Raw genomic sequence first — 55,439 nt, forward strand, 5'->3', positions numbered from 1 at the left:
GCCCGTTCGCGGCGGAGGCGGTGTGTACCGCCTCAAGTTTTCCGTGTCAAGCAGTTCTTTTTAAAGAACTTTTTCAACACTTCCGAAGCCCGAAGGCCCCAGCGGAGGCAGCTCTCTAAGGAAAGCCGATCTCCAAGTCAACCAGGCTTTTCAGCCTTTCTGCAAACCCGAAAACCGAAGCTTTCAAATCCGCCCCGCCCAGTCCGTTTCCGAACCCTGCGGCCCGCCCGTTTCCGAGCGAGCGGCGGATATACGGACCTCCCCTCGAGTCCACAAGCCCTGAATGACAGTTTCACGAACTATCTCAGAGAACCGGAGTCTTTATCTGGCTCAGGCTGATTTTCCAGCCCTACCCTGCCGCTATATAGGTGCGCAGGCTTTCGGCTTCCCGAGTAGCTTCGGCGATCTGGCATTTGACCACATCGCCGATGGAGACGACGCCTGCCAACCGCTTGTCTAGCAGCACAGGCAGGTGCCGGACGCGGCGATCCGTCATTCGGCCCATCAGGACAGCGACCGTTTCAGTGGGCTCGGCATAAATCACTTCGGCAGTCATATAGTGGGCCACTGCAAGGGAGAGCGCGGCCACGCCATCACGAGCGATGGCCTGAACAATGTCCCGCTCCGAGAGAACCCCGACAACATCGTCTCCCCGGCAGACAATCAGGGCCCCGACCCGCTTGCGGTCCAGTTCGGCACAGGCCTCAATCAATGACGCATCAGGCGACAGGGTGAAGACCGCCTGTCCCTTGCCCTTGAGTATCTCGGCGACCAGCATGGCGGCTCCTTCCCTTCTATATAGAGAGACGACCGCGGACCGGCCGCTACTCGGACAGGATCGCTCAGACGCCCCCGTGACGCAAATCCGCTCTCGGGCCGAACCAGCGCCCCAGCGGACCGACCGCCAACATACCCACCAGGAAACCGAAGGCGTGAGCCTCCCAGGCAATGCTGGCCCCGCCCCCGCCTGGGGCCAGGCCGATCAGGCCAACCGCCAGATTGACCAGCATCCAGACCGCCGCCTGCTTCAGAACGGCGGGATGGAACAGCGGTAGTACACGGCCATGTCCCCACATGAGACGGGTCGCGGCGCCGATCAGGCCGAACACCGCTCCGGACGCGCCGACCAGATTGCTGGTGCTCCCGGGATGGCACAGGCCATAGCCGAACGCGGCGACGACGCCGCTCACGATATAGAGGGCGATGAAGGCCAGCGGCCCCATGCCGCGAGAGAGAAGACGCGCCACCGGCGTGCCGAATGCGAGCGCGCCGACGGCGTTCATGATCACATGCGCCCAACCGCCATGTAGCAGCATGGAGGTGAGCAGGCCCGTCCAGCGCCCCTCCCACAGGTCATTTGCCCGAAACGCCATCGACATGCCCTGATCCGGCAGCCTCTCCTGCAACCAGTAGAGCACGGGCATGGAGGCTGCGATCAGCACCGGCAAGAAGGGGGCGTTGAATATACGCTCGCGCTGAGGGGCAGCTGGATCGTCGACAGGACTTTGCATAACCCCTTGATGGGCAAAGACCGGTGCAATCTCAAGCCGATATTAAGACCCGCGTTCCTAACTGGCACGCGGGTTGCTTGGCGACCTTCATCGCCCTGCGGAGTCCCCTATGCCGTTTCAAAAACTGATCCTGACCGCCGCCGCCCTGGCCCTGCCTGTTCTGGCGGCCGACGCCGCCTCGGCGCAGTCGACCGGCTCGGCGGGCGCCGCCCAGTTCCAGGCGGGCTATGGCTCCTCGCGCTACACCACCGCCCAGAACTCCAGCGGATCGACCCGCGACGCCAACGGCAATCGTCTGATCGTCAACGGCATCATGCAGACCGGGGCCAGCGCCTACTCCAATTCCACCGGCGGTGCTTCAAACGGCTACGTCGGCGCCGGATCGTCCAACAACGGGACAGCCATCGGCGGCGCGATCGCCACCGGCAACAGCCTGAACGTCGTGGTTCAAGGCAACCGGAACACGGTGATCGTCAACTCCACCCAGAACAACACCGGCAACATCACCGCCGGAACCGCCCTGAACGGGACCCTGAACTTCTAATGACAGCATTTCGCTTCCCTCGTCCGCTGCGAGGCGCCGCCGTCGCGGCCGCCGTCGCCAGCGTCCTGGCCGGGTGCGCCAGCACGAGCGCCGGTCCCTCGGGCCAGTACGCCTCGCCGATCGGCAATGCGCCGGTGACGTCCAACCCCACGCCCTACTCGACCGCGCTCTACTGCCTGGCCGACTATGCACGCCGCTATAACCTGCCGTCGCCGCGCATGGCCGTCGGTCGGATCAGCGACTATACGGGCTCCATCTCCTCCGATGGCGGACGCCAGATCACCCAAGGCGCCTCCCTGATGGCTAACACCGCCCTGGCCAAGGCCGGCGCGCGGATCGTCGAACGCTACGACACCTCGGTGTCCGAGCTGGAGTTGCGCTACGCCAACAACAAGCTGATCGGCGACGACCAGGAGAACGGCGGGCCCCAGGACGCCGCCTACCGCCGCATTCTGGCCGGCCAGGTGCCCGGCTCGGACTTCTATGTTGTCGGCGGCATCACCGAGGTGAACTACAACATCCGCTCGGGCGGCATCGACATCGCCGGCGGCGAGGTCCAGCAAAACGGCGGCTCGGGTATGCTGACCGGCAAGGTCTTCGTCATGAACGTGGCGATCGACCTGCGCCTGGTCCAGACCACCACGCTCGAAGTCGTCGACGTCGTCTCATATCAGAAGCAGATCGTCGGACGCGAGATCTCGGCGGGCGTGTTCGACTTCCTGAACGGCAACGTCTTCGACATCTCGGCCGGCACCAGCGGGCTCGAGCCGGTGCAACTGGCCGTCCGCGCTCTGGTGGAGCGCGCCACGGTCGAGTTCATGGCCAATCTCTATGGCGCGCCGGGCCCCGAGGTCTGCCTCAGCCCCGCCAATGATCCCCTGGGCGACTCTCCGGTCGGCCCTACCGGCGGCTACTATCCCGCCTATGCAAATACGGACACGAACAATGGTCAGACTCGCGCGGATCCGTCTCGCTGGCACGATCGCCGCGACGGCGATGTGCGCCGCGGCCGCTACTGAGGTCGCGGCCCAGGACCGCAGCCAGGTCCTGAACGAACAGCTCCAGCTCGGCGACGTCTTCGGCGGGCAAACGTTGAACGTCGTCGACGTCAGCGGCCAGGTGACTGTGACCACCGACGCGCGCGGCAACCAGTTGGTCGGCGCTTCCAACGGGCGCAGCACTGACATTGACTCATCTCAGGACATGCGCGGCGACGTTTCGGCGTCGACCACGCTCACCCTGGATGGCGACACCAATGGACCGGTGACCAGCGCCACCGAGGCCCGCGGCAACTCACTGACGGGCGCGATCTACTATGGCCAGATGACGGTCGATGCGACCCAGGCGCTCAGCGGCGACGTCACCGCCACGACCAACCTGACAGGGACAGACGCTCGTCTCGTCGGCGGCGGACAGATTTCGGCAGGAGCCTTCGGCAACACCGTTGCCCTGGTCGGTGGCGGCTCCGGCGATCGCCGCGCCGCCCTGACCGGACGCATCGACCAGACGGTCACCGGCGACGTCCGCGCGAGTAATCTGGCGTCGCCGCGTTTCGTCCGGGAGCCGGCCGAGTTTGTCAGCCAGGCCGTCGCCAATACGGTGCAGGGCACGACCGGCCCCAACGCGAGTCAGGAGCTGGATGTCCGACAACGCTCATCGGGCGCTCTGGTCGAGGCCAGGACCGGCGTCTGGGCCGGCAACGGCTGGAACCTGGCGGCGCGCGCCCATGCCGGCGGCAACCAGGCGAACTTCTACAACCAGGGCGGCTCCCTAGTCCCGACGACAGATCAGGCGAATAGCGCCCAAATCCGCAGCGACAGCGAACTCAGCAGCTATGACTTCGGCAAGGCGACGTCTTCCGCCACCGCTGTCGCCAACGACGTGACCATCGCCAACAACGACATCTATGTCGACATCGACAACACCCAGCTGAACACAGGCGGCGTCGAGGCGACCGCCTCCTTCACCGGACAAAAGGGCTATGACGCCTATGTCGGCGCCCAGGCGGCCGGCAATGCGATCACGGGCTACGGCGCTGCGCCAATCGTCCGCAACGTCCAGAGCAACAGCGGCGACGTCAGCGCCACCGCCACGACGACGATCAATGGCTCTGGCCGCCACGTCATCGCCGGCGCCAACGCCGTCGGCAACGCGGCGACCTTCTATGTCACCGGCACGGGCGGAAATTAACATTCGGTAACTTGAGGTAGTCAAGCCTCTTTGTCACTCTGAACGAACGTGCTTACGCCAATGCACGCGACCATCGACGTGCAGGGCAGCAGTCAGTCCCGGGGGCCGCCTGATCGCACGAGGTCCGGAGTCTGACTGAATGCGATCGCCTCGCCATCTGTTGCTGCTTGCCGCCTCGAGCCTCGCCCTTATGGGCGGGGCCGCCCTGCCCGCTGTCGCCCTGGCGCCGCCGCCGGCAGCCGCTGCTCAGGACGCCCAGCCGTCCCAACCTTGGGCCCAAGCCGCCAGCGACATTCCAGCCGATACCGCTGTCCGTTTCGGCACCCTGCCCAACGGCATGCGCTACGCCATCATGAAGAACGCCACGCCGCCCGGGCAGGCGTCGCTGCGCCTTCGGATCGCGGCCGGCTCGCTGATGGAGAACGAGGATCAGCTGGGTCTGGCCCACTTCATGGAGCACATGGCCTTCAACGGTACGACCAACGTGCCCGAGAACGATCTGCTGCGTATCCTTGAGCGTCTGGGTCTGGCCTTCGGCGCCGACACCAATGCTTTCACCAGCTTCGACCAGACCGCCTATACGCTGGAGCTGCCGCGCACCAACGACGAGACCGTCGACACTTCGCTGCGGATCATGCGCGAGCAGGTCTCCGAAGCCCTGATGAAGGCCGAGGCCATCGACGAAGAGCGCGGCGTGATCGAGGGCGAAGAGCGCCTGCGCAACACCCCAGGGCTGCGGTCCACAAAGGCCCAGCTCGCTCTGCTGGCGCCGGGCCAGCGTCTGTCCAACCGCCTGCCGATCGGCGACCTGAGCATCATTCGCTCGGCTCCCCGCGAGCGCTTCGTGGAGTTCTATAACGCCTATTATCGGCCGGAACGTGCGACCATGATCGCGGTCGGCGACTTTGACGTCGATCAGATGGAAGCCAAGATCAAGGCGACCTTCTCTGACTGGAAGCCCAAGGCCGCCGACGGCCCGAATCCCGATCTGGGAAGCGTCGCCCCACGTTCGGCCGAGACCCGCATCCTGATCGAACCGGGCGTTCAGTCCTCGATCCAGCTGAACTGGATACGCAATCCCGACCTGGACCCCGACACCTTCTCCGAGCGGCGAGACAAGTTCGTCCAGAGTCTGGGCCTGGCGGTGCTGAACCGCCGGCTGGGCGAGATCGCCCGCGCCGACAATCCGCCCTTCCTCAACGCCAGCGCCGGTCAGGGCAGCCTGTTCGACTCGCTCGACCTGGGCACCGTCTCAGCCAACTTCAATCCGGGCGGCCTGAAGCGCGCACTGGATACCATGGAGCAGGAACAGCGCCGCCTGGTGCAGTTCGGCGTGACGCAGGCCGAGTTGGACCGCGAGATCGCTAATACGCGCACCGCGCTTGAAAACGCCGTCCAGGCGGCGGCGACGCGCAGCACGCCGGCCCTGGCCAACGCCCTGCTGTCGGCGGCCAACGACGACACGGTCTTCTCCTCGCCAGCCACCAACCTGGCCCAGTTCGAAGCTGTGGTGAAAGACCTTAAAGCCGAGCAGGTCAGCACGGCGGTCAAGTCGGTGTTCGAAGGCTATGGCCCGCTTGCTCTGGTCGTCACGCCAGAAGCCATCGAAGGCGGCGAGGCCGGCGTCACTGCTGCCCTTGCAGCCAGCCGAGCCGTCGCCGTCACCGCCCCCGCTGCGCAAGCGGAACTGCAATGGCCCTATGCCGACTTCGGCAAGATCGCCGCGCCCAGCAGCCAGACCGAAGTGGCCGCTGTCGGCGCCACGGTCGTCGCCTTCCCCAACGGCGTGCGCCTGACGGTCAAGCCGACCGACTTCAAGGACCAGCAGATCCTGGTCACGGTCCGCACCGGCATCGGCGAAGAAGGCCTGCCGACCGACCGCTTCACCTCCCAGATGCTGGCCCCGATGGTCTTCACCCAGGGAGGTCTGGGCAAGCTGACGGCGGACGAGCTCAGCCGCGTCCTGACCGGCAAGATCTACAGCGCCGGCTTCGCCATCGACGGCGACGCCTATCAGCTGTCGGGCGCCACCCGCCCCTCCGATCTGCAACTGCAGATGCAGGTGCTGGCCGCCTATCTGACGGATCCGGGCCTGCGCCCCGCGCCGTTCGAGCAGATCAAGGCGTTCTTCCCGCAAATACTGGCCCAGCAGATCGCCACCCCCGGCGGCGCCTTCGGCATCCAGGCCGCAGGCTTGCTCGCCAGCGGCGACAAGCGCGAAACGGTGCCCGCAGCTTCGGACATCGCCGCCTTCACCCTCGACGAGCTCAAGCAAGGCGTGACCCAGGGCATGGCGTCCGGCCCGATCGACATCGTCATGGTCGGCGACGTCACGGTGGAGGACGCCGTCAAGGCCGTAGCCTCGACCTTCGCGGCCCTGCCGACCCGCGCGCCGGCGGCCCAACCCCTGCCCGGTTCGGACCAGCGTCGCTTCCCGGCGCCGACGGCCCAGCCGGTGCGCCTGACGCATACGGGTCCGGCCGAGCAGGCCCTGGCTTATATGGCCTGGCCGACGACAGACGCCGTCGACGACCGCACCGAGGCGCGCAAGGTCAGCATCCTGGCCGAGGTGTTCAAGCTGCGGGTGCTGGACGAAATCCGCGAGAAGCAGGCCCTGGCCTATTCGCCGCGCGTCTCATCCTCGGCGTCTGACGTGTTCAAGGGTTACGGTTCCATCTCGGTCATGGCCGAGACGGCGGCGGACAAGATCCCGGCCTTCTACGCCGCGGTCGACGCCATCATCGCCTCGCTTCGGGACACGCCCGTCACCGAGGACGAGTTGAACCGCGCCCGTCTGCCGACGATCGAGTCCCTGCGTCGCAGCCAGGCCGGCAACGAATACTGGCTGGGCCAACTCGAGGATCTCGCCGCCAAGCCTGCCTCGGTCGAGCAGATTCAGACCCACATCACGGATCTGGAATCCTTCACGCCCGCCGATATCCAGGCGGCGGCCCGCCAGTACTTGAAACCGGGCGCGGCGTGGAAGGCCGAGGTCGTCTCGGTCAACGCCCCGGCCCAGTAAGGTTCGAGCAGGCGACGAAAAAGGGGCCCCGATCCAGCGGATCGGGGCCCCAAGTCTTTTGGCCTAATCGACGGAGAGTCGATGGACGAAATCTAGGTCAATCCGGATGACGCCAGCCTGAACAGCCTATTCAGAAGACGCGACCGCCGACGCCGCCGTCCAGCATGATCATCGCGCCCGAGGCCACCGAGCCGGCGCTCTCGACCATTTCCTCACGATACTCGGTGTAGGTTTCTTCGCGGACCATGGTCAGAACCTTCACGCCCGCGCCATAGCGGCGCAGCAGCGAACGCTCGTTGCAGTCGCGCTCCTGTTTCTCAGGGCGGCATTCCAGCATCCCGCCGCGGCCGTACCACAGGGCCTCGCGCTTGTTGCAATTGACGGTTTCGCCAGGGCCGCCCGCCTCGTCGGCGATGGTCCATTGCAGCTTGGTCCCCGCGATGCAGCGATAGAGTTCGCCCTCGTAGTCCATGGCGACGTCCTTGCCGGGACGCACCTGCGAGGCGGGGTGCGGCACGGCGCGGTCGTCGATGCAGACGGCCTGAATGACCACCCGCTTTTCCATCCGGCGCGAGGCCGTGTAGGGAACGCGGACCGCCTGCATGGTCTTGCCTTCAACCGACAGGCCCTGGATCGTGGTCGGATAGGGCTGGTCCACGTTGAAGTAGGCACCGCCGCCACCGCCGACGACGATGATGCCGCCGCGTCCGCCGCCGTGCGTGTTCACGTTGAAATTCCAGGTGCCGCCGCCGCCGCCGATGCCGTCGCGTGGCGTGATCGGCGGCGTCACCGGCGGCGCGCCGCAATTGCCGCCGCACGGAATCACCGGCGGCGGCGGCGGCGGGGGCGGCTGGCACGTGCCGCCGCACTGAGCGGCGGCGGTGTCAGCCACCGCCATCAGGCCGACGAAAGCCCCGGCCGCAGCCAGCAAAGTCTTTATCCGCACCCGCATGGGCTGGACTCCTGCATTGTTCTTCGTGCCCGCTCCCTGCAAGTCGCGGGCCGGTCCAATGAACGACGAAACAGCAAAAGCCTTGCGTTTCCGTTGCCTTCGCGCCGCCGGGCAGGCGTGCGACTGTGCCATCCTGACGCGACCCGCCGACGGGCCTCAGACGGGGCGTAGTTCCCGAACGTAGCGCCGCCAGTTCTCGACGTAGTGCTGAGCCGAAATCCGCAGGGCCTCGATCTGCCCCGCTTCCAATTCCCGCACCACCTTGCCCGGTTGGCCCATAACGAGACTGTTGTCCGGAATGACCTTGCCCTCGGTGATCAGGGCATTGGCGCCGATGAGGCAGTTCTTTCCGATGTGGGCGCCGTTCAGGATCACAGCGCCAATGCCGACCAAGCTGTTGTCGCCGATGGTGCAGCCATGCAGCATGGCCTTGTGGCCCACCGTCACGCCTTCGCCGATGGTCAGAGGCGAGCCGACATCCGTATGCAGGATGCTGCCGTCTTGAATATTGCTGTCGCGGCCGATCACGATGGGATCATTGTCCCCTCGCAAAACCGTGTTGAACCAGATGCTGGCGCCGGGATTCAGAATCACATTTCCTAGGACCGTTGCATTCGGCGCGATCCAGTATTCGCCCTCCGGCGGAAGCTGAGGCTTGCTGTCGCCCAGACTGTAAACACTCATCAGAACACGCCCTATGTTTCAGAAAATGATGGCTTTAAGCCTTCATAAACTACGTTAGCATCATTCTGTTGATGCGATTCGAGGCTGCTATTTCGGCCCCGGATCCGAAGCCGGATCAAGCCCGGTCCGGTCAGATACTGGAGAATGCGCATGGCGTGTTCGCGACCAGTTCCGGGACGACGCCTCTGCTGCGGCGATGACCCTGCGGCTGATCCGGGCGGCCGCTGCATTGTTCCGCCCCTCTCCTCCCCCACCGACGACCAAGGCGAGACCCTGCCGGGCTCGCCTTTTTTCATGCCCTGGAGGCGTTCATGACGAAGCGTTCGGTCATCAAGCATCAAGTCCGCGAAGGTGTTCTGGATTCGGAACAGTTTCTGCATGACGCCAAGGTCCGGCGATTGCCGCCCCAGTCTCATAATCGCAACGGCTGGTCGCCCTACCCCTCCAATGATGATCGCGACCAGGCCTATCTCAAGACTCTGAAGCCCAAGTCAGAGGGGCAGACGGAACTGATGGACGCCGTCGACGCCCACAACCTGGTGCTGGCGCTGGGCCCGGCAGGCACCGGCAAGACCTATCTGGCGGTGGCCAAGGCGGTCGAGGCGCTGGAGGCCGGCAAGGTCGGCCGCATTGTCCTGAGCCGCCCTGCGGTGGAGGCCGGGGAGTCGATCGGCTTCCTGCCGGGCGACATGGAGGACAAGTTGGCCCCCTATCTGCGGCCCCTCTACGACGCCCTGTCGGACCGCCTCAGCATGAAGCGGGTCAAGGCCCTGATGGCTGAGGGCCTGATCGAGATCGCCCCCATCGGCTACATGCGCGGCCGCACGCTGAACAACGCCTTCATCGTCGTGGATGAGGCCCAGAACTGCACCTACGTCCAGTTGAAGATGCTGCTGACCCGGCTGGGCTGGCACTCGACCATGGTCGTGACCGGCGACCCGCAGCAGTCGGACCTTCTGCCCGGCGTCTCGGGCCTGTCGGATATCTCTGAGCGAGTGGAGACTGTGCCGGGCATTGCCGTGGTGCGGCTGGCCGAACGCGACATCGTGCGCCACCCCCTGGTCGCGAGCATGATCGGCGTCCTGTAAGCCCCCTGTCAGGACGCGGATGCGGAAGAGGCCCGGTGAGCGATCACCGGGCCTCTTTTCTCATTACATGACGTCAGCCAAGGCCGCCTTGGGTTCCGGCTCCGGCTTCTTGGTCGGAGGCTGAACGCGTCCGCCCATACGGTCGATCAGGGCGAAGACGAAGGGGTTGAGCGAGATCGACAGCAGGGCTGAAGCCAGGATCAGGTCGTGGGTTTCGCGGCTCATGGCCCCCAGCGACACCGAGGTCGCGGCCAGGATGAAGGAAAACTCCCCGATCTGGGCCAGGCTGGCGGCGACCGTCAGACTGGTGGCCCGGTCCAGCTTGAACGCCGTGGTGATGACCAGGGCGGCGAGCGACTTGCCGATGATGACGATGCCCAGAACGCCCAGAACGGCCAGAGGCTCGCGCACCAGAATGCTGGGGTCGAACAGCATGCCGACCGAGACGAAGAACAGAACGGCGAAGGCGTCGCGCAGCGGCAGCGAGCGCTCGGCGGCGTTGTGGCCCAGCGGCGAGCTGTTCAGCACCAGCCCGGCCAGGAAGGCGCCCAGGGCGAAGGAGTGGAACAGATAATAGGCGACCCAGGCGATCCCCAGAGCAATGGCCAGCACGCCCAAGGTGAAGAGTTCGCGCGACTTGGTGTGGGCGATGCGCACCAGCACCCAAGGCAGGACCTTGGCGCCCACGACCAGCATGACGCCGACAAAGCCAGCGACCTTGATCAGGGTCCAGCCGACGGACTTGGCTAGTTCGGCGCCGCTGAGCGTCTCACCCGGCGCAATGATGAGAAGCGGCAGCATGACCAGGGCGATGACGATGACCAGGTCCTCGACGATCAGCCAGCCCATGGCGATCCGGCCGGCGTCGCTCTTGAGCTGTTTGCGCTCTTCCAGGGCCCGCAGCAGCACCACGGTCGAGGCCACCGACAGCGAGAAACCCAGCAGCAGGGATTCTATGTCGTTCAGGCCCAAGAGGAAGCGTCCGAGCATCCAGCCCAGAACCGTGGCGGCCCCGATCTGAACCAAGGCGCCGGGGATGGCGACCTTGCGCACCTTCATCAGGTCCGCCAGCGAGAAATGCAGCCCGACCCCGAACATCAGCAGGATGACGCCGATCTCGGCCAACTGAGGCGCCAGCTCGGTGTCGGCGACGAAGCCGCCCGTGAACGGCCCCACAACGATGCCTGCGACCAGATAGCCGACCAGAGGCGACAACTTCAGCCGATTGGCCAACATGCCGAACACGAAGGCGAGGACGAAGCCCCCGACCAGGGTGATAATCAGGCTGTCGTCATGCGGCATCGGCGCTCCTGCGTCGGTGAAGGTTCTTCTGGGACTGGAAACCTCAAACTGGGGGCGCAACGCCACCACGGCAAGGCTTTCTTCTCCATTTTACCGGGATGAAACCGATTGGAAACAGTGAAAGTTGCGTGCGCGACGACGGGTCGCGGAAGGACGCAGCTTCTCCCTCCCCTTCATGAGGAGGGTGGTCGCGTCAGCGACCGGGTGGGGAGGGCGTGGGGATGACGGGCGCGGCGCTTGAACTGCCGAAGCGCCCCCACCCGTCTGGCGCTGCGCGCCAGCCACCCTCCCCATGAAGGGGAGGGAGAACATCCTGAGTGCGCTATCGCCCTTTGGGCTGCTTGAGCGCCGACGCCCGCCTCGCGAAATCGCGGGCGGTGGAGGGCTGGGCGGGGCGCCGGGGCTTCGCCCGGAGACAGATGAGTAATACCGTTTCGACGAAGGCCGACGCCTCGCGCGAAGAGTTGGACATGAGCTCGGGGCAGGCGCCGTTCTTTGCGGCTACCCCCGGCGCCCATGACGGGCAGGCTGCACCGGCGTGCAGTCCTGGAACGGTCCGCGTAACCCCCGCGACCCTGACCGAGACCTCTATGGCGGACAGGTCGAACGCCCCGTCGCTAGGCCCCATCGATGTCTCATCTGAAGTGTGGCCTACCGCGCTTCGCGCTACTTGAGGCCGCGATTGGAGGAAGCGCGTTCGCGCCGCCTCGCTTCTCACTCCTGAACCGCCCGCCTGATCCATCGCCGCCTTCCGCTGGGTGCTCCCTTGCCCGGCGCGTGCGATGGAGGACGAACGGTTCGACAAGACCCCCGTTCTCTCCGCTCCCGCCGCCGCTTCGGTTCGCCGGCCGAGCGAGCCCTCCCTTGCGACGGGACGAGGGAAGCATGGGGCAGGTAGCGGGTGGGGCTCGTTGATCGCGGCGAGCGGCGGGCATTACCTCTGGTTTTCAGGGATTGGAGGGGCTTGATGTGCAGGCTATCGCCTTAACTCGCTCATCCCGGCGAAGGCCGGGATCCAGATCATATGGCTGGGCGGCCTGCGGTCAGAGGCGGGATTGCGCCATTTGAACCGGGCGGCGCATCTTACAATCTGGATCCCGGCCTTCGCCGGGATGAGCGGATTCCGGGGGTGGCGAGACCCCTCAGCCGAGCGCCACCGGCGCCCACCCGTCGTCAGCTCGCGATACGTGCTTCCTCCACCCGCAAGGGGAGAAGGAAGGGTGTGCTAAGCCCGGACGGCGCGGCTAGCGTCGACCCCGAGGGCGGTCAGGGCGACAGCCACGATGTGGTCGGCGTCGAGGCCGGCCTGGGCGTACATGATCTCGGGCTTGTCCTGATCCTGGAAGACGTCGGGCAGTGTCAGGGTGCGAATCTTGAGACCGGCGTCCAACGCGCCCTTCTCGGCCAGCAGTTGCAGGACGAAGGCGCCAAAGCCGCCCATGGCGCCCTCTTCCACCGTGATCAGACACTCATGCTCGCGCGCCAGACGCAGGATCATGTCGGCGTCAAGCGGCTTGGCGAAGCGGGCGTCGGCGACGGTGGCCGAGACGCCGCGCGCGGCCAGCAGGTCGGCGGCTTTCAGCGATTCCTGCAAGCGGGTGCCCAGCGACAGGATGGCGACCGAGGTGCCTTCCCGGACGATGCGGCCCTTGCCAATCTCCAGCGGGGCGGCCAGCTCGGGGATTTCCACGCCGACGCCGTCGCCGCGCGGATAGCGGAAGGCGCTGGGACGGTCGTCGATGGCCAGGGAGGTGGAGATCATGGCGGCCAGTTCCGCCTCGTCGGCGGCGGCCATCAGCACCATGCCAGGCAGAGCCCCCATGAAGCCGATGTCGAAGCTGCCGGCGTGGGTCGCGCCGTCGGCGCCGACCAGACCGGCGCGGTCCATGGCGAAGCGCACCGGCAGGGACTGGATGGCCACGTCGTGGACGACCTGGTCATAGCCGCGCTGGAGGAAGGTCGAATAGATGGCGCAGACCGGCTTCATCCCGTCGGCGGCCAGACCGGCGGCGAAGGTGACGGCGTGCTGCTCGGCGATGCCGACGTCGAAGGTGCGGTCCGGGAAGGCCTGACCGAACAGGTCCAGCCCCGTGCCGGTCGGCATGGCGGCGGTGATGGCCACGATGCTGGGGTCGGTCCGGGCGTGCTTGATCAGCTCGGTGCCGAAGACCTTGGTGTAGCTGGGGGCGTTGGAGACGGCCTTGGCCTGCTTGCCCGAGACGACGTCGAACTTGACCACGCCGTGGTACTTGTCGGCGCTGTCCTCGGCCGGGGCGTAGCCCTTGCCCTTTTGCGTCACGACGTGGACCAGCACCGGACGGTCGGTGATGGCGGCGGCGTTCTTCAGGATCGGGACCAGGTTCTCCATGTCGTGACCGTCGATCGGCCCGATGTAGTAGAAGCCCAGTTCCTCGAAGAAGGTGCCGCCGACGATCATGCCGCGGGCGTATTCCTCGGCCTTGCGCGCCGCATCGCGGAACGGGCGCGGCATGTGGTCGACGAACTTCTTTCCGACCTTGCGGATGTTCTGATAGGCGCCGCCCGAGACCTGTTTAGCCAGATAGGCGCTCATGCCGCCGACGGGCGGGGCGATCGACATGTCGTTGTCGTTCAGCACCACCATCAACTGACCGCTGGTGGCCTCGGCGGCGTTGTTCATCGCCTCATAGGCCATGCCCGCCGACATGGAGCCGTCGCCGATGACGGCCACGACGCGGTTCTTCTCGCCCTTGGCGTCGCGGGCGGCGGCGAAGCCAAGCGCCGCCGAAATCGAGGTCGAGGCGTGGGCCGCGCCGAAGGGGTCGTATTCGCTTTCCGAGCGCTTGGTGAAGCCCGACAGGCCGCCGCCCTGACGCAGGGTGCGGATGCGGTCGCGCCGCCCGGTCAGGATCTTGTGCGGATAGCATTGATGGCCGACGTCCCAGATCAGGATGTCCTTCGGCGTCTCGAACACATGGTGCAGAGCGACGGTCAGCTCGACCACGCCGAGCGCCGAGCCCAGGTGGCCGCCGGTGACGGAGACAGCGTCGATGGTCTCGGTCCGCACGTCGTCGGCCAACTGCTTCAGCCGCGCGATATCGAACCCGCGCATGTCGGCGGGAACGGTGACGGTGTCGAGAACGGGGGTGTCGGGCATCGTAAACGGGGGCCTTTGACGCGGATCGTCAGTCATTTAACCCGCGGACGGCGGGGGCGTTTCCTATCAGGACCTGCGCTTGAGCACAAAGTCCACGCTGGCCTTGAGGATTTCGGCCTCGTGGCCGAACAGGTCAAGGTGGGAGCGGGCCTGATCGGCCAGGTGCGCGACCCTGTGACGCGCCGCGTCGACGCCCAGCAGGGTGACGAAATTGGTCTTGCCCAGCGCCGCGTCCTTGCCGCCGGCGGCCTTGCCCATCTCTTCGGCCGAGCCTTCCGCGTCCAGAACATCGTCGATGATCTGATAGGCCAGGCCCAGGTCGTGGGCGAAGCTGGTCAGGGCGTGCCAGGCGTCCTCGCCGCCGCGCGAGATGATCAGCGGGATCTCGAAGGCGTAGGCGAACAGGGCGCCGGTCTTCAGCCGCTGCATCCGGGCGACGCCGCCCAGATCGTCGCGGACGCCCAGCAGGTCGATCATCTGGCCGCCCGCCATGCCGCGCGCGCCCGACGCAAAGGACAGGCGCCGAGCCAGCTCGCAGCGTACGCCTGCGTCGTCGTGGGTGTCTTCGTCCAGGATGATGTCGAAGGCGGCGGTCTGCAGGGCGTCACCGGCCAGGATGGCGGTCGCCTCGTCATAGGCGATGTGCAGGGTCGGACGGCCACGGCGCACGTCGTCGTCGTCCATGGCCGGCAGGTCGTCGTGCACCAGCGAATAGGCGTGGACGCATTCCAGGGCGCAGGCGGCGCGCAGCACAGCCTGCTCGTCCACTTGCAGCATCCGGCCCGCCTCGATGGCGAAGAAGGGGCGCAGGCGCTTGCCGGGGCCAAGCGCCGCATAGCGCATGGCCTCGGTCAGACGTGATTCGGGGCCGTCGGCGCGGGGCAACAGCTCGTCGAGGGCGACCGTGACCAGATCGGCGATCTCGGCCACCCGGTCGATGACGGCCTGTTCCGGGGAGTTGGCGGCGAGCAGGGTCACAGCCTCAGCCGAACTCGGCCGGCTCGACGCCCTTGGCCTGGCCGTCGGCGCCGACGACGATCTTCTCGACGCGCAGCTGGGCGGCCTTCAGGCGAGCCTCGCAGTGGGCCTTGAGGCGCGCGCCCTCTTCGTACAGGGCGATGGATTCTTCCAGCGGAGCCTGGCCGGACTCCAGGCGCGAGACGATGCCCTCCAGACGCGACAGGGCGTCCTCGAAGCTGAGATCGGCGGAAATGGCGGGGGAAACGGGGGCGTCGGTCATGATGGCCGCAACCTAGAGACGCCCGCGCGGCGCAGCAACGACGAAAGGCGTCATATCCGTCACCCGGCGGTAGTGGGGCCCGCGATCAACCCCGTTCGCTCATCCCGGCGAAGGCCGGGATCCAGATTGAAAGGCGCGCCCCTATCCAGAAGCGCCGCAATAGCGCCATTTGCAGCCAGCAACGCCGTCATATGATCTGGATCCCGGCCTTCGCCGGGATGAGCGTAGGAGGACAGCTTAGCGCTTCTCGTAGCGACGCTGTGACCAGTATTTGAAGCCCTGGTTCTCGGCCAGACGCCAGCCGTGGAGCTTCAGCTTCTGGCCGACCATGTGGTTGAAATAGCCGTGCGCAAGAACCAGGACGTCCTGACCTTCGCCCGCGCGGGCGATCAGGATGCGGGCGGCCTGATCGGCGCGGACCTCGGCCTCGGCGCGGGTTTCCTGGCCTTCGTGGTGGTTGAAGACGTGCCACCAGAAGCGCGAGATCACGCCCCAATAGCGCGGCGACAGCTTGATCCACGACGGGAAATGCGGCGGCGGCAGGGGCGCCTCGATGAACAAGGCGTCGACCAGGACCTCGCGGTCGCGGGCCACGGCCTTAGCCGTTTCCTGGGCGCGACGGCGCGACGAGGCGTAGATGGCGCCCGCACCCTCGGCGGCGCTCAGCAGGGTCTGGGGCGGCGTCTGGCCGGCGCGCAGTCCGCCGATCTCGTAGCGGCCCCACCAGTCGCGATATTCGTCCGAGGTGATCAGACATTTGCGCGACAGGGCCGGTTCGCCGTGGCGGGCGAGGATAATCGCGCCGAGCGCCGGCGTCGCCTGGGCGGCGGAGGGCGCCTCTGAAGGCGTCGATGCGACGGATTCGGTGTGAGTCATGAGTGCGGGAGACGTCATAGCACGGGGAGCGGCCTGTGAAATCAAGGCTTTGGCGTCCCTCAATCCCCCCGAATGCGGTTGACGGGGCAGGCGTTTCGTCCGCCCCTTGGAAGATGGTGGTAGCTCCCGGCACGCGCCCCTGCAACCACCAAGCGATGACAGCCTCGCGAGCGGGCCCTGCGGCCTCGACCGCCGGGCCTCGCGGCGCTATGGCCGAAGCCATGACCGAAGCCCTGATCCGCCCCGCCCGACCCGACGATGCCGCCGCCCTGGCCGTGCTGGGGCGACAGACCTTTGTGGACACCTTTGTCGAGGGTTTCGGCATCCCCTACCCCGCCGACGACCTGGCCGCCTTCCTCGACAAGAGCTTCAGCGTCGAGACCATTTCCGCGAAACTGGCCGAGCCCGGCGCCGCCTGGTGGGTGGCCGACCGCGACGGCGAGATCCTGGGCTTCGCCAACACCGGGCCGAACACCCTGCCCCATCCCGACGCTCGCCCCAGCCACGCCGAACTGCGCCGCCTCTACATCGGCCGCGACGCGCAAGGGTTGGGTCTGGGGACGAAGCTGCTGAAACTGGCGCTGGACTGGATGGAGGCCCACACCGACGGCCCCCTGTGGGTCGGCGTCTGGAGCGGCAACGAGAAGGCCCAGAAACTCTACGCCGCCTATGGGTTCGAGAAGGCCGGAGAGTACGACTACCCGGTCGGCGCCTGGAACGACCACGAGTTCATCTTGCGGCGCGGCTGATCGCGGCCCAATCTGATCCCATGCTCCTGCCCTTCTTCACCGCCCTGCGCGAAGCCCGTGTTCCGGTTTCGCTGAAGGAATGGCTCCATCTGATGGAGGCCATGGACAAGGACGTGGCCGGGCGCGACGTCGAGGCCTTTTACCATCTGTCGCGGGCGGTGCTGGTCAAGGACGAGAAGCACTATGACCGCTTCGATCAGGTGTTCGGCAAGGTGTTCAAGGGGCTGGAGACGGTCGGCGCGGGCGAGGACCTGACCACCGACATCCCCGAGGACTGGCTGCGGCTGCTGACCGAGAAGTTCCTGACCGACGAGGAGAAGGCCCAGATCGAGGCGCTCGGGGGCTTCGACAAGCTGATGGAGACGCTGAAACAGCGCCTGGAGGAGCAAAAGGGCCGGCATGAGGGCGGCAACCGCTGGATCGGCACGGGCGGGACCAGCCCCTTTGGTCACGGCGGCTATAATCCCGAGGGCGTTCGTATCGGCGGGCCGGCCAAGCAGGGCCGCGCGGTCAAGGTCTGGGAAAAGCGCGAATACAAGAACCTGGACGACAGCGTCGAGCTGGGCACCCGCAACATCAAGGTCGCCCTGCGCCGCCTGCGCCGCTTCGCGCGCGAGGGCGCGGCCGAAGAACTGGACATGGACGGCACCATCGACGGCACGGCGCGTCAGGGCTGGCTGGACATCCAGATGCGGCCCGAGCGGCGCAACACCATCAAGGTCCTGCTGTTCCTCGACATCGGCGGGTCGATGGATGGCCATATCAAGCTGTGCGAGGAGCTGTTCTCGGCGGCCAAGACCGAGTTCAAGAACCTGGAGTTCTTCTACTTCCACAACTGCCTCTACGAAGGGGTGTGGAAGGACAATCGGCGGCGGCACAACGAGAAGATCCCGACCTGGGACGTGCTGAACAAATACCCCGGCGACTGGCGCGCCATCTTCGTCGGCGACGCCACCATGAGCCCCTATGAGATCACCATGCCCGGCGGCTCGGTCGAGCACTGGAACGAGGAAGCCGGCGCCGTCTGGCTGAAACGCGCCCGGCAACAGTGGGACAAGTCGGTCTGGCTGAACCCCGTCACCGAACGCTACTGGAGCTATACCCCGTCAGTCGGCCTGATCCGCGAGGTCATGGACCAGAGGATGTATTCGCTGACGCTGGACGGGCTGGACAAGGCGATGCGGGCGCTGACGCGCTGAGGGCCGAGCGCCCAAGCTTGGCCTGGCGTCCGGCTGAAGCTGTGTTAGCGTCGCCTTCTGATCCGGGAGGGACGCGATGATGACGGCTCTGCTTTTCGCCTTGATGCTGCAACAGGCCGCGCCCGCGGTGGTCTGGTCCGACGATCCGCCCGCCCCAGTCGAAGCCGTCGCCGCAGCGCCTGTTCCGGTCCTGCCCGCCCACGCCCTGGCCGACCCCTTTGGCTGGGAGCGGTCGCAGTGCAGCCCCTTCATCCGCAGGGACGAGCCGCTGGAGCATTGTCAGGCGCGGGTGCGGGTGACGTTGGCCGCCGTTCTGGGCGACCGTCTGCCCGACGGCCTGCGCCCCTCCGCGGCGTTGGAAAATTGCACCCCGGGCACGGCGGCGAACGGCTACGCCATGCAGTGCGGACCGCGCCCGGTCGCCGCACTCGGCGCGCCGGCGCCGCTGGAGAAGGTTTGCGACAGCCGCCCCCAACGCACGCCCAGCGGCACCCTCGCCTTCAACAACGACTGCCGTCCCGCCCCGGGCGAGGTGCGCGAACCTGAGGGTTTGCGCATCCGCCTCGGCGGCGACTGACGCGCGCATGAAAAAGCCGCCGCCCCGCGAGGGGGCGACGGCTTGATCTGTGCAAACAGGGTCTAGTTGCGGCCGTCGCGCAAGGTGTCCTTGAGGCCGCCGACAGCGTTCTGGACCTTGCCTTCGACTTGATCGGCACGGCCTTCAGCTTTCAGCTTTTCGTCACCAGTCACCTTACCGGCGGCTTCCTTGATCTTGCCGCCGATATTCTTGGCGGCGCCTTCGACACGGTCATGATCAGGCATGAGAACCCTCTGTATTGACGCCGTCGGACTGACGACGCTTCGACAGAAACAACCGTTCGCGGGCGGGGCGGTTCCCTAGATTTTCGAACGCAGCCATTTCACCACGGCCCAGGCGTGGGCTTCGTGGCGCAGGCGGGACACGGCGTCCAGAGGGTCCAGCCACACCAGCTCATGGTCATCTTCGCACTGGGTCGAGGCGTCGAAACCCGTCAGGCGCACGGTCCAGAAACCGCCGGCATTGTTGACCGGCGAGCCGTCCGTCTTGCGGAAATACTGCGCAGCCTCGGTCAGGCGGTCCTCGGGCTCGACGATCAGGCCCGTCTCCTCGGCGAACTCGCGAACCAGAGCCTGTTGTTCGCTTTCTTCGCCGTCGACGGCGCCGCCCGGCAGGTCGAAATAGCTGCCCTCGCCCCGGTCGACGCGCACGCAGGCCAGCTTGCCGTCTCGTTCGACCAGACCGAAGGTCGCGGCGCGGTGGATGTAGTCGAGGCCGGGTCGGGCCGTTCCAAACTGAAGCTTCATTGAGGCAGACTAACGCGCGTCACGGGCGATGCGAAAGGCCTAAAGGTCGAAGACCAGTTGCGCCCGCACGCCGGGATGCTCGACGTCGAACTCGACCGCAGAACGAAGGCCGCCGGCCATGGCGGAAACGATCTTGGCGCCCAGGCCCGTGCCCTTGGGGGCGCCGTCGCCCAGGCCGGGGCCGTCGTCCTCGACCGTCAACATGGCGCGCCCTTCGGCGACCGCTTGCAGCACGACGCGGATTTCTCCGCCCTCGCCCGGCTCATAGGCGTATTTGACGGCGTTGGTGACCAGTTCGGTGACGATGACGCCGAGCGATACGGCCTGATCCGTCGTAACCCGCATCGACTCGGCGCGCAGGCTGAGGCGAGGCGAGCCGTCGTTGGGCCCGATCGACTTGCCCAGTTCCTCGACCAGGCCATGCAGGTATTCGTCCATCGCCACGGTGGCGAGATCCGACGACGTGTAGAGCCGGCGGTGGACGTGGGCGACCGCCTCGATCCGCACCTGGGCCTCCCGCAGGGCCGAACGCGCGCCCTCGTCGGCCAGTTGGCGCAGTTGCAGCGAGATGAAGCTGGACACCAGTTGCAGGGAATTGCCGACGCGGTGGTTGACCTCTCGCAGCATGGCCTCGGCGCGGTCGCGGGCGATGCGGACCTCTTCCTGGGCCAGCTCGTTCTCGCGCTCGAGGCGACGACGCAGCAGGGCGTCCTCGACCGCCGAGCGCAGCAGGGCGGTGAAGTCCTCTGACACGTCCTTGATGACATAGTCGGCGGCCCCGGCGCGCAGGGCGGCCACGGCGATGCGGCCGTCCTGGGCCCCGGTGACATAGACCACCGGCGGCGGGCTGGGCAGGTTCAGAATGTCGGGAAGGACGTCCAGCCCCTCGCGGCCCGGCATGTAGTGATCCAGGGCGCAGACGTCGAACGCGCCCGCCTGAAGCGCGGCGTAACCGGCGTCGGCGTCGGGGGCGCAGGTCACCTCATAGCCGTGACGGCCCAGTTCCTTCTGGACCAGCCGCGACAGACCCCGGTCGTCGTCGATGTAGAGCAGGCGGATAGGGGCCCCCATGTCGCTCAAGTCGCTCAAATCTCGGGCGCCTGCATGACGGACAGGAAGAGGCCCAACTGCTGGATGGCGCCGGCGAAGGCTTCGTAGTCCACCGGCTTGGTGATGTAGACGTTGCAGCCCAGGTCGTAGCAGCGCTGGATTTCGACCTTGTCGTCAGTCGTGGTCAGGATGACGACCGGGGCGCGGCGCAGGCGCTCGTCCGATTTGACCTTTTCCAGGATGTCAGTGCCCGACATGTCCGGCAGGTTGAGGTCCAGCAGGATCAGCAGCGGCCCGTGGGCGCGGACCTCGTCAGTGAACAGATATTCAAGGGCGGCGTCGCCATGATCGAAGTGAACAATATCGTTGGCGATATTGGCGCGGCGGATGTTCTTTTCGATGAGCTTGGCGTGGCCGTGGTCGTCCTCGACCATGACGATCTTCACGGAATGGCTCATAGACGGTCTCCTGCATCGCCCAGCACGATCAATCGTGTGGGGAATTTCAGATGGAATGTCGAGCCTTGTCCCAGCTCGGATTCCAGCGTGATGGTTCCGCCAAGACGGCGCACGCTGTTGCGGACAAAGGCCAGGCCCAGACCCTCGCCCGGCTGATCCTGCTTTCCGGCCCGCCGGAACAGTTCGAAGATGCGTTCATGGTCGCGCGCGGACACGCCGCGCCCGTTGTCGGTGATGCGATAGTGGACGCGGCCGTCGCCAGTCAGCTCGCCGTCAACCACGATCTGGAGAGGGCGGCCCGGCTGCTGATACTTGACCGCGTTGTCCAGCAGGTTGCCGAAGACCTGCTCAATCGAAAGCCGATCGCTTTCCAGCGCGGGCAGGTCGCGCACCACGATTTCGCCGCCGGTCTCCATGACCTGATGATGCAGACTGTCGGCGATGGACTGAACCACAGCGGTCATGGGCAGGACCTCGGAAACCAGAGCCCGGCGGCCTTCGCGCGACAGCTTCAGAATGGCGTTGATCAGACGGTCCATCTTGGCGGTCGAGGCGCGAATGAAGCCGACGGCCTCGGGCACGTCTTCGCGCACGGCGCGGATGGCCTCGGGTTCGATGGCGTCGGGGTGGGTCTGAGCCAGGGTGGTCAGCTGGTGGTCGAAGATCTTGCCGACCTGCTCCAATTCGGAGGTGTAGCCCATGACGTTGACCAGGGGCGCGCGCAGGTCGTGGCTGACGATATAGGCGAAGCGCTGAATTTCCTCGTTGGCGCGGGTCAGTTCGGCGGTGCGGTCGCGAACCTGATTTTCCAGCCCGGCGTTGACGCGGTCCAACTCCAGCCGGGCGCTCTCGATCTCCTCGACATAGCGGCGCACCAGCCAGACGCTGATGCCCGCCAGGATAAGGATCAGCACAGCGGCCAGGGCGTTGACCGAAACCGTCACCGCCGAGGCGCGTTCGGACTGGCGGGTGCGCTCGGCCAGACGCCGGGCCTCGACGGCGTCGATGGCGGTCAGTTCGACCCGCATGGCGTCCATCAGGGCCTTGCCCTGGCCGCTGCGGATTTGAGACACGGCCTCGCCGATCCGGCCGGTGCGGGTCAGGTCGATGGTGTGGTCCATCAGGGCCATGCGCTGGTGGTAGAGCGTCTGAACCCGCGCGATGCGGGGCTTTAGCTCCTTGTCGTCGCCGATCAGACCGTCCAGACGCGCCAGCACGGCCGGAAGCGCGGCCACGGCGCGGTTGTGAACCCCGAGATATTCCGCGCGCGCCGTCAGCATGAAGCCACGCTGGCCCGTCTCGGCGTCGGCCAGCAGGCTGAGCACGTCCTTGGAGGCCAGGCGCACCTGCTGACTGTGATCGACGGTGTCGTTATAGGCCGCCGTGCGCTGGATCATGACGAAGGTGGCCGCGTTCACCGCCAGCAGCAGCAGGATGGCCAAGGCCAACAGGGCGATGATCGAACGACTGAGGGTCGGCGTGCGCAGAAAGCCGCCAAAGTTGCGCAGGGCCAGCCGAATGCGTTTCATGCCCGACAGCTTATCGACCGAACCCCTTGAGTCCAGTCGTTAACCTCGATCCCGATCAGACCGTGCCGACGGTCCGCAGCCGGGCCTTGGGGTGGACCTCGTTCTGGCTCATCACCACGGTCTGGCCGCGGAAACGCTCGATGATGGAGCGGACATAGGGGCGCACCTGGGGGCCGGTCAGCAGGACCGGATTTTCACCCGACATGGCGGCGCGCTCGAAGACGTCGCGGACGTTGCGGATGAAGTCCTGAAGGCGGCTGGGAGCCATGGCCAGTTGCTTGTCCTCGCCCGGACCGATCAGGCTTTCGGCGAAGGCCTGCTCCCAGTCGGGCGACAGGGTGATGATGGGCAGGGCGCCGTCGTCGCCGCGGTTGGCCCAGCACAGCTGGCGCGCCAGACGGGTGCGGACGTGCTCGACCAGGGTGGTGACGCTGGTGGTGTGGGGCGCGGCCTCGGCCAGGCCTTCGAGGATGGCGGGCAGATCGCGGATCGAGACCTTTTCCCGCAGCAGGCTTTGCAGCACCCGTTGCAGGGTGGTGACGGTGACGACCGTGGGGATCAACTCCTCGATCAGCTTCTGTTCCTCGCCCTTCAGCTCCTTCAACAGCTTCTGCACCTCGGCGTAGGTCAGCAGCTCGGCCATGTTCTCCTTGAGGATCTCGGTCAGGTGCGTGGTCAGCACCGTCGAGGGATCGACCAGGGTGTAGCCGCGGAAGGTGGCCTCTTCGCGCAGGGATTCATCGATCCAGGTGGCGGGCAGACCGAAGGCCGGCTCGCGCGTGTGCTCGCCTGGCAGCTCGACCTGACGACCCGCCGGGTCCATAGCCATCAGGGACGACAGGCGCACCTCGCCGGCCCCGGCCTCCATCTCCTTGATGCGAATGGCGTAGCCCTGATTGGGCAGGCGCATGTTGTCGAGGATGCGCACGCTGGGCATGACGAACCCGTATTCCTGGGCCAACGAACGGCGCAGGGCGCGGATCTGATCGGTCAGGCGACGGCCTTCCAGATCATTGATCAGCGTCAGCAGGGCGTAGCCAAGCTCGATCTTGACCTCGTCGATGGTCAGGGCGGTGGAGATCGGCTCCTCGACATCCTCCTTGGGCTTGCCCAGGTCAACAGCCCCCTCGACCACGGCGGGCCTGAGCCGGTTGCGACCCAGGCGCCAGGCCATGAAGCCGGAACCAATGGCCAGGGCGGCGAAGGGGATCAGCGGCATGCCCGGGATCAGGCCGATCAGGCCTGCGGCGCCCGAGACGACGCCCAGCGACACCGGGTTTGTGGCCAGTTGCGCCACCAGGGCCTTGTCCGCCGTGCCCTCGACGCCCGCCTTGGACACCAGGAAGCCGGCGGCGATGGAGATGATGATGGCCGGGACCTGGGTCACCAGGCCGTCGCCGATGGTCAGCTGGACATAGGTGTTGGCCGCCTCGCCCACCGGCAGCTGGTGTTGCAGCACCCCGATCAGCAGGCCGCCGATGGCGTTGATGAAGGTGATGATCAGGCCCGCCACGGCGTCGCCGCGCACGAACTTGGAGGCGCCGTCCATGGCCCCGAAGAAGGTGGATTCCTGCTCCAGCTCCTTGCGACGCAGCTTGGCCTGGTCCTCGTCGATCAGGCCCGACGACAGGTCGGCGTCGATGGCCATCTGCTTGCCCGGCATGGAGTCCAGAGTGAACCGGGCCGAGACCTCGGCGATACGGGTCGATCCCTTGGTGATGACCACGAAGTTCACCACCAGGACGATGGCGAAGATGATCACCCCGATGATGAAGTTGCCCCCCATCATCAGTTGGCCGAAGGCGTTGATGACCTGACCGGCGCTGTCGTGACCTTCGTGGCCGTGGGTCAGGATCAACCGGGTCGAGGCTAGGTTGAGGCCCAGGCGGAACAGGGTCGAAACCAGCAGCACCGTGGGGAAGATGGCGAAATCCAGCGGCCGCTTCATCATCACGGCCGTCATCAGGATCAGCACGGACGAGACCAGCGAGATCGCCAGCAGCAGGTCCAGAAGCATCTTCGGGACCGGCAGGATCAGCAGCATGATGACGCCGATCACGCCGAGCGCCATCATCACTTCGCCGCGCATCACCCAGCCGAGCGCGTCACGCCCGGTGGGGCGCGCATAGCCGTCCTTCATCAGGATCGGCGCATCAACCATGGCGGCGGGCGAAGCTCATCCCGCCTGATGACAGGATTCGCGCGGTCTCAGCCATGGCCGAGGGCTTTCAACGCCAGACGGGTGGCGTCGGCGATGACGGCCTCGCGCTGGGCGTCGGTCGAATCCCGCGTGGCGTGGAAATAGACGGCGATGACCATGGGCGCTTCCTTGGGCGGCTGGATCAGGCCGATGTCGTTGGTCGGGCCATAGCCGCCGGTGCCGGTCTTGTGCGCCACGGTCCAGCCGGCGGGCACGCCCGCCTTGATGCGGCCCTGCCCGGTCGGGGTGTCGGTCATCCAGCGCATCAGCAAGGCCTTAGAGGTGGGGTTCAGCGGGGTCTCGGGCGAGACCAGCAGACGGCTGATGTTCTGCACCGACTGGATCGGGGTGATGGTGTCCTTATCGCCATCCGCGCGGTTCATCTCGGGTTCGAGACGGTCGACGCGGGTGCTGTCGTCGCCGATGCCGCGATAGAAGGCGCGCAGGGCGTCCAGCCCGCCCATCTCACGGATCAGGATGTTGGCGGCGGGGTTGTCGCTCAGCTCGACCGTGGCCTTCATCAACTGCTCGACGGTCAGGGTCGAACCGACCGCCGGTTCCGTGGTCGGGGCATGGTTGATCATGTCGGCGGCGGTGATCGGGATGGCGCGATCCAGCCGCTCCTGCCCGGCCTGGACGCGCAACAGGGTGGCGGCGGCCAGGTACATCTTGAAGGTCGAGCAATAGACGAAGCGTTCGTCGCCGCGCCAGGCGGCGTTCATTCCGCCCGAGGCCACGGCCAGACCCAGGCGACCGCCGTGGCGCGCTTCCAGGTCCGACAGGTCCAGATCCAGCGTCTCGCCGTCCGCCGCCATGTCGGCGTCCAGATCGGTTTCGGCGGACTTCACCTCGCGCGAGCAGGCGGCAAGCATCAGCGCGCCCGCGCCCAGCAGCATGATCCGGCGGTCGGCGCCCATGGGTCTAGCCCGCCGCGCCGTAGGCGGCGGCCACGCCCGACTGCGGGGCCGGGATGGGCGTGCCTTCGTCGGCGTATTCGTTCAGCTTGTTGCGCAGGGTGCGGATCGAGATGCCTAGAATCGTCGCGGCATGGGTGCGGTTGCCCAGGCAGTGGTTCAAAGTGTCGAGGATCAGGGTCTTTTCCATCTCGGCCACGGTCTGTCCGACGAAGCTGCGGGTCATGGCGCCGGCCATCTGGGCCGCATGACCGGCGACGCCGGCGTCATAGGTCGAGGCGGTCGGCGACGGCGCGGTCGATCCGCCTTCCAGCAGGGGGCGGCCGTCCGGCAGGCGGATGGCGTCGACGTCGATCTCGGGCCCCGTAGCCAGCAGGACGGCGCGGTGCATGGCGTTTTCAAGCTCGCGCACGTTGCCGGGCCAGCGGTGGCCGACCAGGGCGCGGCGGGCGTCGACCGAGATCGGGCGCGGCGGCACGCCGTTCGCGGCGGCGTATTTGCGCACGAAGTGGTCGCACAGGACGGCGATGTCGCCGGGACGTTCGCGCAAGGACGGCAGGCGCAGGTTCACCACGTTCAGGCGATAGAGCAGGTCCTCGCGGAAGGTCCCCTCGGCCACGGCCTTGGCCAGGTCGCGGTTAGAGGTGGCGATGATGCGGATGTTGACCGGCACCGGCTTGGAGCCGCCGACGCGGTCGATGACCCGCTCCTGGATGGCGCGCAGCAGCTTGGCCTGCAGCCGGGCGTCCATCTCGCTGATTTCATCCAGCAGAAGCGTGCCGCCGTCGGCCTCTTCGAACTTGCCGATGCGGCGCGCGACGGCGCCGGTGAAGGCGCCCTTCTCGTGACCGAACAGCTCGGATTCCAGCAGGTTGTCGGGAATGGCGGCGCAGTTGACGCTGATGAAGGCGCGGTCGGCGCGCTTGGAGCCGTTGTGCAGGTGACGGGCCATCACCTCCTTGCCGACGCCGCTTTCGCCGGTGATCAGGATGGAGGCGTCCGAACGCGCCACCTGATCGGCCAGGGCGACGACGGCCTTCATCGCCGGATCGGCCGAGATCATCGGGCGCTCGTCGTCGGCCACGGCGGACAGGACGGCGGCGATCAGGTCCGCCTCGGGCGGCAGGGGGATGAACTCCTTGGCCCCGGCGCGGATGGCGTCGGCGGCCTCCTTGGCGTCGGCGTCCACGCCGCAGGCGACGATGGGCACGAAGATGCGCTCGGCGTCGTTGGCGGCGATCAGGGCGGCGATGTCGATGCGGTAGTCGACCATCATCAGGTCGGCCCCCTGCCCGCGACGCAGTTGCTCGGTCGCCTGATCAGCGCGTTCGACGTGCTGGACCTTGGCGCCGTGCGCCATGGCCATCTTCACCGCCGTCGCCAGCTGTCCGCTGAGCCTGCCAACCACCAGAAGCCGCATGGGTCTTCTCCTCTAGATCTCTACTGCGAAAACCGGGCGGCCAATCAGGCGCCCGAGTCCTCGGTCTTGATGATTTCCGTCATGGTCACGCCCAGGCGATCCTCGACGACGACGACCTCCCCGCGGGCGACCAGACGGTTGTTGACGAAGATGTCGATGGCCTCGCCGACCTTGCGGTCCAGCTCCAGCACCGAGCCGCGATTCAGCTTCAGCAGCTGGGCGACCGACATGTGGGCCTTGCCCAGCACGGCCGAGATATTGACCGGAACGTCGAAGACGGTGGCCAGGTCGGCGGCGGACTTGTCGCCGCCCTCATCGGCGATGTTCAGGGCGGTGGAGTCGCCGAACTCTTCCAGGGCGAGATCGTCGGTGGCCATCAGAAGGCGCTCCTGTCGAGGGGTTCAGCATGACCGGCCTCGGCCGCGAGCGCGGCCTCCAGCGCGGCGGAGACGCGGGCGGCGACGCCCTCGGGATCAAACTCGGCGCGGCCGTCGGCCCATTCCAGGGTGAAGGCGGCGGCAGGGGCGCCGGCGTCCTCGCGGAAGGCGATCAGGCCGCTGAAGCCGGCGTCGGCGCACAGGGCCTCCACGTGGGCGCGGGTCTCGGCGTCCAGCCCGGCGGCGCGAACCTGCAACCGGGGCGAGGCGTCGATTTCCTGGGCCAGTTGTTCGATGGCGGCTTCCAGCGGGCGGCGCGGGAAGCGGTCGAAGGCGGCGGAGGCCAGGGTGCGGGCGGCGGCGACGGACAGTTCAGCTGACTGATGGCGGTGCGCCTCGGCGACCGTGCTCAGGGCGCCGGCGGCATGGGCCACCGTCTGGGCCAGGGTCGACAGGGCGTCGGCGCGCAGGGCCTCGACCTCGGCCAGGGCCTGCTGACGGGCTTCCAGCCGCGCCTGGGCGACCAGGGCGTCGACCTCGGCGGGGGCGAAGGAGCGCTTGACCGGCTGCCAGGCCGAGGGGCGCACGACGTCGCCGTGAGCGTCGAACTCGGTGTCGAAGATGAAAGGGCGCGCGGTGGAGGGGATGCCGGTCATGTCAGTAGATCAACTCGTCGTCGCCGCTCTGGCCGGCCAGCATGATGTCGCCGCGCGCGGCCAGGTCCTTGGCCACCTGGACCATGGTCATCTGGGCGGCGTCGACGTCCTTCAGGCGGACAGGCCCCATGGATTCCATGTCTTCGCGCATGATCTTCGAGGCGCGCTCGGACATGTTGGAGAAGAACATTTCGCGCAGCGCGTCCGAGGCGCCCTTGAGCGCCAGACCCAGTTGGTCCTTTTCGACCGCGCGCAGCAGGGTCTGCACGCCGCCGGGGTCCAGCTTGGACAGGTCCTCGAACACGAACATCAGCGAGCGGATGCGTTCGGCGGAATCGCGGCTGCGTTCCTCCAGGGCGCCGATGAAGCGGGCCTCAGTCTGGCGGTCGAAGCTGTTGAAGATGTCGGCCATCAGTTCATGGCTGTCCCGCTTGGACGTCCGCGCCAGGTTGGACATGAACTCGGTGCGCAGAGTCTGCTCGATCTTGTCGAGGATGTCGCGCTGTACCGGCTCCATGCGCAGCATGCGCTGGACGCACTCCAGGGCGAAGTCTTCCGGCAGGGCCGTCAGCACGCGCGAGGCGTGGTCAGGCTTGACCTTGGACAGGACCACGGCGACCGTCTGCGGGTATTCGTTCTTCAGATAGTTGGCGAGGACGGCCTCGTTCACATTGCCGAGCTTGTCCCACATGGTCCGACCGGCAGGGCCGCGGATTTCCTCCATCAGGGCGTCGACGCGGTCGCCCGACATGAAGGAGGCCAGCAGGCGCTGGGTCTGTTCGTAGCTGCCCATCAGGGCGCCGGCGCCGCCGATGCCCGAGACGAACTCGACCAGGACTTCCTCAACCACCTGGGCGGCGACCGTGCCGAGCCCGGCCATGGCCTGGGAGACCTCCTTGATCTCCTCCTCATCGAGCTGCTGCCACAGGACGGTGTGCTCTTCGCCCAGCGACAGCAGGACGACTGCGGCGCGTTCAGGCCCCGTCAGCTTGCGGATGTCGTCGACCGCGCCCTTTTTGCTCACCAGACGGGTCATTAGGTTTCATGCACCCAGGAGCGGAGAATGGCGGTCGATTCCTCGGGGTGGGAATCGACGAAGTCGGCCACCTTCTTGATCGAGGAGGCCTTCACCTGTCCCTCGATGCGGGCGATGTCGAGGCGCTGATCCATCTCCGAAGGCCCGGACAGCATCTGCGGCTGGCCCGGCAGGACGCCGCCGACCAGCTGGGTGTCCAGCGGCGTCACCGGCATGCCGTTGGCGCCGACCAGGGCGGGCACGCCGCCGCCGCCCGAAGCCGTCTTCAGCAGGGGCCGCACGACGAAGAAGATCAGCAGCAGGCCGGTGACCAGCAGCACCAGCAGCTCGACCCCGCGCATGATGTCGTTCTTGTCGAAGTTGAACATCGACGAGCCTTCGTCCGCGCCCGGCGCCGCCGACGGCTCGCGGTTGAAGCGGACGTTGACCACCTCGATCTTGTCGCCGCGCGTCTCGTCGATGCCGACGGCGGCGGCGACCAGGGTCTTGATCTGCTGCACTTCTTCGGCGGTGCGCGGGGCGTAGGTCGGCTCGCCCTTGCCGTCGGCGGCGGGGGTGTACTTGCCGTCCACGGCGACGGAGACCGACAGCTTCTTGACCTCGCCCGGCTCCTTGACCGTCGTCGTCGTGGTGTTGGAGATCTCGTAGTTGGTGGTCTCGGTGTTTTCCGAGTTGGTCGAGCCGATCGGCGTAGCGTTCGGGGCCTGACCGCCGGGGATATTGTTGGTGGCGGTGACGCCGCCGTCGGCCTGGCCCGTCGTGTCCTGCGACTGCGAGCCGTTGGTCGAGGTCGAGCGGACGACCTGGCCGTCGGGATCGTACTTTTGTTCCTGGGTGGTGGAACGGCTGTGGTCGATGTCGGCGGTGACCTGGACCCGCGCGGCGCCGGCGCCGACGACGCCCTCGACGATGTCCTTGATGCGCGCCTGAAGCTGGGACTCGGTCGTGGCCTTGGCGGCTTCGGCGTTGGCCGAGGTGAAGCCGGTGTCTTCCGAGCCGGCGGCCAGGGTGCGGTTGGACTGGTCGGTCACCGTGACCTTGTCCGGCTTCAGGTTCGGCACCGAGGAAGCGACGACGTTGCGGATGGCGCGGACCTGGTCGGCGCTCAGGTCGCGACCGCCGACGCCCACGACCACGGCGGCGGTCGGGTCGGTGGCGGCGGCCTGGAACATTTCCCGGCGCGGCATGGTGATATGGACGCGGGCCGAGGTGATGCCGCGCATCGACATGATGGTGCGCGACAGCTCGCCTTGCAGGGCGCGCTGCTCGTTGAGGTTCTGCTGGAACTCGGTCTGGCCCAGCACCGACTGGTTGTCGAAGATCTCGTAGCCGACGCTGCCCGAGGTCACGAGACCCTTGCCCGCCAGCAACAGGCGCGCGGTGCCGACTTCGTCGCGGCTGACGAAGATGGTCGAGCCGTCGCCCTTGGAGCTGTACTTGATCGCAGCCTGATCGAGGGCGGCGCTGATCTCGGAGGCTTCGCGCAGGTCGAGGTTGGAATAGAGCAGAGCGTCAGGCGCCTGGCCCACACGCAGCATGACGGCGACCAGCACAGCGGCCACGCCCGCGGCGACGCCAAGCACTGCGGCCAAGCGGCCGATCCCGAACTTCTGCAACGCCGCCGTGAAGCCGCCCACGCGTCCCCGCCTCATACTGGCGGGAGGACCACACCGCCCCGCTAGGCAGAAACTGCCGCCTGGATGGTAAACGCCGCGTTAAGATGCGTTAAAGATTGAAGGAATCCTCCCTTTCCCCTCTCGCCTTTAGGGAGAAGGTGGCTCGCGCAGCGAGACGGATGAGGGGTGACTGCGCGACCGCCGCCTTTAGGCGAACCCAAACACGAAAAAGGGGTGAGGCCCTGCCGGCAACGGCAATGCTCACACCCCTCATCCGAGCGCCTTCGGCGCCCACCTTCTCCCTCAAGGGGAGAAGGGCTTTCTTTCGCCTTAGGCCGCCTTCAGCAGCTCCGCCTTCTGCTCCGCCGCCGCCTTGATGCGGGCTTCGGCGATGGCGTCAGCGATCAGGTGGGTCGGCTTGTTCTCGACCACCGAACGCTCGAGGATTTCCTCGAAGGTGTCCATCAGGCGCGACAGCTTGCCCTCGACCCACGAGGCGTCATAGGCGCCGCCCGACTGGCGGGCGTTCATTTCCGAGGCGACGTTGATGATGCCGCCGCCGTTGACGACGTAGTCGGGGGCGTACAGCACCCCGCGACGGAACAGCTCGTCGCCGATGTCGGCGGTGGCCAGCTGGTTGTTGGCGGCGCCGCAGACGGCCTTGACCTTGAGGCGGTCCAGGGTCTGCAGGTTCAGCGTCGCGCCCAGGGCGCAGGGGGCATAGATGTCGGCGGCGACGTCATAGATGGCGTCAGGCGAGACGATCTCGGCGCCGGTCTTGGCGGCCACGGCGTCCAGGTTGGCCTGGTTGACGTCGGTGATGATCAGCTTGGCGCCGGCCTTGTGCAGCTTCTCGGCCAGATAGGCGCCGACGTGGCCGACGCCCTGGATGGCGACGGTCAGGCCGGTCATGTCGTCTTGGTTGAACAGGCGGCGCGCCACGACCAGGTTCGAGCGGAACACGCCCTCGGCGGTGACGGGGCTCGGGTCGCCCGAGGCTTCCGGGCCGTCCTTGAGGCCGAGCACGTATTCCGTGACCTTGCGGGCCTCGGCGATGTCCTCGACCGAGGTGCCGACGTCTTCGGCGGCGTAGTAGTTGCCGCCCAGGCCGTTCAGGAAGCGACCGAAGGCGCGGAACAGCTCCGGCGACTTCTGGGTGCGGCTGTCGCCGATGATGACCGACTTGCCGCCGCCCATTTCGAGGTCGGCGACCGCGTTCTTGTAGCTCATGCCCTTGGACAGACGCAGCACGTCTTCCAGCGCTTCCTCAGCGGTGGCGTAGTTCCACATGCGGGTGCCGCCGACGGCGGGGCCGCGCGCGGTAGAGTGAACCGCGACGATGGCCTTCAGGCCGGTTTTCTCGTCATGGAAGGCGTGGACGCCTTCATGGTTCGCGAAAGAGGGGGAATCAAACAGCGTCTTGCCCATGACAGGCCTTTCCTGGGGTATTTTTTATTGCGCGAGGAGATACGCCGCGCCCGCCTAAACGGCAAGCATGACGGTTTCGCGTCAGGAAAAGACTCAGCGCGCCTTGGGATCAGCCCGCAGCGCCGGCAGCACCGGCCCGGCCCCGGACGGCAAGGGCGCGGCGGCGTCGCGCAGCCAGGCCTCGACGTCGCGATAGACGACCTCGCCCTGCAGGTCGCGGTTCAGGATGTGCCAGCCGTTCGGATAATAGGCGGTGCGCAGGTTGGGCCGCTCGCCCGCCCGCTCCAGCGCCAGCCGCATGGGCCCCTTGCGCACGATCTGGTCGTGGGCGCCGTAGAGCAGCAGGGTCGGTTTCTCGATCGCGCCGAGACGCATCGAGGCCGCTTCCATCAGGTCGACCAGGCCATGCATGGAATCAAAGCGGGTGGAGAGGATGCTGGACGGATCGCGGCCATTGCGGATCAGCTCCAGCGTATTGTCCGAGGCGCGGATATTGCGCACCGCGAAGGCGGGGGGCTCAACCGCCCTGTCGCCAATCAGCCGGGCGGCGGCCCAGAGGCCGGCGCGGTTGAACGGACTCTGGCTGGACCAGCCCCAGACGCCGGGAGCCAGAAGGACCACACGGTCGGCGTCTGGCGGGCTCTCGCCTCCGAAGGCGGCGATGGTCGATGAGCCGCCCATGCTCTCGCCGGCCACTACGATCAGGGCGTTGGGCCGCTCGGCGCGGACAAGCGAGACGATGGTGCGCAAGTCGGCGCTGGTCAGGCTTTCGGGGGCGAACTCGCCGCGATGGGGCGACAGGCCGAAGCCGCGCTGGTCATAGGCCCAGGTCTCGATGCCGCGTGTCGCCCACCACGGCCCGGCCAGTCGGAAGGAGGCGTAGTGGTCGTTGAAACCGTGCAGGGCGACGATGACGGCCCAGGGTTGCTGGCCTTCCGGGCTCCAGCGCAGATAGGGCAGCCGCGCGCCATCCTGAACCACGAAGACGCCGCGATCCAGCGCCTCCGCCTCGATGCGCGGGCCGGTGAAGCCGACGGGCGGAGTCTGCGGGCCTTGCAGATGCGGCGTGGCGCAGGCGGACAGGGCAAAGCTGAGCAGCACGGCGCCCATCCACCCGCGAAGAGCCTTCCCTTTTCCCTTCGAGGGAGAAGGTGGGCGCTGAAGGCGCTCGGATGAGGGGGAGGTTTCGGCAGGCAGACGGTCCGCCGATGAGTATGAGGTTGCCCGCCCCCACATCCGTCTTGCTCCGCAAGCCACCTTCTCCCTCGAAGGGAGAAGGGAAAGAAAGCTGCGCATTACGCCAGTATCTCCGCTGTACTCTGGCGAAGGTAGGGCAGAACCTCGGTTTCAAACCACGGATTTTTGCGCAGCCAGGCCGTATTGCGCCACGACGGGTGCGGCAGGGGCAGGACGGCGGGGGCGTAGTCGCGCCAGGCGCGGACGGTTTCGGTCATGGTGGCGCGGGCTTTGTCGCCCAGAGCCCAGGTCTGGGCGTAGCCGCCGACCAGCAGGGTCAGCTCGACCTTGGGCAGTTCGGCCAGCAGCCGGGGCCGCCACAGCTCGGCGCAGCGGCGCGGCGGCGGATAGTCGCCGCCTTTCGGGTCTGTGCCGGGAAAGCAGAAGGCCTGGGCGGCGACGCCCAGACGCGGATCGCCGTAGAAGGTGGCCTCGTCCACGCCCAGCCAGTCGCGCAGGCGGACGCCGGACGGGTCGGTGAAGGGCAGACCGCTTTCATGCACCCGCCGCCCCGGCGCCTGGCCGCAGATCAGCAGGCGCGTCTGGGGCGCAACCATGACCACCGGGCGCGGCGTGTGGGGCAGATGACCCAGGCAGGCCCGGCAGGCGCGGATGTCGGCCAGGACTTCGTCCAGGCCGGTGTCCGGTTCAGTCGAAATCGTCATCCGATTTTTCGACCGGCGGCAGGGCCGCCAGAGCCGCAGCCGTCTCGGCCTCGGTCGGCAGGCGCAGACGGATCACGCCCTTGAAGGCGTTCGGATCGACCACCTTGCCCTTCTTGGTGATGGTCAGCTTGCCCTGACGCATCAGGCCCAGGGCCGTGGCGCGAACCTTGGGCAGCATGCGCTGCCACTGCTCGGGCTGCAGCTCTTTGGCTACGTCCGAAGGTTCAATGCTCTTGCCGCCGACGTTCTTGGGGTCGGCCTTGGCCAGTTTTTCAAAAATGGCCGCTTCGATTGGATCGCTCATAGGGTCTATATGCTGCACCGCAAGATCGGAAAGAAGGCGTAATCGGCATGGTCGCGAAAATCACAGTCACCGAAGGCGAGTTCGCAGGTTGGCAAACCTATGACCTGCACGACACCTTCGACGTGGTGGTCGGCCCCTTCTACGGCAAACTGGACCCCGACGGCCATATGCGCTGCGCCTTCCGCGCCGAGCAGAAACACATGAACGCCGGCGGCCGCATGCACGGCGGCTGCCTGATGACCTTCGCCGACATCGCCATGTTCCAGATCGCCTATCAGGAGATGGAGGGGGCGTCCGGCGTGACGGTGCAGCTGGATTCCACCTTCATCGACGGCGCCTATGTGGGCGAACTGATCGAGGCGACCGGCCAGGTCACCAAGGCGGGCAAGAGCCTGATCTTCGTGCGCGGCCAGATCAATACCGGCGAGCGACTGTTGATGACCTTCTCGGGCGTAATCCGGAAATTCACGCCGCGCGACTGAAGCCGCCTACTTCGCAGGCGCGGCGTAAACCACGCGGCACTCGCCATCGACCGTGGTGTAGCGGCCGTTGGCGGCGTCCACGAAGGCGATGCGGCCGCCGTCGTTGTACTCGACCTTGCCGGTCGAGCGGCCCTTGAAGGTTTCGACGCCATAGGTCCAGCAGGTGATGTCGGCCGGGCGGTCGCTGAAGGTCGCGTCATTGCGCGCGCGCCGGCTTTCCGTGCAGGCGGCGGCGGACACGGCGAGACCGAGGACGAGGGTGATCGTAACTGCTCTGTTCATGCCGCACAGCTTGGCACGGCGAACAGGGGTCGAAAAGCCTTTAGACCCCGGCCTTCGCCGCAGGACGTGCGCGGCAGGCCTCCAGCCAGCGGGCCAGATGGGTGAACTCTTCCGGCGGGCGGTATTTGACCAGTCGCGCGAAGTCGAGGCCCACGGCGGCGACGATGTCGGCGATGGTGAAGCGGTCGGCGGCGATGAATTGGTGCTCGGCCAGCTGGCGGTCCAGCAGACGCATGAACTTCTCGGCGCCGACGCGGCTGTATTCCGCCACCTGCGGCTGGGGGGCTTCCAGCGCGGCCAACGCGGGATGGCTGAAGCGGACGTTCAGCATCATCGGATTGGCCAGATAGATCTCGCAGCGGCGGGTCCACATCTCGATCAGCGCCTGCTCCTTCGCATCGTGACCGAACAGGTTCGGCTCCGGGTTCAGCGCCTCCAGATAGCGGCAGATGGCGATGGACTCAGAGATGAAGGTCCCGTCGTCCAGTTCCAGCGCCGGGACGTGGGGCACGCCGACCTTGGCGCGATAGTCCGCCGTGCGGTGCTGACCGGACAGCAGGTCGATCTCCACAAAGTCGACGTTGTCGACGCCCTTCTCGGCCATGACCCAGCGGACCCGGCGCGGATTGGGCGCGCGATGCGAGGTGTAGAGCTTCATCGGAAACGATCCCCTCAGTCTGTCGGAAGACGCTTTACTGGCCAAACACCGAGGCCGGCATGGCCCCGACGATGCAGGCGGTCATCAGGGTGGCCAGGAAGCCCGCGAACAGGGCCTTCCACACCAGACCCAGAACCTCCTCGCGGCGCTCGGGCATCAGCACCGACAGGCCGGTGACGGTGATGCCGACCGAGCCGATGTTGGCGAAGCCGCACAGGGCGTAGGTCATCAGCATCCGGGTGCGCTCGCTCATATCGCCGGCGGGGACCTCGCCCAGTTTGATGAAGGCGACGAACTCGGTCAGCGTCAGCTTGACGCCCAGCAGCCAGCCGGCGGTGTGAGCGTCGGCCCATTCCACCCCGATCAGCCAGGCGACGGGCGAGAAGACCACGCCCAGAATGCGCTCGACGCTCAGTTGCTCGCCGCCGATCCAGAAGGCGCCCAGCATGACGTTGGCCAGGGCCACCAGGGCCACGAAGACGATCAGCACCGCCGAGATGTTCAGCACGACCATCAGGCCATCCGAGGTGCCCTTGACGATGGCGTCGACGGCGCCGTCGTATTTCAGCGCCGAGTTGTAGTCGGCGACCGCACCGCCCTGCCCCGGCTTCTCGGGAATGATGATGCGGGCCAGCAGGATGCCCGCCGGGGCCGAAACGATGGAGGCGACCAGGACGTGGCCCGCCGCATTGGTCAGGACCGGGCCGAGAATGGTGGCGTAGGCCACCATGGTCGAGCCGGCGACGGTGGCCAGACCGACCACCATCATCAGGAAGACCTCGGACCGGGTCAGCTTGTCCAGATAGGCGCGGATGACGATGGGGCTTTCGATCATGCCCAGGAAGACGTTGGCCGCGACCGCCAGAGCCGAGGCGCCGCCCAGACCCATGGTGCGCTGGAACAGGAAGCCGAAGCCCAAGGTGATCCACTTCAGGATCTTCCAGTGCCACAGCAGGGCCGACAGGGCCGAGATCACCAGGATCAGCGGCAGGACCTTGAAGGCGAAGGTGAACAGGGCGCCTTCATTGGCGACGGCATAGGGTTGGTCGCCGCCGGCCAGATAGCCAAAGACGAACTTGGTCCCCTCTTCGGTCGCCAGTTCCAGCCCCTTCACGGCGTTGTTGATGGCGTCCAGCACCACCTGTGAACCCGGAATGGCGAAGGTCGCCAGCACCAGGGCCGCCTGCACCGCCACCGCCCCGATCGCCAACCGCCAGGGGAAGACCTTGCGGTTCTCGGACACCGCCCAGCAGAGGGCGATGATGACGACCAGGCCGAACAGGCTCTGGAGGTTCAGGAGGGTGAACATGGGAAAGGCGGCTCCGGGAGCGACCGACGGCCGAGAGCCGCCTTTAAAATCTGCTTGAACGCTACCCTAAGCCTTCTGGTCAAGAGCGCGTGCGGCGTCCTGCCGCGGCAAAGCCTCGCCGGAGCCTAAACTTCGCCGTTATGCGAGCGGCCAATCACCGTTACGTCATCAATGGGGAGAGGTCGGATGCGCAAGGAACTGATCTGGGCGGCGGCGGCGAGCGCCCTGCTCGCGGGATGCCAGGACGCGTCGCGTCAGCACCTCGAGGAGTCTGTGGACATGGCCCTGATGGAACCGGCGCCGCCCGCCGGGGCCGCGTCCGCGCCAGGCAGCGCCGCCACCCCGGTCGTCGCGCCCAGCATCGCCTATGCCTATCGTTTCGGGCTGGAGCTTCCGGCCGACGCCGTGCCGACCGTGATGGGACGGCACGAACAGGCCTGCATCGCCGCCGGGCCGTCAGTCTGTCAGGTGATCGGCGCGAGTTCCAGCCGCATGGGCCGCGATTCCGTCGAAGCCCGACTGGAGATGCGAGCGGCGCCCGCCTATGTCGGCCGCTTCCGCGCGGCGCTGGATGGCGAGGCCAGGGGCGCGGGCGGACGCGTGTCCCAGCAGGCGGTCGAGAGCGAGGACCTGACCCGGCAACTGGTTGACACCGAGGCGCGGATGCGGGCGATGGAAACCCTGCGCGACCGGCTGCAGCAGCTGCTGGCCACCCGCAGCGGCACGCTGGAACAGTTGCTGCAGGTCGAGCGTGAACTGGCGCGGGTGCAGGGCGAACTGGACGCGACGCGTTCGGCCCTGGCGGTCATGCGGACGCGGGTGCAGACCTCGAGACTGGACGTCACCTATAGCGCGGCGGGGCGACTGGCGCCCGACAGCGCGGCGCGACCGGTCGTGGATGCGCTGAACTCGGCCTCATACGCCTTCATGACGTCGCTGGGGATGCTGATCCTGGTTATCGCCAGCGTCCTGCCGGTCCTGTTGGTCGGGGCCCCGCTGATCTGGCTGCTGTGGCGCTGGCGCAGGCGCGTGCGCGCCCGCAAGGCCGCCGAGGCGGCGCGCAAGAAAAAGGCGGAGGGTGACCCCTCCGCCTGATCTGATCAGAGCTGGCCGCGAACCAGCTTGCCGTAGTCGTCCATCAGGCTCAGCGACAGCTCGCCCGGCGTGAAGCGGTGCTCGCCGATCTCGCTGACCGGAGTGACCTCGGCGGCCGAGCCGGTGAGGAAGCACTCCGAGAAGTCTGACAGCTCTTCCGGCAGGATGTCGCGAACCACGACCTCGATGCCCTTGGCCTGAGCCATCTCAATCACGGTCTGGCGGGTGATGCCGTCCAGGATGTGATCGACGCGCGGGGTGTGCAGGACGCCGCCCTGAACGAAGAAGACGTTGGCCCCGGTGGCCTCGGCGACATAGCCGCGCCAGTCCAGCATCATGGCGTCAGCGTAGCCGCGCTTCTCAGCCGCCGTCTTGGACATGGTGCAGATCATGTAGAGGCCGGCGGCCTTGGCCGTCGACGGGGCCGTGGCCGGGTCCGGGCGGCGCCACTTGGCCCACTCCAGACGGATGCCGCGCTTCTTGACCTCCGGGTCGAAATAACTGGGCCACTCCCAGGCGGCGATGGCCAGGTGAACCTTGCTGTTCAGCGAGGAAACGCTGAGCTGTTCGGCGCCCAGATAGGCCACCGGACGGATGTAGCAGTCCGTCATGCCGTTCTTTTCGCAGGTTTCCTTGCAGGCGGCGTCGATCTCGGCCACGCTATAGGGAATGTCGAAGTCGAGCAGGTTGGCGGAGCGTTTCAGGCGCTCGCTGTGCGCCGTCAGCTTGAAGATTTCGCCGCCGTACATACGCTCACCCTCGAAGACCGACGAGCCGTAGTGAAGGCCATGGGTCAGAACGTGCGTTTTTGCTTCCCGCCAGGGCACGAACGCGCCGTCAAACCAGATCCAGCCGTCACGATCGTCGAAAGGAACGAAGGCCATTGAATAACGTCTCCCGGGGATGTGGTCCGGTTACACTCTTCTCTCCCGCCGCCGTCAACGCCTTTGCGTTCGGCAGGATCGCCTAGAACATGACTGATACGCGCTCGAACGGCCGCTCCGGCCCTGTTGCAGCCCCCGGCGCCGGCCGCCACCTTCTGGTCGTGGACGATGACGACAGAATCCGCGAACTGCTGAAAGAGTTCCTGGCGCGCGAGGGCTATCGCGTGACCGGCGCCGCCCATGCGGGCGCGGCGCGGCGGCTGGTCGAACTGATCGAGTTCGACCTGATCGTGCTGGACGTCATGATGCCCGGCGAGAGCGGTTTCGACCTGACCAGCTGGATCCGCAGTCAGGCGTCGCTGTCCAAGACCCCCGTCCTGCTGCTGACCGCCAAGGGCGATCCCAACGACCGGATCGAAGGCCTGTCGCGCGGCGCCGACGACTACATGTCCAAGCCCTTCGACCCGCGCGAGCTGGCGTTGCGGATCGAGGCCATCCTGCGCCGTACCGGCGGCAAGCCGATGACCCCGCGCGAGATCCGCATGGGGCCGGCGGTGTTCGACATGGAGCGGCTGGAGCTGACCCGCGACGGCGAACTGCAACGCCTGACCGAGGCCGAGGCGCAACTGCTGAAGACCCTGGCGATCCACGCCCACTCGCCGGTCGAGCGGATGAACCTGTCGCCCGACACCGCCGACATCACCGGCCGCGCCGTGGATGTTCAGGTGACGCGCCTGCGCCGCAAGCTGGAGGCCGACCCCAAGAACCCGCGCTATCTGCAGACCGTGCGCGGCGTCGGCTACATGCTGGCCCCGGATTGATCGGCCGATGAGGCTGCTGCCCCTCCCTCTCTGGGCGCGGATGATCAAGCGCCGTCTGCCGACCTCGCTATGGGGGCGGTCGCTGCTGATCATCGTCCTGCCGGTGCTGGTCATGCAGGGGGCCGTGACCTGGGCCTTTTTCGACGCCCACTGGCAGGCCGTGACGGCGCGCCTGTCCGAAGGGCTCGCGGGAGACGTGGCCTGGGCCGCCGAAAGCTATCGCGACCAGCCGACGCCGCAGAACCTGAGCGTCATCGCCGACCGGGCCGAGCGGTCGATGCAGCTGTCCATCGCCTTCCAGGAAGGGGCCGTCCTGCCCAAGGAACAGCGGCGCGGCGCCATCGGCGTGGTCGATCGCACGCTGGAGAAGGCGCTGGCTTCGCGGCTGGACCAACCCTTCTGGTACGACACCACCCGCTACCCCGCCTATGTCGACATCCGGGTGCAGGAGCCCGGCGGCGTGCTGCGCGTCATCGCTCCGCGCGAACGGGCTGTGGCGACCCAGGCGCATATCTTCGTGCTGTGGCTGACAGTGGCGACCATTCTGCTCCTGGGGGTGGCGGTGCTGTTCATCCGCAATCAGGTGCGGGCCATCGAACGTCTGGCCGACGCCGCCGAGGCCTTTGGTCGGGGCGAGACCGTGCCGCGCTTCAAGCCGCACGGCGCGCGGGAAGTCCGCGCCGCCGCCAGCGCCTTCCTGGACATGCGCGCCCGCATCCAGCGCCATATCGAGCAGCGCACCGCCCTGCTGGCCTCGGTCAGCCACGACCTGCGCACGCCCCTGACCCGTCTGCGGCTAGAGCTGGCTCTGGCCCCGCCCTTCAAGCGGGCCGAGGCCATGAAGGGCGACCTGGACGAGATGGAGCACATGATCGACGAATACCTGGCCTTCGCGCGCGGCGAGGCGGGCGAGGCGATCCAGACGGTCTCGGTCCCCGAGATGCTGCGCCGCGCCGCCGAGGACGCCCGCCGCGCCGGGGCCGAGGTCACGGTCGAGACGCCCGACGAACTGGACGCCCATCTGCGCCCCCTCGCCTTCCGCCGCGCCCTGAACAATCTGGCCGGCAACGCGGCCGTGCACGGTGAGCATGTCCGGCTTTCGGCCCGTCCCCTGCCCTCGGGCGGCATCGAGATCGCCATTGAGGACGACGGGCCCGGCATCCCCGACGACATGCACGAAGAAGCCTTCCGGCCCTTTTCCCGGCTGGACGCCTCGCGCAATCAAAACAGCAAGGGCGTCGGCCTGGGTCTGGCCATCGCCCGCGACGTGGCGCGCGGCCACGGCGGCGACATCACCCTGAGCCGCAGCGACCTGGGCGGCCTCAAGGCCTCAATCCGGCTGCCCGGATGATCTGTCGCACCCCCCTAGCGTTACCGTAGGAACGGGGCCATGTTGCACCCGTTCCAGGGGGGCCTGGATCAGGAGTCCGTATGATGCGTCATTTCGCATTTCTAGCACCGCTCACCGCCGCGATCGCACTGGCTGGCGCCGCCGCCGCTCAACCGTCGTCCGTCAGCGTCACCGTCAGCCCCGACTTCGCCAAGACCGCCGCTGAACTGGGCCAACGCGACGTCCAGCAGCAGGTCGATGATCTGACCGCCACGGTCACGCGTGTCCTGACCGAGCGCAACGCTCTGGACGTCGCCCGGATCGAACTGGTCATCACTGACCTGAAGCCGAACCGTCCGACCATGCAGCAGGTGACCGACAAGCCCGGCCTCGACATGATGCGCAGCCTCTCGATCGGCGGCGCCGCCATCGAGGGCTCGGTCACAACCGCGTCGGGCGAGGTTCACCCGGTGAAGTACGACTATTATTCCAGCACCCTGGCCGAAGTGCGCGGTTCCACCACCTGGCAGGACGCCAGCACCGCCTTTGACCGCCTGGCGCGCAACCTGGCCGAAGGCCGCTACGTCAAACGCTGAAGGGTCAGCCGCTAAGTTCGGTGGACTTGACTACAGCCGCCTGAACGGCGCTCTCGACCGCCCGGTCGAGGGCGCCGTTTTCGTTCAGAGCCAACAGGCCAGCCTGGGTCACGCCGCCGGGCGAGGCTACGCGGTCGATCAGGGCGTCCAGGGCTTCGGCGCCTTCAACGCCCGCTGCGGCGGAGCGCAGGGTGGCGCGGGCCAGCCGCACGGCGGCCTCTGGCGTCAGGCCTTCCGCGACCCCGGCCTGGGCCAGGGCGCGGGTGAAGGCGAAATAATAGGCGGGGCCGCAGCCGGACACGGCGGTCGCGGCATGCATGGCGGCTTCGTCGTCCAGATGGACGGTCTCGGCGATGGGCGCGAACAGGGCCTCGCCCACCGCGCGGGCCGCGGCGTCAGCGGCCCAGATGGTCGCCACGCCCTGAGCCTGAGCCACGCCGGTGGTCGGCATGATGCGCACAATGGAACGACCGTCGAAGCCTTGGGAAATCGTCTCGCGCCTCACCCCGGCCATGACCGAGACGATGACGGCGTCGGAAGCGAGATGCGGCAGGATAGAGCGCGAGGCCTCGAACCACTTGGCCGGTTTGACGCCGATGACAAAGACGCGGGCGTCGGCCAGGGCCTCAAGCGGCGGATTGATCCGCGCGCCCAGGGCCCGCGCCGCCTCGGCGGCGGGCTTCTCGGACGGGGTCAGGATGATGAGGTCGGCGGGATCGACCGCGCCGGTCTTCAGCCAGCCCTCCAGGATGGCCGAGCCCAGTCGTCCCACGCCTTGCAGGACGACCGGGCGGCTCATTACGCGTTGCCCACGGTTTCGAACAGGCAGGCGTCGATCGCTTCCTGGGCCTTCTTGGAGCCGCGCACCATGAAGTCGAAGGCGGGATAGTAGCGGTCGGCGGCCTCGATGGCGGCGTCGATCATGGACGCGGCCTGGGCCAGGGTCGGACGCTCGCTGTGCGGAAGGGCCAGCGAGTGACGGAAGACGATCTCGCCCTCGTCCGGCCAGACCTCGAAATGGCCCAGCCAGGTGCGCTGGTTGATCATCGCCACCAGTTCATAGGCGGCGGCGCGGCGCGTCTTCATGACGCGCAGGTCCAGGGCGCAGCACAACTGCAGGCAGTCGCCCTCGGGCCGCCAGGCGAACCACAGCTCATAGTCCTTCCAGTCGCCGGCCAGGGCGAAGGCGAGATCGCCGTCGTCCGTGCGGTCGAACGGCAGGTTCTCCGCGTTGAGGACATGCTCCACGACATCAAGGGGGTCGTAGGGAACGTCGACCTCTTCGGGTCGGGCTGCATCCATCAGGGATTCACATTCTTACTCAGGGGTCGCGACTCACGACCTGCAAACGAACGGTAAACGTGTTCGGAGATTCGGCTCAACCGGCTGTATCGGCGTCCGGCGCAGCAGCTGTGGACGGTCCTGACGAAGTCTTTTTCACGTTCGATTTCTGAGCCTTAAGCTCCGCGAGTTCGGCGCGCAGGGCGGCGATCTCGTCCTTCAGCACGTCGAACTCGTCGCGGCGGACCAGATCCATCTCGGCCACGAAGCGGTCGGTCTGGGCGCGCCAGGCGGCCTTGGCCTCGTCGCCCGCGGCCTGGGCCAGGCCCATGGCGCCGGTGGTCAGCTTGGCGAACTCGTCGAGGATCGGATTGCGCGTCTGCATGATGAAATCTCGCGTCTCTGCCACACCAGTATATGGTTAATGGCGACTTAAATTGGGTGAACGAAACCTTTCCGTCCGAACCGGCTATAAACTGCTTCGCTGGAAAAGCGCGCGACGAATGCAGTCTCTCTTGCTAGAGATTTCAGGTCCCAAACGGCGCTGACGGAGGCCCTGTGCCCTTCCCCGAATTCGACCCTGTCCTGATCCATCTCGGCCCCCTGCCCATCCGCTGGTACGCCCTGGCCTATGTCGCCGGGATCGTGCTGGGCTGGTGGTACGCCTCGCGTCTGGCCAAGACGGAGCGGCTGTGGTCGCCCGGCAAGCCGCCGGTGACGGGTCCGCAGTTGGACGACCTGGTGCTGTGGATCACCCTCGGCGTTATCCTGGGCGGTCGCTTCGGCTACGCTCTCTTCTACAAGCCGGCCATGTTCGCCCAGATCTTCACCGGCGACAGCTGGGGCGAACGGCTGGAGCTGCTGCAGCTGTGGACCGGCGGGATGAGCTTCCACGGCGGCTTCCTGGGCGTCGTCATCGCCATCGCCCTCTACGCCAACCGGCAGAAGATCAATCCGCTGAGCCTGGGCGACCTGATCGCGCCCGTCGCGCCGATCGGCCTGCTGTTCGGGCGCATCGCCAACTTCATCAACGGCGAGCTGTGGGGCCGCGAGACGACGGTGCCCTGGGCCATCCGCTTCTGCAACGCCCGCATTGAACAGATGTACGGCTTCTGCCCCGCCGGTAACGAACCGCGCCACCCCAGCCAGCTGTATGAGGCGGGCCTTGAGGGGCTGTTGCTGCTGATCATCCTGTCGCTGGCGATCTGGAAGTGGAAGATGCTGAAGCGCCCGGGCTTCGTCACCGGCCTGTTCCTGCTGGGCTACGGCGTCTGCCGCGCCGCGCTGGAGAACGTGCGCCAGCCCGATGCCGGTCTGGAGAACCTGCCGCTGGGCCTGACCATGGGCATGATCCTGTCGATCCCGATGATGCTGGCGGGCGTCTGGCTGATCTGGCGGGCGCTGAAGAAGCCGGTCGTAGCGGAGGCGTAGGACCGTTATGGCGGAGACCCTCAAGGACCGTCTGGTCCGCGAGATCGCGCTGACCGGGCCGATGACGGTGGCGGACTATGTCACCCGCTGCCTTCATGATCCGCGCGGCGGCTATTACGCGACCCGGCCAGCGCTGGGCGAAGGCGGCGACTTCATCACCGCGCCCCTGGTCAGCCAAATGTTCGGCGAGCTGATCGGTCTGTGGGCGATCGAAGTCTGGAGCCGTCTGGGCGCGCCCGAGCGGGTGCGGTTGGTCGAGGTCGGGCCCGGCGACGGGACGCTGATGTCTGACGTCCTGCGCGCCGCGCGGCTGGTCCCCGGCTTCCTCGAGGCCGTCGATCTGATCCTGATCGAGCCCAGCGCGCCGTTGCGGGCCGAACAGGCGCGGCGGCTGGCCGACGCCGACGTTCATCCCCGCTGGCTCAGCGCCCTGCATCAGATCGAGACCGACGCGCCGATCATCCTGATCGCCAACGAGGTGCTGGACTGCCTGCCCGCCCGCCAGTTCATCAAGACCGAGGGCGGCTGGGCCGAGCGCCGCATCGGGGTCACCGACGATCATGACCTGACCTTCGGCCTGACGGCCATCTCCGGCGGCTTCGAACGCCCCGAGTACGATGTCGAGCCGGGCCAGATCGTCGAGATTTCGGAGCAGCAGGCGGCCTTCGCGCGCGATCTGGCGGTCCTGGTCAAGGCGGCCTCGGGCGCCGCCCTGCTGATCGACTACGGCCGCAGCAGGCCCGGCGCGGGCGACACCTTGCAGGCCCTGCGCCGGCACCGGAAGGTCGATCCGCTGACGACGCCGGGCGAGGCCGACCTGACGCAGTGGGCCGACTATCCCACCGTCCTGGAGGCCGCCGTGCGCACCGGGGCCGACGTCACCGGCTGCGTCAGCCAGGGCGCCTTCCTCAGGGCCCTGGGGATCGAAGCCCGCGCCCAGAAGTTGATCCAGGCCCGCCCCGACGCCGCCCCGATTATCCAGCGTCAGCTGGATCGCCTGACCGCGCCGGACCAGATGGGCGAACTGTTCAAGGCGGCGGCGATCTTCTCGCCCCGCGCCCTGGCGCTGCCGGGTTTCTGAGGACTGCGGCCGTCCGCAGGGAGTTTGACGATGCGTTTTTCAGACTGTGAACGGGCCGTGCTGCTGGCCGTGAAGGGCGTGGGCCCCAAGGTCGTCGAGCGGCTGGAGGAACAGGGTCTGGGCGGCTTTGAACGCCTGGCCCAGGCCGATCCGGTAGTCGTCTGCGCCGGCGCCGCCGCCAGTGTCGGCTCGACCTGCTGGAAGAACAGCCCCCAGGCGCGCAAGGCGGTCGAGGCCGCCGTCGCCGCCGCCCGATCATCGCCGGAGGCCGCATGAGCCTGAACCCCATCACCCACCCCCTGCTCGACAAGGCCGGGGTGCGCCACGGCTTCTTCACACGTGAGGGCGGCGTTTCTGAAGGCATCTACGCCGGGCTGAACGCCGGCGTCGGGTCCAAGGACGATCCAGCACTGGTGGCCGAGAACCGCCGCTGCGTCGCCGAATGGATGGGCGGCGGGCTGGACGACCTGTGCGGCTGCTATCAGATCCACTCCGCCGTGGCCCGCGTAGCCGACACGGGCTGGAAGGGCGAGCGGCCCGAGGGCGACGCCGTGGTGGCCGCCGTGCCCGGCCCCATCGCATCCGTGCTGACCGCCGACTGCGCGCCGGTCTTGTTCGCCGACGCCGAGGCCGGTGTGGTCGGCGCGGCCCATGCGGGCTGGAAGGGCGCTCTGGGCGGGATCATCCATTCGACCGTCGCAGCCATGGAGGCCCTGGGCGCACGCCCCGAACGCATGGTCGCCGTGATCGGCCCCTGCATCGCCCAGGCCAGTTACGAGGTCGGCGGCGACTATCAGGCGCGCTTCGCCCACCACGACCCCGGCAGCGAACGCTTCTTCGCCCCGGGCGCGACTGAGGGCAAATGCCTGTTCGACCTGCCGGGCTTTGTCCTGTGGCGGTTGGAGCAATCCGGGGTCGGCGACGCCGACTGGACCGGCGACGACACGCGCGCGGACGCAAGCCGCTTTTACTCGAACCGGCGGGCGTTTCTGGCGGGAGAGACGGATTTCGGGCGGCTGATCAGCACGATCAGCCTGGGCTGAACTAGCCCGCCATCGCCATGTCGGGGACGCGGACGGTTTCCCGCCAGGCGTGGGGCTGGGCCAGCAGGGCGCGGACCAGCTTGTTGTTCAGCGCGTGGCCGGCCTTGACGCCTTCGTAGCGGCCCATCAAGGGGGCGCCGAGGACATAGAGGTCGCCGATCGCGTCCAGGGCCTTGTGGCGCACGAACTCGCGTTCCATGCGCAGACCGCCGGGGTTCAGGATCTCGTCGCCGTCGATGACCACGGCGTTCTCCAGCGAACCGCCGCGGGCCAGACCGGCCTGACGCAGGGCCTCGACCTCATGGGCGAAGCCAAAGGTGCGCGCAGCCATGATGTCCGAACGGAAGGTCGCCTCGTCCACGACGAAGTCCACCACCTGATTGCCGATGACAGGCGTAGGGAAGTCGATCTCGAAGCGCATCTCATAGCGGTCGCAGGGCAGAAGGACAGCGGACTTGTCGCCCTCCTCCACCCGGATCGGCTTGAGGATTTCGATGTAGCGGACCGGGGCTTCCTGACGACGGAAGCCGGCGCGGTCCAGCAGTTGCACGAACTGCAACGCCGAACCGTCCAGGATCGGCAGCTCGGGGCCGTCGACCTCGATCACGGCGTTGGAGACGCCCAGCGCGCACAAGGCGGCCATCAGGTGCTCGATGGTCGACAGACGCACGCCCGCCGCGTTCTCGATCATGGTGTTCAGGCGCGCATCGACCACGGCCTCGCCCGAGATGGGGATGCGGTTGTCGCGGTCGGTGATGTCGGTGCGCACGAAGACGATGCCCGTGCCCGGCGCAGCCGGACGCACGACCAGCTTGACGCGCTGGCCGGTGTGGACCCCCACGCCGGCGCAGATGGCCGGGGCGATGATGGTCTGTTCGTGATGGTCGTTACGGACCGGCAAGCTGGAAACTCTCTGTTGCGCGGCTCCGCGCAACGGGTGCGGAGTTCGCCTCACCTGTCGTTTAATCACGCACGCTCAAGGGTGAAATGAAAGATGGGTTTCGAAATGTTTCGGTCCGGTGACAGCCGGTAACAACGAAAAACGCCCCGGAGCCAGGCTCCGGAGCGTTTCAATCAGTGTCTCTTCCGATCAGTTCGCGAGGCGGCGAAGGAAGGACGGGATTTCGAGGTCGTCGTCTTCAGCGTGACCGGCCTGATAGTCCTGGGTCGGCTGGGTCGCCTGGGTCTGGCGCAGTTGCTGGGTCGTGCGGTTCGACGACGGCTGCGGCGCGTAGGACGGTTGCTGCTGCTGTTGCGGCTGCTGGCGCTTCTTGCCGAACAGGCTCCAGCCGCTGCGGCGGTGATCGCGATCGTCGTAGTATTCTTCTTCAGCGACCGGCTCTTCGCGGCGCGGGGCCGGACGGGCTTGCGGCTGTTGCTGCTGGCCGCGGTCGAAGTAGAGGTCGCCTTGCGAGGCGGCGGCGGGCTCGGCGCGGACCGAACCGGATTCGTATTCCTCGACCCAGGGGTCGACGATCGGCTCCAGATTACGAGGCGCGTCGTGGATGACGGGTTCCGGGCGCGGCTCGGGCGCGGCGCGGGCGGCCGGGGCCTCGTAGACAGGCGCCGGCTCGGGGGCGCGGACCGGTTCACGAACCGGGTCGATGCGGACCTCGGGCTGACGCGGGGACATCGTCGTGGGGCGGCGGTCCGAGAAGGCCGAACCCTGGGGCTCGATCTTCTGAATGACCGCCTCGTCCATGCCGGTGGCGACGACCGAAACGCGGATCTTGCCGTCCAGGGCCGGGTCGAAGGCGGCGCCGAAGATGATGTTGGCGTCGCCGTCCACTTCGGCGGCGATGGCGTTGGCGGCCTCGTCCACTTCCAGCAGGGTCATGTCCAGACCGCCGGTGATGTTGACCAGCACGGCCTTGGCGCCCTTGAGGCTGGTTTCATCCAGCAGCGGGTTGGCGATGGCGTTCTGAGCGGCCAGCAGGGCGCGGTCGTCGCCCGTGGCCTCGCCCGTGCCCATCATCGCCTTGCCCATTTCGGACATGACGGCGCGGACGTCGGCGAAGTCGAGGTTGATCAGGCCCGGCAGGATCATCAGGTCGGTGATCGAACGCACGCCCGAGTGCAGCACCTGGTCGGCCATGCCGAAGGCGTCGGCGAAGGTCGTGCGCTCGTTGGCGACGCGGAACAGGTTCTGGTTCGGAATGACGATCAGGGTGTCGACGTAGCGTTGCAGCTCGGCCACGCCGGAGTCCGCCAGACGCATGCGGTGACGGCCTTCGAAGGTGAAGGGCTTGGTCACGACGCCGACGGTCAGGATGCCGCGGTCGCGCGCGCACTTGGCGATGACGGGGGCCGCGCCGGTGCCGGTGCCGCCGCCCATGCCGCAGGTGATGAAGACCATGTGCGCGCCGTCCAGGTGCGCGTGGATCTCGTCAGCGCTCTCCTCGGCGGCGTTCATGCCGACTTCGGGGTGGGCGCCGGCGCCGAGGCCCTGGGTGATGGTTTCGCCCAGCTGGATGCGGCGGTCGGTCTTGGCGAAGCTGAGGTGCTGAGCGTCGGTGTTGGCTACGACGAACTCGACCCCTTCAAGGCCGGCGTCGATCATGTTGTTCACGGCGTTCCCGCCTGCGCCGCCGACGCCGAAGACGACGATGCGGGGCTTCAGTTCCGCGTTTTGAGGCTTCACCAGCGAGAGAGACATGATTGTTGTTCCGACCTTACCGACCCTGCCCGTTAGCCCCAATGCGAATCCCCGCCGATCGCATTGGTTATGAGCACGTTAAGCAAAACCCTGTCTGCGTTAACGAAGGGTTACTCCGGTAATATGAGTCGGCCGTTTTGAAAGCCCGCTTCTGTAGCTTGACCGCAGATTTCTTTCATTTTTCCGCCCCCTGGGGCTGAAAAGCAAAAAGGGCGGCTCTTGCGAGCCGCCCTTTCCGTTTCGGATCGAACCGAACTTACCAGGGGCTGTAGCTGAAGCCGACGAAGAAGCGACGACCGTAGGGGTCGAAGGTCGAGGCGAAGCCGAGGTAAGCCGGCGGCTCAACATTCGTCAGGTTCGTGACACCCGCACGCATCGTAAGCTCGTCATTGAAGCGATACCTGACGCTCACGTCGTGACGGACGAAGTTGCCAGTCGTGTACCAATCGGTCGGCTGACCGTCGGTATTGCCGCTCGCCATGACGTCACGCGTCTTGACCAGATCCTGCGAACCCATCCAGTCGGCCAGCCAGCTCACGTTGAAGCGCTCGTTGGGCGACCACGTCAGACGCGAGGTTCCTTCCAGACGGGGGTAGAAGACGTTGGTGGCCAGATCGTTGAATGAATCGCGATTGGTCAGGCTGGTGTACTGCTTCTGCTCGATCAGCCACAGCGCGCTGAAGGAGTAGTCGAAGCGACCCAGATTGAGGCCGAACATCTCTTCGGTGTCGATGCTGTAGTTAGCCGAAATGTCCAGACCGCGGGTTTCCAGCTTTGCGAAGTTCAGCGTCTGCAGAATGAAGCCGCCGATCGGGTCGCCTACAGGAGCACCGACCTTGAAGACGTTGAACGGATCCGTGTCGTTGTTGGGGTTCGCACGGAAGGTAAGGCTGCAAGCCAGTGCATCCAGTTCCTTGCCGTTCACGCATTGCTCGGCGATCTGCTGGCCCGAAGGCGTGACGATCACGTCATCAATCGTGATCTCGTAGTAATCGAGAACCAGGCTGAAGTTAGGAATGAAGCGCGGACGCAGAACCGTAGAGAAGGTGAAGGATTCCGAGGTTTCCGGACGCAGATCCGGGTTTCCACCCAGGACACTGGCGATACCGGCCGAGTAGTTCGGGCGATAGTCGTCAGCAATCCCGACGGTCGCTTGGCTGAAGTCGTAGGTCAGACCCTTCGCCGCGGCCATCTTGGTGCAGTTGGCGATACGGTTCGCCTTGATCTCGGCGGCGTTGGCTCCGGTGAATCCAGCAATGGCGCGCGTATCGCAGGGATCCGTGAACGCGTTCACAAACGTCTGCCCATAGGGACGGAAGTTCTCGCTCAGGTTCGGAGCGCGGAAGGACGTGTTGAAGCTGCTCTTGAACGTAATGTCCGGGATCGGACGATAAACCAGGCTGACCCCGTACACATCGCCGGTGCCGGCCGTCGTATAGTCGAAGGTGCGATACGACCCGCTAAGCTCGGCAAAATCGCCCATCCAGCTGTCACGGAACAGAGGCACGGCAACCTCGGCGAACAGCTCTTTGGTTTCGTATTCGGCGCCCAGGAAGTCATCGCCAGTGTTCAGTTGCAGCAGGCGACCAGCGGTATCGCGGCTACGACCGATGCCTTCGGTGTACTCACGACGATACTCGGCGCCCAGAGAGAAGCCGATCTGGCCGGCGCCCCAGAAGTCACCCAGTTCGCCGCCAAAGGTCGCGACCGCGCTTTCCTGAATATTCTTCTCGAGCACCGTAACGGCGGCCGAAATGTATTGGATGGCTTCCGGCGACTGATTGCCGTTGCCGAACACGTTCAAGGGCACGCAACCCGCGATTTCCGGGTTGGTCTTCGGATCGGCGTAGGTGGTGGCGGCCGTGTTGGGGTTCTGCTCCTGAATGGTGATGCCTTGAGCAGCGAGCAGCTGAACCCGGCAAACGACCTGGCCAGGGCGGCCGTTGACGAGACCGCCGGTGTCGACCACCGCGTCCATAGCGTGAGCGAAGCGGATGGCGTCCGGACCGGTTTCGCGGTTCCGGTTGTTCATCTCGCCATAGGTGTACGACAGATCCCAGTTGGCGTTGTTGATGAAGCCCACGCGATCGTAGTTGCCCTCGATCGCAGCGACATAACGCTGGACTTCCCGATTATTGGTTTGGTCGCGCGGAACGCCGAAGCCCCGATGCAACGCGATCGGCGCAGAAACGGCGGCTCCAGGGGCGCCCGGCGTCGTGTTCGTCGGATCAGCATAGGGGATGAAGGTGTTGCCGCGGATCGCAGCAACCAGGTTCGCCGGCAAGAAGGCGTTGTCAGTGCGGGTCGCGAACGAGCTGGTGCCCGAAATCAGACCCGGGGTGTTGCCGCTGTTGCAGGTCCGTGCTGCGCCGCCGAAGGGCGTGCCGCCGCAGGCAAGCGCCGAGTCGACGATAAAGATATCCCAGAAGGAAAACTGACCTTGGTCGTAGGCATCCTCGGTCGTGTACTTGGCTTCAAATGACGCGCGGATATTGTCGTTGACGGTGTAGTTGGCGCCGACCTGATAGCGCTGCGATTCCTGCTCGGGGAAGCGCGTCCGGTTGTCAAAGGCCGTCAAGCCCGCAGGTTCGCCGTCGCCGCCGATGTTCCAGGGACGGCTGGCGCCGGTGTTGCCGATCCGCTGGCCGAAGTTGGCCAGGCGCGCGGTCGTGCCGTCGAACCAGTAGGTATAGCTCGGATCGACGTTGAAGCAGTTGGAAGAGGTCGAGAAGCCGCGGCACGCGGCAACCGGGATATCGGGGTCACCGAAGGGGCTGGGGCGCTGCATGTTGGCCAGGGTGGTCGAACCCCAGAGCGGGCGATCCAGACGACGGGCGTTGTAGAACTCACCCGTATCCACGAAACCGTCGGATGCGGGGCCAATGGCGGGGTTGGTCGGATCAGCGTCAATACCCAACGCAACGCGGCCGCGACGTATCCAGCCAATCTGGTCGGTACGAACCTCATCCGCCTTTTCATACTCGGCGTGAGCATAGAGGTTCAGACGGTCGTCGAGCAGGTTGATGCCGCCCAGAACCGACAGACGACGCGTCGCAGCGTCGCCGCCCTTCACCAGCTCGCCGTAGTTGCCGTCGATCGTCAGACCTTCGAAGTCCTTACGCAGCGTGTAGTTGATCACCCCGGAAACAGCGTCAGCGCCGTAAACCGATGAGGCGCCGCCGGTGATGATCTCGATGTTCTGGATCAGAAGGCGCGGGATGATGGAGACGTCAACGGACAGGGAGCCTGCCGACGAACCGACGTGGCGACGCCCGTCGATAAGGGTCAGGGTACGACCCGATCCGAGCGAGCGCAGGTTGGCGAACTCAAGGCCGCCGTCGTTCAGACCCGTACCCGTCGTATCCGACGGCACCAGCGAGTTGGACAGGGCGGGAATCGTGGCGAGGTAATCGATAACCGTCGGCAGACCGGTCTCCAGAAGCGCAGCGCCGTCAATCTGAATGATCGGCGCGGCCACCGTGGTCGGGTCGCGGCGAATGCGTGAACCGGTGACGACAATTTCGTCAACCTTGGTCGCGCTTTCTTCCTGCGCTGACGGCTGGGTCTGCGCGAATGCAGGCGCAGAGACCGCGATCAGGCCTGCCAGAACCGTCGTTCCGAACAAATACCTACGCTTCAAATTCATAGTGGTTCGCCCCCAGATAATGAACATCAACGCGCGACTCGCAAAAGAGCGCGCGCACGTTGGGACCCTCGTAATGGAAAATGACGCCGCGACAACCTTTGTGGCTCAAATCGGACCATCTCGCGTCAGACCTGTAACAATCAGGACACACTCCAGTCACAGATGATCAAATCTCGTTCTTCGAACCCAAATTTCATCCCTTCAAGAGCCAAAACAGACAAAATATTGCTGACACCAACAACTTATGCGCATGACCAGACATGGGCTGGCCATACGCCGTACGGTTAAATCAGGCTCGATTGAGGTGGGACGGCGGAGATTTCCGCCGCAATACAACCTAGAGGTTGTCGCGCAGCCAGCCGGCGGCGCGGGCGACCATGCCGCCGCGGTGCACCTTGGGGGCGTCGGCGGCGGTGATCTGACGGGACATCAGCTTGCGGGCGGAAACCGCCTCGCGCGGGCCGTAGGCGGCGCGCAACAGGACGCCGGAGGCCGAGCAGAAGGCCGGGCCGGAGGCGGCGTCGGCCAGGTGGGGGGCGCGTTGCGGCTTGCCCAGGCGGACCGGGCGGTCGAAGACGCGCACGGCCAGTTCACGCACGCCGTTCAGCTGGCTGGCGCCGCCGGTCAGGACGATGCCCGCGCCCGGGTCCATGCCGACGCCGGCGTGCTTGAGCCGGTCGCGCAGCAGTTCGAGGGTTTCCTCGACGCGCGGGGCGATGACGGTCTTGAGCATGGCGCGCGGAACGATGACGGGACCGGCGGACGGGTCCTCGCCGCGCGGCGGGGCCTCCAGCATCTCGCGGTCTTCGTTGGCGCTGGCCATGGCCGAGCCGTGCAGGGTCTTCAGGCGCTCGGCGCCGACCTTGGAGGTCGCCAGGCCGCGCGCGATGTCGGCGGTGACGTGATCGCCGCCGACGTTCAGGCTTTCGATGTGGAGCAAGGAGCGCCCGCCCCAGACCGCCGCCGAGGTCGAGCCGCCGCCCATGTCGATGCAGACGCTGCCCAGCTCCATCTCGTCCTCTTCCAGCGCAGCGAGCGAGGAGACGACGGGGGCGGCGGCGACGCCTTGCAGGTCAAGGTGGGCCAATTCGAGACAGTGGCTGAGGGCGCCGAAGGAGCCTTCGGACATGGAGACGACCAGCAGGTCGAGGCCCAGCGACCCACCGCGCATAGAGCGCGGGTCGTGCACGCCGCGCGCCCCGTCCACCGACCAGGCGATAGGCAGGACGTGGATCGGGCGACGGTTGGGCAGACGGATCTGGGCCAGGGCCATGCCGATGGCGCGGGCGAGGTCGCCGTCGCTGATCGGATGGGCCCCGAGCGAGACGCGGGCCTGGACGCGATGGCTGGCCATCTGGCCGATGGCCGTGGTGACGATGACGCCGGAGACGGGCGAACCGGCGGCGCGTTCGGCGCGCTCGACCGCGTGGCCGATAGCCTGGGCCGCCTCGTCCATGTTGACGATGGCCCCGCCGCGCACGCCGCGCGACTGGACGTGGCTGGCCCCGGCGACGCGGATGGTGCGGTCGGCGTGGCGCACGCCCTCGGGCTTCATGATGAAGCAGGCGACCTTGGACTGGCCCAGGTCGAGCGCGGCCACGGCCGGAGCGCGCGGGGCGCCCTTGGCTTGTTCCGTGTTCGTGTCTCGGCTGCGTCCGGCCATGATGATCGTGTCCTGGATATTCGGTTCAGACGGCGCCTTCGGAGGGCCGGACGGCGACCTCCTCGGGCGTGCGGAGATCGACCCGGGCGAAGCCCAGATCGAGAAGGCGTTCGCGCTGGTCCAGCGCGTCGAGGCGGATCAGGGCGCTGTCCTGATCAACGGCGGGCAGCTGGATCAGACTGCCGTCCTTGAGGCGCAGGTCCCAGCGGCGCTCGTCCACCCGGACCAGGGCCTCGATGCGGGCCATCAGGCGCGGACGCTGGGCCAGCAGCGGCAGGATTTCAGACGCGGTCTGATCGGCGCCCTTGCCGACGACCAGCGGCAGCTTGGGATAGCGACCGGCGTCGGCGCCCTGAATGACCTTGCCGCTGCTGTCGATGACATAGGCGTGGCCGCCGGTCTGCCAGACGGCCAGACGGTCGTGTTCCTTGACGTCGACGATCAGGGTGTCGGGC

General features: G+C 66.8%; 54 protein-coding genes (1 of these 54 running past the window's edge). 17 read left to right on the forward strand and 37 right to left on the reverse strand.

Going from position 1 to position 55,439, the window contains the following annotated elements:
- Positions 1-349 precede the first annotated feature (349 nt).
- Both HNP51_RS08655 and HNP51_RS08660 read right to left on the reverse strand, forming a co-directional pair.
- Positions 350-778, reverse strand: a complete 429-nt coding sequence (locus HNP51_RS08655; protein ID WP_184270468.1) for a CBS domain-containing protein — start codon at positions 776-778, stop codon at positions 350-352.
- 64 nt (positions 779-842) lie between these two features.
- On the reverse strand, positions 843-1,424 hold the full coding sequence (locus HNP51_RS08660; protein ID WP_260398443.1) for a rhomboid family intramembrane serine protease: 582 nt from the start codon (positions 1,422-1,424) through the stop codon (positions 843-845).
- Between the two features lie 196 nt (positions 1,425-1,620).
- On the opposite strand from HNP51_RS08660, the gene hfaA reads away from it, so the two are divergent.
- The 4 genes from hfaA to HNP51_RS08680 all read left to right on the forward strand — a co-directional run bounded on the left by hfaA (position 1,621) and on the right by HNP51_RS08680 (position 7,267).
- Entirely contained in the window at positions 1,621-2,055 is a 435-nt protein-coding gene (gene hfaA / locus HNP51_RS08665) for a holdfast anchoring protein HfaA (protein ID WP_184270462.1), read from the forward strand.
- The gene (gene hfaB, locus HNP51_RS08670; protein WP_184270459.1) at positions 2,055-3,074 is read left to right on the forward strand and encodes a holdfast anchoring protein HfaB; all 1,020 of its coding nucleotides are present in this window, start codon (positions 2,055-2,057) and stop codon (positions 3,072-3,074) included. Before hfaA ends, hfaB begins: the two co-directional genes overlap by 1 nt.
- Entirely contained in the window at positions 3,001-4,245 is a 1,245-nt protein-coding gene (gene hfaD, locus HNP51_RS08675) for a holdfast anchor protein HfaD (RefSeq protein WP_184270456.1), read from the forward strand. The genes hfaB and hfaD overlap by 74 nt, the downstream gene beginning before the upstream one ends.
- Positions 4,246-4,384: 139 nt before the next feature.
- The gene (locus tag HNP51_RS08680; protein WP_184270453.1) at positions 4,385-7,267 is read left to right on the forward strand and encodes a pitrilysin family protein; all 2,883 of its coding nucleotides are present in this window, start codon (positions 4,385-4,387) and stop codon (positions 7,265-7,267) included.
- A gap of 130 nt (positions 7,268-7,397) precedes the next feature.
- Here HNP51_RS08680 and HNP51_RS08685 read toward each other — a convergent pair whose 3' ends face one another.
- Positions 7,398-8,219, reverse strand: coding sequence for a hypothetical protein (locus HNP51_RS08685; protein ID WP_184270450.1), 822 nt, complete (start codon positions 8,217-8,219; stop codon positions 7,398-7,400).
- Between the two features lie 156 nt (positions 8,220-8,375).
- Positions 8,376-8,903, reverse strand: coding sequence for a gamma carbonic anhydrase family protein (locus HNP51_RS08690; protein ID WP_184270447.1), 528 nt, complete (start codon positions 8,901-8,903; stop codon positions 8,376-8,378).
- A gap of 299 nt (positions 8,904-9,202) precedes the next feature.
- On the opposite strand from HNP51_RS08690, the gene HNP51_RS08695 reads away from it, so the two are divergent.
- Entirely contained in the window at positions 9,203-9,991 is a 789-nt protein-coding gene (locus HNP51_RS08695) for a PhoH family protein (RefSeq protein WP_184270656.1), read from the forward strand.
- A 63-nt stretch (positions 9,992-10,054) separates the two neighbouring features.
- Here the strand turns inward: HNP51_RS08695 and HNP51_RS08700 are convergent, their stop codons facing one another.
- From HNP51_RS08700 to HNP51_RS08720, 5 genes are all read right to left on the reverse strand, one after another.
- On the reverse strand, positions 10,055-11,293 hold the full coding sequence (locus HNP51_RS08700) for a cation:proton antiporter (protein ID WP_184270444.1): 1,239 nt from the start codon (positions 11,291-11,293) through the stop codon (positions 10,055-10,057).
- 1,225 nt (positions 11,294-12,518) lie between these two features.
- The gene (gene dxs, locus HNP51_RS08705) at positions 12,519-14,429 is read right to left on the reverse strand and encodes a 1-deoxy-D-xylulose-5-phosphate synthase (protein ID WP_184270441.1); all 1,911 of its coding nucleotides are present in this window, start codon (positions 14,427-14,429) and stop codon (positions 12,519-12,521) included.
- Positions 14,430-14,495: 66 nt separating this feature from the next.
- A complete protein-coding gene (locus HNP51_RS08710; RefSeq protein WP_184270653.1) occupies positions 14,496-15,368 on the reverse strand; it encodes a polyprenyl synthetase family protein in 873 nt (290 codons plus the stop codon).
- Between the two features lie 43 nt (positions 15,369-15,411).
- On the reverse strand, positions 15,412-15,669 hold the full coding sequence (locus HNP51_RS08715) for an exodeoxyribonuclease VII small subunit (RefSeq protein WP_184270438.1): 258 nt from the start codon (positions 15,667-15,669) through the stop codon (positions 15,412-15,414).
- 237 nt (positions 15,670-15,906) lie between these two features.
- Complete coding sequence (locus HNP51_RS08720; protein ID WP_184270435.1) at positions 15,907-16,545, reverse strand: histidine phosphatase family protein; 639 nt, start codon at positions 16,543-16,545, stop codon at positions 15,907-15,909.
- A gap of 221 nt (positions 16,546-16,766) precedes the next feature.
- On the opposite strand from HNP51_RS08720, the gene HNP51_RS08725 reads away from it, so the two are divergent.
- The 3 genes from HNP51_RS08725 to HNP51_RS08735 all read left to right on the forward strand — a co-directional run bounded on the left by HNP51_RS08725 (position 16,767) and on the right by HNP51_RS08735 (position 19,070).
- Positions 16,767-17,294: a GNAT family N-acetyltransferase gene (locus HNP51_RS08725; protein ID WP_184270432.1), complete on the forward strand. Its 528-nt coding sequence runs from the start codon at positions 16,767-16,769 to the stop codon at positions 17,292-17,294.
- 20 nt (positions 17,295-17,314) lie between these two features.
- On the forward strand, positions 17,315-18,493 hold the full coding sequence (locus HNP51_RS08730) for a VWA domain-containing protein (RefSeq protein ID WP_184270429.1): 1,179 nt from the start codon (positions 17,315-17,317) through the stop codon (positions 18,491-18,493).
- Between the two features lie 79 nt (positions 18,494-18,572).
- Entirely contained in the window at positions 18,573-19,070 is a 498-nt protein-coding gene (locus tag HNP51_RS08735) for a hypothetical protein (protein WP_184270426.1), read from the forward strand.
- A gap of 62 nt (positions 19,071-19,132) precedes the next feature.
- Here the strand turns inward: HNP51_RS08735 and HNP51_RS08740 are convergent, their stop codons facing one another.
- The 16 genes from HNP51_RS08740 to HNP51_RS08815 all read right to left on the reverse strand — a co-directional run bounded on the left by HNP51_RS08740 (position 19,133) and on the right by HNP51_RS08815 (position 34,726).
- Positions 19,133-19,315 (reverse strand): CsbD family protein, encoded by a 183-nt coding sequence (locus HNP51_RS08740; RefSeq protein ID WP_184270422.1) that lies wholly within the window; start codon positions 19,313-19,315, stop codon positions 19,133-19,135.
- 75 nt (positions 19,316-19,390) lie between these two features.
- The gene (locus HNP51_RS08745) at positions 19,391-19,837 is read right to left on the reverse strand and encodes an NUDIX domain-containing protein (protein WP_184270419.1); all 447 of its coding nucleotides are present in this window, start codon (positions 19,835-19,837) and stop codon (positions 19,391-19,393) included.
- A 39-nt stretch (positions 19,838-19,876) separates the two neighbouring features.
- On the reverse strand, positions 19,877-20,926 hold the full coding sequence (locus HNP51_RS08750; protein WP_260398442.1) for a sensor histidine kinase: 1,050 nt from the start codon (positions 20,924-20,926) through the stop codon (positions 19,877-19,879).
- Positions 20,923-21,345 carry a response regulator gene (locus HNP51_RS08755; RefSeq protein ID WP_184270416.1) on the reverse strand — a complete coding sequence of 141 codons (423 nt, stop codon included), beginning with the start codon at positions 21,343-21,345 and terminating at the stop codon, positions 20,923-20,925. Before HNP51_RS08755 ends, HNP51_RS08750 begins: the two co-directional genes overlap by 4 nt.
- Entirely contained in the window at positions 21,342-22,874 is a 1,533-nt protein-coding gene (locus HNP51_RS08760) for a CHASE3 domain-containing protein (protein WP_184270413.1), read from the reverse strand. The genes HNP51_RS08755 and HNP51_RS08760 overlap by 4 nt, the downstream gene beginning before the upstream one ends.
- Positions 22,875-22,929: 55 nt before the next feature.
- On the reverse strand, positions 22,930-25,014 hold the full coding sequence (gene flhA / locus HNP51_RS08765) for a flagellar biosynthesis protein FlhA (protein WP_260398476.1): 2,085 nt from the start codon (positions 25,012-25,014) through the stop codon (positions 22,930-22,932).
- A gap of 68 nt (positions 25,015-25,082) precedes the next feature.
- Entirely contained in the window at positions 25,083-25,991 is a 909-nt protein-coding gene (gene bla / locus HNP51_RS08770) for a class A beta-lactamase (RefSeq protein ID WP_221415863.1), read from the reverse strand.
- A gap of 4 nt (positions 25,992-25,995) precedes the next feature.
- Positions 25,996-27,408, reverse strand: coding sequence for a sigma-54-dependent Fis family transcriptional regulator (locus HNP51_RS08775; RefSeq protein ID WP_184270407.1), 1,413 nt, complete (start codon positions 27,406-27,408; stop codon positions 25,996-25,998).
- Between the two features lie 44 nt (positions 27,409-27,452).
- Positions 27,453-27,785 carry a flagellar motor switch protein FliN gene (gene fliN, locus HNP51_RS08780; protein WP_105563903.1) on the reverse strand — a complete coding sequence of 111 codons (333 nt, stop codon included), beginning with the start codon at positions 27,783-27,785 and terminating at the stop codon, positions 27,453-27,455.
- Positions 27,785-28,441: a flagellar assembly protein FlbE gene (locus HNP51_RS08785; protein WP_184270404.1), complete on the reverse strand. Its 657-nt coding sequence runs from the start codon at positions 28,439-28,441 to the stop codon at positions 27,785-27,787. Before HNP51_RS08785 ends, fliN begins: the two co-directional genes overlap by 1 nt.
- A gap of 1 nt (position 28,442) precedes the next feature.
- Positions 28,443-29,477, reverse strand: a complete 1,035-nt coding sequence (fliG, locus tag HNP51_RS08790) for a flagellar motor switch protein FliG (protein ID WP_184270401.1) — start codon at positions 29,475-29,477, stop codon at positions 28,443-28,445.
- Entirely contained in the window at positions 29,477-31,114 is a 1,638-nt protein-coding gene (fliF, locus tag HNP51_RS08795; protein ID WP_184270398.1) for a flagellar basal-body MS-ring/collar protein FliF, read from the reverse strand. The genes fliG and fliF overlap by 1 nt, the downstream gene beginning before the upstream one ends.
- A 309-nt stretch (positions 31,115-31,423) precedes the next feature.
- Positions 31,424-32,521, reverse strand: a complete 1,098-nt coding sequence (locus tag HNP51_RS08800; protein WP_184270395.1) for a Glu/Leu/Phe/Val dehydrogenase — start codon at positions 32,519-32,521, stop codon at positions 31,424-31,426.
- 93 nt (positions 32,522-32,614) lie between these two features.
- Positions 32,615-33,631, reverse strand: a complete 1,017-nt coding sequence (locus HNP51_RS08805; RefSeq protein ID WP_184270392.1) for an alpha/beta fold hydrolase — start codon at positions 33,629-33,631, stop codon at positions 32,615-32,617.
- 185 nt (positions 33,632-33,816) lie between these two features.
- Positions 33,817-34,422, reverse strand: coding sequence for a uracil-DNA glycosylase family protein (locus tag HNP51_RS08810; protein ID WP_184270389.1), 606 nt, complete (start codon positions 34,420-34,422; stop codon positions 33,817-33,819).
- A complete protein-coding gene (locus HNP51_RS08815) occupies positions 34,406-34,726 on the reverse strand; it encodes a DUF3253 domain-containing protein (RefSeq protein ID WP_184270387.1) in 321 nt (106 codons plus the stop codon). Before HNP51_RS08815 ends, HNP51_RS08810 begins: the two co-directional genes overlap by 17 nt.
- Positions 34,727-34,773: 47 nt before the next feature.
- On the opposite strand from HNP51_RS08815, the gene HNP51_RS08820 reads away from it, so the two are divergent.
- Positions 34,774-35,208 (forward strand): PaaI family thioesterase, encoded by a 435-nt coding sequence (locus tag HNP51_RS08820; protein WP_184270384.1) that lies wholly within the window; start codon positions 34,774-34,776, stop codon positions 35,206-35,208.
- Between the two features lie 6 nt (positions 35,209-35,214).
- Here the strand turns inward: HNP51_RS08820 and HNP51_RS08825 are convergent, their stop codons facing one another.
- The 3 genes from HNP51_RS08825 to HNP51_RS08835 are packed head-to-tail and all read right to left on the reverse strand — an operon-like array spanning position 35,215 to position 37,457.
- Positions 35,215-35,490, reverse strand: a complete 276-nt coding sequence (locus HNP51_RS08825) for a hypothetical protein (protein ID WP_184270381.1) — start codon at positions 35,488-35,490, stop codon at positions 35,215-35,217.
- A 40-nt stretch (positions 35,491-35,530) separates the two neighbouring features.
- The gene (locus tag HNP51_RS08830; protein ID WP_184270378.1) at positions 35,531-36,148 is read right to left on the reverse strand and encodes a glutathione S-transferase family protein; all 618 of its coding nucleotides are present in this window, start codon (positions 36,146-36,148) and stop codon (positions 35,531-35,533) included.
- Positions 36,149-36,182: 34 nt separating this feature from the next.
- Entirely contained in the window at positions 36,183-37,457 is a 1,275-nt protein-coding gene (locus tag HNP51_RS08835; RefSeq protein WP_184270375.1) for a NupC/NupG family nucleoside CNT transporter, read from the reverse strand.
- A gap of 186 nt (positions 37,458-37,643) precedes the next feature.
- Between HNP51_RS08835 and HNP51_RS08840 the strand changes: the two genes are divergently transcribed.
- Positions 37,644-38,552, forward strand: coding sequence for a DUF4349 domain-containing protein (locus tag HNP51_RS08840; protein ID WP_184270372.1), 909 nt, complete (start codon positions 37,644-37,646; stop codon positions 38,550-38,552).
- A gap of 5 nt (positions 38,553-38,557) precedes the next feature.
- On the opposite strand, the gene HNP51_RS08845 is transcribed toward HNP51_RS08840, so the two are convergent.
- Complete coding sequence (locus tag HNP51_RS08845; protein ID WP_184270369.1) at positions 38,558-39,436, reverse strand: branched-chain amino acid aminotransferase; 879 nt, start codon at positions 39,434-39,436, stop codon at positions 38,558-38,560.
- Positions 39,437-39,525: 89 nt separating this feature from the next.
- Between HNP51_RS08845 and HNP51_RS08850 the strand changes: the two genes are divergently transcribed.
- The 3 genes from HNP51_RS08850 to HNP51_RS08860 all read left to right on the forward strand — a co-directional run bounded on the left by HNP51_RS08850 (position 39,526) and on the right by HNP51_RS08860 (position 42,183).
- Entirely contained in the window at positions 39,526-40,257 is a 732-nt protein-coding gene (locus HNP51_RS08850; RefSeq protein ID WP_184270366.1) for a response regulator, read from the forward strand.
- A 7-nt stretch (positions 40,258-40,264) separates the two neighbouring features.
- Positions 40,265-41,608: an ATP-binding protein gene (locus tag HNP51_RS08855; protein WP_184270363.1), complete on the forward strand. Its 1,344-nt coding sequence runs from the start codon at positions 40,265-40,267 to the stop codon at positions 41,606-41,608.
- 83 nt (positions 41,609-41,691) lie between these two features.
- Positions 41,692-42,183, forward strand: a complete 492-nt coding sequence (locus tag HNP51_RS08860) for a hypothetical protein (RefSeq protein ID WP_184270360.1) — start codon at positions 41,692-41,694, stop codon at positions 42,181-42,183.
- 4 nt (positions 42,184-42,187) lie between these two features.
- Here HNP51_RS08860 and HNP51_RS08865 read toward each other — a convergent pair whose 3' ends face one another.
- The 3 genes from HNP51_RS08865 to HNP51_RS08875 form a co-directional block, all read right to left on the reverse strand.
- Positions 42,188-42,982 (reverse strand): pyrroline-5-carboxylate reductase, encoded by a 795-nt coding sequence (locus HNP51_RS08865; RefSeq protein WP_184270357.1) that lies wholly within the window; start codon positions 42,980-42,982, stop codon positions 42,188-42,190.
- Positions 42,982-43,485: a YbjN domain-containing protein gene (locus HNP51_RS08870; protein WP_184270354.1), complete on the reverse strand. Its 504-nt coding sequence runs from the start codon at positions 43,483-43,485 to the stop codon at positions 42,982-42,984. Before HNP51_RS08870 ends, HNP51_RS08865 begins: the two co-directional genes overlap by 1 nt.
- Before the next feature lie 76 nt (positions 43,486-43,561).
- The gene (locus HNP51_RS08875) at positions 43,562-43,849 is read right to left on the reverse strand and encodes an accessory factor UbiK family protein (protein ID WP_184270350.1); all 288 of its coding nucleotides are present in this window, start codon (positions 43,847-43,849) and stop codon (positions 43,562-43,564) included.
- Positions 43,850-44,022: 173 nt separating this feature from the next.
- Here HNP51_RS08875 and lgt point away from each other — a divergent pair, with 173 nt between their 5' ends.
- Genes lgt through HNP51_RS08895 form a run of 4 tightly spaced genes read left to right on the forward strand, consistent with a single transcriptional unit; the run spans position 44,023 to position 47,019 of the window.
- Positions 44,023-44,895, forward strand: a complete 873-nt coding sequence (gene lgt / locus HNP51_RS08880; RefSeq protein WP_184270348.1) for a prolipoprotein diacylglyceryl transferase — start codon at positions 44,023-44,025, stop codon at positions 44,893-44,895.
- Between the two features lie 7 nt (positions 44,896-44,902).
- Entirely contained in the window at positions 44,903-45,976 is a 1,074-nt protein-coding gene (locus tag HNP51_RS08885) for a class I SAM-dependent methyltransferase (RefSeq protein WP_184270345.1), read from the forward strand.
- 30 nt (positions 45,977-46,006) lie between these two features.
- Positions 46,007-46,252, forward strand: a complete 246-nt coding sequence (locus HNP51_RS08890) for a helix-hairpin-helix domain-containing protein (protein WP_184270341.1) — start codon at positions 46,007-46,009, stop codon at positions 46,250-46,252.
- The gene (locus HNP51_RS08895) at positions 46,249-47,019 is read left to right on the forward strand and encodes a polyphenol oxidase family protein (RefSeq protein WP_184270338.1); all 771 of its coding nucleotides are present in this window, start codon (positions 46,249-46,251) and stop codon (positions 47,017-47,019) included. The genes HNP51_RS08890 and HNP51_RS08895 overlap by 4 nt, the downstream gene beginning before the upstream one ends.
- Before the next feature lies 1 nt (position 47,020).
- Here HNP51_RS08895 and lpxC read toward each other — a convergent pair whose 3' ends face one another.
- The 5 genes from lpxC to HNP51_RS08920 form a co-directional block, all read right to left on the reverse strand.
- Positions 47,021-47,920: a UDP-3-O-acyl-N-acetylglucosamine deacetylase gene (gene lpxC, locus HNP51_RS08900; RefSeq protein WP_184270335.1), complete on the reverse strand. Its 900-nt coding sequence runs from the start codon at positions 47,918-47,920 to the stop codon at positions 47,021-47,023.
- A 189-nt stretch (positions 47,921-48,109) separates the two neighbouring features.
- Positions 48,110-49,675 (reverse strand): cell division protein FtsZ, encoded by a 1,566-nt coding sequence (ftsZ, locus tag HNP51_RS08905; RefSeq protein WP_184270332.1) that lies wholly within the window; start codon positions 49,673-49,675, stop codon positions 48,110-48,112.
- Between the two features lie 256 nt (positions 49,676-49,931).
- The gene (locus HNP51_RS08910; protein ID WP_184270329.1) at positions 49,932-53,321 is read right to left on the reverse strand and encodes a TonB-dependent receptor domain-containing protein; all 3,390 of its coding nucleotides are present in this window, start codon (positions 53,319-53,321) and stop codon (positions 49,932-49,934) included.
- A gap of 337 nt (positions 53,322-53,658) precedes the next feature.
- Positions 53,659-54,984 carry a cell division protein FtsA gene (gene ftsA / locus HNP51_RS08915; protein ID WP_184270326.1) on the reverse strand — a complete coding sequence of 442 codons (1,326 nt, stop codon included), beginning with the start codon at positions 54,982-54,984 and terminating at the stop codon, positions 53,659-53,661.
- Between the two features lie 25 nt (positions 54,985-55,009).
- A protein-coding gene (locus HNP51_RS08920; protein ID WP_184270323.1) for a cell division protein FtsQ/DivIB crosses the window boundary here: on the reverse strand, positions 55,010-55,439 show its 3' portion. The gene runs 425 nt beyond the window's last position; 430 of the gene's 855 nt are visible here — the last part of the coding sequence; its start codon lies beyond the right edge, outside the window — the gene reads right to left on this strand; its stop codon occupies positions 55,010-55,012.

This window comes from Brevundimonas bullata, from assembly GCF_014207965.1.
Classification (GTDB): domain Bacteria; phylum Pseudomonadota; class Alphaproteobacteria; order Caulobacterales; family Caulobacteraceae; genus Brevundimonas; species Brevundimonas bullata_A.

Excerpts from the sequence above, each read along its gene's own strand:
- bla (WP_221415863.1), bottom strand. The coding sequence starts at position 25,991 with ATGGGCGCCGACCGCCGGATCATGCTGCTGGGCGCGGGCGCGCTGATG.
- HNP51_RS08850 (WP_184270366.1), top strand. The coding sequence starts at position 39,526 with ATGACTGATACGCGCTCGAACGGCCGCTCCGGCCCTGTTGCAGCCCCC.
- HNP51_RS08845 (WP_184270369.1), bottom strand. The coding sequence starts at position 39,436 with ATGGCCTTCGTTCCTTTCGACGATCGTGACGGCTGGATCTGGTTTGAC.
- HNP51_RS08785 (WP_184270404.1), bottom strand. The coding sequence starts at position 28,441 with ATGACCGGCATCCCCTCCACCGCGCGCCCTTTCATCTTCGACACCGAG.
- hfaA (WP_184270462.1), top strand. The coding sequence starts at position 1,621 with ATGCCGTTTCAAAAACTGATCCTGACCGCCGCCGCCCTGGCCCTGCCT.
- HNP51_RS08730 (WP_184270429.1), top strand. The coding sequence starts at position 17,315 with ATGCTCCTGCCCTTCTTCACCGCCCTGCGCGAAGCCCGTGTTCCGGTT.
- dxs (WP_184270441.1), bottom strand. The coding sequence starts at position 14,429 with ATGCCCGACACCCCCGTTCTCGACACCGTCACCGTTCCCGCCGACATG.
- ftsA (WP_184270326.1), bottom strand. The coding sequence starts at position 54,984 with ATGGCCGGACGCAGCCGAGACACGAACACGGAACAAGCCAAGGGCGCC.
- fliG (WP_184270401.1), bottom strand. The coding sequence starts at position 29,477 with ATGACCCGTCTGGTGAGCAAAAAGGGCGCGGTCGACGACATCCGCAAG.
- HNP51_RS08755 (WP_184270416.1), bottom strand. The coding sequence starts at position 21,345 with ATGAGCCATTCCGTGAAGATCGTCATGGTCGAGGACGACCACGGCCAC.
- HNP51_RS08825 (WP_184270381.1), bottom strand. The coding sequence starts at position 35,490 with ATGAACAGAGCAGTTACGATCACCCTCGTCCTCGGTCTCGCCGTGTCC.
- HNP51_RS08860 (WP_184270360.1), top strand. The coding sequence starts at position 41,692 with ATGCGTCATTTCGCATTTCTAGCACCGCTCACCGCCGCGATCGCACTG.
- HNP51_RS08685 (WP_184270450.1), bottom strand. The coding sequence starts at position 8,219 with ATGCGGGTGCGGATAAAGACTTTGCTGGCTGCGGCCGGGGCTTTCGTC.
- HNP51_RS08725 (WP_184270432.1), top strand. The coding sequence starts at position 16,767 with ATGACCGAAGCCCTGATCCGCCCCGCCCGACCCGACGATGCCGCCGCC.
- HNP51_RS08835 (WP_184270375.1), bottom strand. The coding sequence starts at position 37,457 with ATGTTCACCCTCCTGAACCTCCAGAGCCTGTTCGGCCTGGTCGTCATC.
- HNP51_RS08895 (WP_184270338.1), top strand. The coding sequence starts at position 46,249 with ATGAGCCTGAACCCCATCACCCACCCCCTGCTCGACAAGGCCGGGGTG.
- HNP51_RS08760 (WP_184270413.1), bottom strand. The coding sequence starts at position 22,874 with ATGAAACGCATTCGGCTGGCCCTGCGCAACTTTGGCGGCTTTCTGCGC.
- HNP51_RS08870 (WP_184270354.1), bottom strand. The coding sequence starts at position 43,485 with ATGGATGCAGCCCGACCCGAAGAGGTCGACGTTCCCTACGACCCCCTT.
- HNP51_RS08840 (WP_184270372.1), top strand. The coding sequence starts at position 37,644 with ATGCGCAAGGAACTGATCTGGGCGGCGGCGGCGAGCGCCCTGCTCGCG.
- HNP51_RS08820 (WP_184270384.1), top strand. The coding sequence starts at position 34,774 with ATGGTCGCGAAAATCACAGTCACCGAAGGCGAGTTCGCAGGTTGGCAA.
- HNP51_RS08775 (WP_184270407.1), bottom strand. The coding sequence starts at position 27,408 with ATGCGGCTTCTGGTGGTTGGCAGGCTCAGCGGACAGCTGGCGACGGCG.
- HNP51_RS08890 (WP_184270341.1), top strand. The coding sequence starts at position 46,007 with ATGCGTTTTTCAGACTGTGAACGGGCCGTGCTGCTGGCCGTGAAGGGC.
- flhA (WP_260398476.1), bottom strand. The coding sequence starts at position 25,014 with ATGAAGGACGGCTATGCGCGCCCCACCGGGCGTGACGCGCTCGGCTGG.
- HNP51_RS08815 (WP_184270387.1), bottom strand. The coding sequence starts at position 34,726 with ATGAGCGATCCAATCGAAGCGGCCATTTTTGAAAAACTGGCCAAGGCC.
- ftsZ (WP_184270332.1), bottom strand. The coding sequence starts at position 49,675 with ATGTCTCTCTCGCTGGTGAAGCCTCAAAACGCGGAACTGAAGCCCCGC.
- HNP51_RS08745 (WP_184270419.1), bottom strand. The coding sequence starts at position 19,837 with ATGAAGCTTCAGTTTGGAACGGCCCGACCCGGCCTCGACTACATCCAC.
- HNP51_RS08690 (WP_184270447.1), bottom strand. The coding sequence starts at position 8,903 with ATGAGTGTTTACAGTCTGGGCGACAGCAAGCCTCAGCTTCCGCCGGAG.
- HNP51_RS08715 (WP_184270438.1), bottom strand. The coding sequence starts at position 15,669 with ATGACCGACGCCCCCGTTTCCCCCGCCATTTCCGCCGATCTCAGCTTC.
- HNP51_RS08800 (WP_184270395.1), bottom strand. The coding sequence starts at position 32,521 with ATGGGCAAGACGCTGTTTGATTCCCCCTCTTTCGCGAACCATGAAGGC.
- HNP51_RS08875 (WP_184270350.1), bottom strand. The coding sequence starts at position 43,849 with ATGCAGACGCGCAATCCGATCCTCGACGAGTTCGCCAAGCTGACCACC.
- HNP51_RS08810 (WP_184270389.1), bottom strand. The coding sequence starts at position 34,422 with ATGACGATTTCGACTGAACCGGACACCGGCCTGGACGAAGTCCTGGCC.
- HNP51_RS08855 (WP_184270363.1), top strand. The coding sequence starts at position 40,265 with ATGAGGCTGCTGCCCCTCCCTCTCTGGGCGCGGATGATCAAGCGCCGT.
- hfaB (WP_184270459.1), top strand. The coding sequence starts at position 2,055 with ATGACAGCATTTCGCTTCCCTCGTCCGCTGCGAGGCGCCGCCGTCGCG.
- HNP51_RS08830 (WP_184270378.1), bottom strand. The coding sequence starts at position 36,148 with ATGAAGCTCTACACCTCGCATCGCGCGCCCAATCCGCGCCGGGTCCGC.
- HNP51_RS08910 (WP_184270329.1), bottom strand. The coding sequence starts at position 53,321 with ATGAATTTGAAGCGTAGGTATTTGTTCGGAACGACGGTTCTGGCAGGC.
- HNP51_RS08740 (WP_184270422.1), bottom strand. The coding sequence starts at position 19,315 with ATGCCTGATCATGACCGTGTCGAAGGCGCCGCCAAGAATATCGGCGGC.
- HNP51_RS08805 (WP_184270392.1), bottom strand. The coding sequence starts at position 33,631 with ATGGGCGCCGTGCTGCTCAGCTTTGCCCTGTCCGCCTGCGCCACGCCG.
- HNP51_RS08700 (WP_184270444.1), bottom strand. The coding sequence starts at position 11,293 with ATGCCGCATGACGACAGCCTGATTATCACCCTGGTCGGGGGCTTCGTC.
- HNP51_RS08655 (WP_184270468.1), bottom strand. The coding sequence starts at position 778 with ATGCTGGTCGCCGAGATACTCAAGGGCAAGGGACAGGCGGTCTTCACC.
- HNP51_RS08885 (WP_184270345.1), top strand. The coding sequence starts at position 44,903 with ATGGCGGAGACCCTCAAGGACCGTCTGGTCCGCGAGATCGCGCTGACC.
- HNP51_RS08680 (WP_184270453.1), top strand. The coding sequence starts at position 4,385 with ATGCGATCGCCTCGCCATCTGTTGCTGCTTGCCGCCTCGAGCCTCGCC.
- HNP51_RS08865 (WP_184270357.1), bottom strand. The coding sequence starts at position 42,982 with ATGAGCCGCCCGGTCGTCCTGCAAGGCGTGGGACGACTGGGCTCGGCC.
- HNP51_RS08735 (WP_184270426.1), top strand. The coding sequence starts at position 18,573 with ATGACGGCTCTGCTTTTCGCCTTGATGCTGCAACAGGCCGCGCCCGCG.
- HNP51_RS08660 (WP_260398443.1), bottom strand. The coding sequence starts at position 1,424 with ATGCCCGTGCTCTACTGGTTGCAGGAGAGGCTGCCGGATCAGGGCATG.
- fliN (WP_105563903.1), bottom strand. The coding sequence starts at position 27,785 with ATGGCCACCGACGATCTCGCCCTGGAAGAGTTCGGCGACTCCACCGCC.
- HNP51_RS08720 (WP_184270435.1), bottom strand. The coding sequence starts at position 16,545 with ATGACTCACACCGAATCCGTCGCATCGACGCCTTCAGAGGCGCCCTCC.
- hfaD (WP_184270456.1), top strand. The coding sequence starts at position 3,001 with ATGGTCAGACTCGCGCGGATCCGTCTCGCTGGCACGATCGCCGCGACG.